This is a genomic window from Nitrospirota bacterium (assembly GCA_035516965.1).
In the GTDB taxonomy this organism is placed as follows: domain Bacteria; phylum Nitrospirota; class UBA9217; order UBA9217; family UBA9217; genus MHEA01.
In genome coordinates this window covers 1-54,919 of the sequence record DATIZR010000046.1, presented here as the reverse complement: position 1 = coordinate 54,919, position 54,919 = coordinate 1, and the positions used below count along the sequence as shown (strand labels likewise).

Annotated in this window: 67 protein-coding genes and 1 pseudogene (1 of these 68 cut by a window edge); 47 read left to right on the top strand and 21 right to left on the bottom strand. The window is 58.3% G+C overall.

What is annotated here, in order from left to right:
* The 6 genes from VL197_06930 to VL197_06905 form a co-directional block, all read right to left on the bottom strand.
* On the bottom strand, window positions 1-740 hold the beginning of the coding sequence (locus tag VL197_06930) for an efflux RND transporter permease subunit (GenBank protein HUJ17710.1). Its footprint begins 2,356 nt before the window's first position; only the first 740 of its 3,096 coding nucleotides appear in the window; it begins with the start codon at window positions 738-740; the stop codon falls past the left edge of the window.
* A 151-nt stretch (window positions 741-891) separates the two neighbouring features.
* Complete coding sequence (locus tag VL197_06925; protein ID HUJ17709.1) at window positions 892-2,010, bottom strand: efflux RND transporter periplasmic adaptor subunit; 1,119 nt, start codon at window positions 2,008-2,010, stop codon at window positions 892-894.
* Between the two features lie 532 nt (window positions 2,011-2,542).
* A complete protein-coding gene (locus tag VL197_06920) occupies window positions 2,543-2,914 on the bottom strand; it encodes a nuclear transport factor 2 family protein (GenBank protein ID HUJ17708.1) in 372 nt (123 codons plus the stop codon).
* Between the two features lie 50 nt (window positions 2,915-2,964).
* Complete coding sequence (locus VL197_06915) at window positions 2,965-3,273, bottom strand: antibiotic biosynthesis monooxygenase family protein (GenBank protein ID HUJ17707.1); 309 nt, start codon at window positions 3,271-3,273, stop codon at window positions 2,965-2,967.
* Window positions 3,274-3,297: 24 nt separating this feature from the next.
* Window positions 3,298-3,522, bottom strand: a complete 225-nt coding sequence (locus VL197_06910) for a hypothetical protein (GenBank protein ID HUJ17706.1) — start codon at window positions 3,520-3,522, stop codon at window positions 3,298-3,300.
* Window positions 3,523-3,565: 43 nt separating this feature from the next.
* A complete protein-coding gene (locus VL197_06905) occupies window positions 3,566-4,570 on the bottom strand; it encodes an N-acyl homoserine lactonase family protein (protein ID HUJ17705.1) in 1,005 nt (334 codons plus the stop codon).
* A 925-nt stretch (window positions 4,571-5,495) separates the two neighbouring features.
* Between VL197_06905 and VL197_06900 the strand changes: the two genes are divergently transcribed.
* The 5 genes from VL197_06900 to VL197_06880 all read left to right on the top strand — a co-directional run bounded on the left by VL197_06900 (window position 5,496) and on the right by VL197_06880 (window position 8,538).
* The gene (locus tag VL197_06900) at window positions 5,496-6,731 is read left to right on the top strand and encodes an anion transporter (GenBank protein ID HUJ17704.1); all 1,236 of its coding nucleotides are present in this window, start codon (window positions 5,496-5,498) and stop codon (window positions 6,729-6,731) included.
* Between the two features lie 89 nt (window positions 6,732-6,820).
* Complete coding sequence (locus VL197_06895) at window positions 6,821-7,417, top strand: DNA-3-methyladenine glycosylase (GenBank protein ID HUJ17703.1); 597 nt, start codon at window positions 6,821-6,823, stop codon at window positions 7,415-7,417.
* Window positions 7,418-7,487: 70 nt separating this feature from the next.
* Window positions 7,488-7,784 (top strand): hypothetical protein, encoded by a 297-nt coding sequence (locus tag VL197_06890; GenBank protein HUJ17702.1) that lies wholly within the window; start codon window positions 7,488-7,490, stop codon window positions 7,782-7,784.
* Entirely contained in the window at window positions 7,781-8,047 is a 267-nt protein-coding gene (locus tag VL197_06885) for a hypothetical protein (GenBank protein ID HUJ17701.1), read from the top strand. The genes VL197_06890 and VL197_06885 overlap by 4 nt, the downstream gene beginning before the upstream one ends.
* A gap of 230 nt (window positions 8,048-8,277) precedes the next feature.
* Window positions 8,278-8,538: a hypothetical protein gene (locus tag VL197_06880; GenBank protein ID HUJ17700.1), complete on the top strand. Its 261-nt coding sequence runs from the start codon at window positions 8,278-8,280 to the stop codon at window positions 8,536-8,538.
* A gap of 161 nt (window positions 8,539-8,699) precedes the next feature.
* Here VL197_06880 and VL197_06875 read toward each other — a convergent pair whose 3' ends face one another.
* Entirely contained in the window at window positions 8,700-9,278 is a 579-nt protein-coding gene (locus VL197_06875; protein ID HUJ17699.1) for an isoprenylcysteine carboxylmethyltransferase family protein, read from the bottom strand.
* A gap of 270 nt (window positions 9,279-9,548) precedes the next feature.
* Between VL197_06875 and uvrC the strand changes: the two genes are divergently transcribed.
* From uvrC to epsC, 7 genes and pseudogenes are all read left to right on the top strand, one after another.
* The gene (gene uvrC, locus VL197_06870) at window positions 9,549-11,426 is read left to right on the top strand and encodes an excinuclease ABC subunit UvrC (GenBank protein HUJ17698.1); all 1,878 of its coding nucleotides are present in this window, start codon (window positions 9,549-9,551) and stop codon (window positions 11,424-11,426) included.
* 182 nt (window positions 11,427-11,608) lie between these two features.
* Window positions 11,609-12,427 carry an inositol monophosphatase family protein gene (locus VL197_06865; GenBank protein HUJ17697.1) on the top strand — a complete coding sequence of 273 codons (819 nt, stop codon included), beginning with the start codon at window positions 11,609-11,611 and terminating at the stop codon, window positions 12,425-12,427.
* Between the two features lie 91 nt (window positions 12,428-12,518).
* Window positions 12,519-13,097: pseudogene (locus VL197_06860) on the top strand (GTPase domain-containing protein).
* Window positions 13,098-13,486: 389 nt separating this feature from the next.
* Window positions 13,487-14,176: a 2-C-methyl-D-erythritol 4-phosphate cytidylyltransferase gene (ispD, locus tag VL197_06855; GenBank protein HUJ17696.1), complete on the top strand. Its 690-nt coding sequence runs from the start codon at window positions 13,487-13,489 to the stop codon at window positions 14,174-14,176.
* 1 nt (window position 14,177) lies between these two features.
* A complete protein-coding gene (ispF, locus tag VL197_06850; protein HUJ17695.1) occupies window positions 14,178-14,648 on the top strand; it encodes a 2-C-methyl-D-erythritol 2,4-cyclodiphosphate synthase in 471 nt (156 codons plus the stop codon).
* A gap of 49 nt (window positions 14,649-14,697) precedes the next feature.
* Window positions 14,698-15,270 carry a DUF4124 domain-containing protein gene (locus VL197_06845; GenBank protein ID HUJ17694.1) on the top strand — a complete coding sequence of 191 codons (573 nt, stop codon included), beginning with the start codon at window positions 14,698-14,700 and terminating at the stop codon, window positions 15,268-15,270.
* 101 nt (window positions 15,271-15,371) lie between these two features.
* The gene (gene epsC, locus VL197_06840; GenBank protein ID HUJ17693.1) at window positions 15,372-16,031 is read left to right on the top strand and encodes a serine O-acetyltransferase EpsC; all 660 of its coding nucleotides are present in this window, start codon (window positions 15,372-15,374) and stop codon (window positions 16,029-16,031) included.
* A gap of 51 nt (window positions 16,032-16,082) precedes the next feature.
* On the opposite strand, the gene VL197_06835 is transcribed toward epsC, so the two are convergent.
* Window positions 16,083-16,511 (bottom strand): OsmC family protein, encoded by a 429-nt coding sequence (locus tag VL197_06835; protein ID HUJ17692.1) that lies wholly within the window; start codon window positions 16,509-16,511, stop codon window positions 16,083-16,085.
* A gap of 653 nt (window positions 16,512-17,164) precedes the next feature.
* On the opposite strand from VL197_06835, the gene dsrA reads away from it, so the two are divergent.
* The 17 genes from dsrA (at window position 17,165) to VL197_06750 (ending at window position 29,639) form a co-directional block, all read left to right on the top strand.
* Window positions 17,165-18,343 (top strand): dissimilatory-type sulfite reductase subunit alpha, encoded by a 1,179-nt coding sequence (dsrA, locus tag VL197_06830; GenBank protein ID HUJ17691.1) that lies wholly within the window; start codon window positions 17,165-17,167, stop codon window positions 18,341-18,343.
* A gap of 41 nt (window positions 18,344-18,384) precedes the next feature.
* Window positions 18,385-19,458, top strand: coding sequence for a dissimilatory-type sulfite reductase subunit beta (gene dsrB, locus VL197_06825; GenBank protein ID HUJ17690.1), 1,074 nt, complete (start codon window positions 18,385-18,387; stop codon window positions 19,456-19,458).
* An 89-nt stretch (window positions 19,459-19,547) separates the two neighbouring features.
* Entirely contained in the window at window positions 19,548-19,784 is a 237-nt protein-coding gene (locus tag VL197_06820; GenBank protein ID HUJ17689.1) for a hypothetical protein, read from the top strand.
* A gap of 6 nt (window positions 19,785-19,790) precedes the next feature.
* On the top strand, window positions 19,791-21,182 hold the full coding sequence (locus tag VL197_06815) for a cobyrinate a,c-diamide synthase (GenBank protein HUJ17688.1): 1,392 nt from the start codon (window positions 19,791-19,793) through the stop codon (window positions 21,180-21,182).
* A gap of 23 nt (window positions 21,183-21,205) precedes the next feature.
* The gene (locus tag VL197_06810; GenBank protein HUJ17687.1) at window positions 21,206-21,571 is read left to right on the top strand and encodes a hypothetical protein; all 366 of its coding nucleotides are present in this window, start codon (window positions 21,206-21,208) and stop codon (window positions 21,569-21,571) included.
* 69 nt (window positions 21,572-21,640) lie between these two features.
* On the top strand, window positions 21,641-21,976 hold the full coding sequence (locus VL197_06805; protein ID HUJ17686.1) for a TusE/DsrC/DsvC family sulfur relay protein: 336 nt from the start codon (window positions 21,641-21,643) through the stop codon (window positions 21,974-21,976).
* 274 nt (window positions 21,977-22,250) lie between these two features.
* On the top strand, window positions 22,251-22,436 hold the full coding sequence (locus VL197_06800; GenBank protein HUJ17685.1) for a 4Fe-4S binding protein: 186 nt from the start codon (window positions 22,251-22,253) through the stop codon (window positions 22,434-22,436).
* 91 nt (window positions 22,437-22,527) lie between these two features.
* Window positions 22,528-22,827, top strand: coding sequence for a DsrH/TusB family sulfur metabolism protein (locus VL197_06795; protein HUJ17684.1), 300 nt, complete (start codon window positions 22,528-22,530; stop codon window positions 22,825-22,827).
* A 24-nt stretch (window positions 22,828-22,851) separates the two neighbouring features.
* Complete coding sequence (locus tag VL197_06790; protein ID HUJ17683.1) at window positions 22,852-23,211, top strand: DsrE family protein; 360 nt, start codon at window positions 22,852-22,854, stop codon at window positions 23,209-23,211.
* The gene (locus tag VL197_06785; protein ID HUJ17682.1) at window positions 23,211-23,624 is read left to right on the top strand and encodes a DsrE family protein; all 414 of its coding nucleotides are present in this window, start codon (window positions 23,211-23,213) and stop codon (window positions 23,622-23,624) included. Before VL197_06790 ends, VL197_06785 begins: the two co-directional genes overlap by 1 nt.
* 61 nt (window positions 23,625-23,685) lie before the next feature.
* Window positions 23,686-24,207: an RsbRD N-terminal domain-containing protein gene (locus VL197_06780; GenBank protein HUJ17681.1), complete on the top strand. Its 522-nt coding sequence runs from the start codon at window positions 23,686-23,688 to the stop codon at window positions 24,205-24,207.
* Between the two features lie 56 nt (window positions 24,208-24,263).
* Window positions 24,264-25,256: a sulfate reduction electron transfer complex DsrMKJOP subunit DsrM gene (gene dsrM / locus VL197_06775; GenBank protein HUJ17680.1), complete on the top strand. Its 993-nt coding sequence runs from the start codon at window positions 24,264-24,266 to the stop codon at window positions 25,254-25,256.
* Between the two features lie 2 nt (window positions 25,257-25,258).
* Window positions 25,259-26,878, top strand: a complete 1,620-nt coding sequence (locus VL197_06770) for a (Fe-S)-binding protein (GenBank protein ID HUJ17679.1) — start codon at window positions 25,259-25,261, stop codon at window positions 26,876-26,878.
* The gene (dsrJ, locus tag VL197_06765) at window positions 26,878-27,294 is read left to right on the top strand and encodes a sulfate reduction electron transfer complex DsrMKJOP subunit DsrJ (GenBank protein HUJ17678.1); all 417 of its coding nucleotides are present in this window, start codon (window positions 26,878-26,880) and stop codon (window positions 27,292-27,294) included. Before VL197_06770 ends, dsrJ begins: the two co-directional genes overlap by 1 nt.
* On the top strand, window positions 27,291-28,118 hold the full coding sequence (locus tag VL197_06760) for a 4Fe-4S dicluster domain-containing protein (protein HUJ17677.1): 828 nt from the start codon (window positions 27,291-27,293) through the stop codon (window positions 28,116-28,118). The genes dsrJ and VL197_06760 overlap by 4 nt, the downstream gene beginning before the upstream one ends.
* Window positions 28,111-29,283, top strand: coding sequence for an NrfD/PsrC family molybdoenzyme membrane anchor subunit (gene nrfD, locus VL197_06755; protein ID HUJ17676.1), 1,173 nt, complete (start codon window positions 28,111-28,113; stop codon window positions 29,281-29,283). Before VL197_06760 ends, nrfD begins: the two co-directional genes overlap by 8 nt.
* Before the next feature lie 170 nt (window positions 29,284-29,453).
* A complete protein-coding gene (locus tag VL197_06750; protein ID HUJ17675.1) occupies window positions 29,454-29,639 on the top strand; it encodes a 4Fe-4S binding protein in 186 nt (61 codons plus the stop codon).
* An 84-nt stretch (window positions 29,640-29,723) separates the two neighbouring features.
* On the opposite strand, the gene VL197_06745 is transcribed toward VL197_06750, so the two are convergent.
* A complete protein-coding gene (locus tag VL197_06745; protein HUJ17674.1) occupies window positions 29,724-30,500 on the bottom strand; it encodes a slipin family protein in 777 nt (258 codons plus the stop codon).
* A 46-nt stretch (window positions 30,501-30,546) separates the two neighbouring features.
* Window positions 30,547-31,875 carry a nodulation protein NfeD gene (locus tag VL197_06740; protein ID HUJ17673.1) on the bottom strand — a complete coding sequence of 443 codons (1,329 nt, stop codon included), beginning with the start codon at window positions 31,873-31,875 and terminating at the stop codon, window positions 30,547-30,549.
* A gap of 98 nt (window positions 31,876-31,973) precedes the next feature.
* Between VL197_06740 and rsmD the strand changes: the two genes are divergently transcribed.
* Together rsmD and coaD are read left to right on the top strand one after the other, a co-directional pair.
* Window positions 31,974-32,561 carry a 16S rRNA (guanine(966)-N(2))-methyltransferase RsmD gene (rsmD, locus tag VL197_06735; GenBank protein HUJ17672.1) on the top strand — a complete coding sequence of 196 codons (588 nt, stop codon included), beginning with the start codon at window positions 31,974-31,976 and terminating at the stop codon, window positions 32,559-32,561.
* A gap of 62 nt (window positions 32,562-32,623) precedes the next feature.
* Window positions 32,624-33,118, top strand: a complete 495-nt coding sequence (coaD, locus tag VL197_06730; GenBank protein ID HUJ17671.1) for a pantetheine-phosphate adenylyltransferase — start codon at window positions 32,624-32,626, stop codon at window positions 33,116-33,118.
* Between the two features lie 147 nt (window positions 33,119-33,265).
* Here coaD and VL197_06725 read toward each other — a convergent pair whose 3' ends face one another.
* The 6 genes from VL197_06725 to VL197_06700 form a co-directional block, all read right to left on the bottom strand.
* Entirely contained in the window at window positions 33,266-33,430 is a 165-nt protein-coding gene (locus tag VL197_06725; protein HUJ17670.1) for a DUF1059 domain-containing protein, read from the bottom strand.
* Window positions 33,431-33,579: 149 nt separating this feature from the next.
* The gene (locus VL197_06720; protein HUJ17669.1) at window positions 33,580-33,954 is read right to left on the bottom strand and encodes a cupin domain-containing protein; all 375 of its coding nucleotides are present in this window, start codon (window positions 33,952-33,954) and stop codon (window positions 33,580-33,582) included.
* Window positions 33,955-34,238: 284 nt separating this feature from the next.
* Window positions 34,239-34,712, bottom strand: a complete 474-nt coding sequence (locus tag VL197_06715) for a DUF4149 domain-containing protein (GenBank protein HUJ17668.1) — start codon at window positions 34,710-34,712, stop codon at window positions 34,239-34,241.
* Between the two features lie 52 nt (window positions 34,713-34,764).
* A complete protein-coding gene (locus VL197_06710; protein ID HUJ17667.1) occupies window positions 34,765-35,502 on the bottom strand; it encodes a response regulator in 738 nt (245 codons plus the stop codon).
* 142 nt (window positions 35,503-35,644) lie between these two features.
* A complete protein-coding gene (locus tag VL197_06705) occupies window positions 35,645-36,388 on the bottom strand; it encodes a radical SAM protein (GenBank protein HUJ17666.1) in 744 nt (247 codons plus the stop codon).
* A 124-nt stretch (window positions 36,389-36,512) separates the two neighbouring features.
* The gene (locus tag VL197_06700) at window positions 36,513-37,340 is read right to left on the bottom strand and encodes an RNA methyltransferase (protein ID HUJ17665.1); all 828 of its coding nucleotides are present in this window, start codon (window positions 37,338-37,340) and stop codon (window positions 36,513-36,515) included.
* A 96-nt stretch (window positions 37,341-37,436) separates the two neighbouring features.
* Here VL197_06700 and VL197_06695 point away from each other — a divergent pair, with 96 nt between their 5' ends.
* The 10 genes from VL197_06695 (at window position 37,437) to VL197_06650 (ending at window position 46,496) form a co-directional block, all read left to right on the top strand.
* A complete protein-coding gene (locus tag VL197_06695) occupies window positions 37,437-37,796 on the top strand; it encodes a transcriptional regulator (GenBank protein ID HUJ17664.1) in 360 nt (119 codons plus the stop codon).
* A gap of 167 nt (window positions 37,797-37,963) precedes the next feature.
* Window positions 37,964-38,278 (top strand): hypothetical protein, encoded by a 315-nt coding sequence (locus tag VL197_06690; protein ID HUJ17663.1) that lies wholly within the window; start codon window positions 37,964-37,966, stop codon window positions 38,276-38,278.
* Between the two features lie 6 nt (window positions 38,279-38,284).
* Window positions 38,285-40,165, top strand: coding sequence for a V-type ATPase 116kDa subunit family protein (locus VL197_06685; protein ID HUJ17662.1), 1,881 nt, complete (start codon window positions 38,285-38,287; stop codon window positions 40,163-40,165).
* A 127-nt stretch (window positions 40,166-40,292) separates the two neighbouring features.
* Window positions 40,293-40,517, top strand: a complete 225-nt coding sequence (locus VL197_06680) for an ATPase (protein ID HUJ17661.1) — start codon at window positions 40,293-40,295, stop codon at window positions 40,515-40,517.
* Between the two features lies 1 nt (window position 40,518).
* Window positions 40,519-41,178, top strand: a complete 660-nt coding sequence (locus VL197_06675) for a V-type ATP synthase subunit E (GenBank protein HUJ17660.1) — start codon at window positions 40,519-40,521, stop codon at window positions 41,176-41,178.
* Complete coding sequence (locus VL197_06670) at window positions 41,084-42,052, top strand: V-type ATPase subunit (GenBank protein HUJ17659.1); 969 nt, start codon at window positions 41,084-41,086, stop codon at window positions 42,050-42,052. Before VL197_06675 ends, VL197_06670 begins: the two co-directional genes overlap by 95 nt.
* 89 nt (window positions 42,053-42,141) lie before the next feature.
* Entirely contained in the window at window positions 42,142-42,480 is a 339-nt protein-coding gene (locus VL197_06665; GenBank protein HUJ17658.1) for a V-type ATP synthase subunit F, read from the top strand.
* A 123-nt stretch (window positions 42,481-42,603) separates the two neighbouring features.
* Window positions 42,604-44,217 carry a V-type ATP synthase subunit A gene (locus VL197_06660; protein ID HUJ17657.1) on the top strand — a complete coding sequence of 538 codons (1,614 nt, stop codon included), beginning with the start codon at window positions 42,604-42,606 and terminating at the stop codon, window positions 44,215-44,217.
* Between the two features lie 58 nt (window positions 44,218-44,275).
* Window positions 44,276-45,604: a V-type ATP synthase subunit B gene (locus VL197_06655; GenBank protein ID HUJ17656.1), complete on the top strand. Its 1,329-nt coding sequence runs from the start codon at window positions 44,276-44,278 to the stop codon at window positions 45,602-45,604.
* Between the two features lie 172 nt (window positions 45,605-45,776).
* Window positions 45,777-46,496: a V-type ATP synthase subunit D gene (locus tag VL197_06650; GenBank protein ID HUJ17655.1), complete on the top strand. Its 720-nt coding sequence runs from the start codon at window positions 45,777-45,779 to the stop codon at window positions 46,494-46,496.
* An 85-nt stretch (window positions 46,497-46,581) separates the two neighbouring features.
* Here the strand turns inward: VL197_06650 and VL197_06645 are convergent, their stop codons facing one another.
* Complete coding sequence (locus VL197_06645) at window positions 46,582-47,778, bottom strand: geranylgeranyl reductase family protein (GenBank protein ID HUJ17654.1); 1,197 nt, start codon at window positions 47,776-47,778, stop codon at window positions 46,582-46,584.
* A 333-nt stretch (window positions 47,779-48,111) separates the two neighbouring features.
* On the opposite strand from VL197_06645, the gene VL197_06640 reads away from it, so the two are divergent.
* Window positions 48,112-48,480, top strand: coding sequence for a HEAT repeat domain-containing protein (locus VL197_06640; protein HUJ17653.1), 369 nt, complete (start codon window positions 48,112-48,114; stop codon window positions 48,478-48,480).
* A 22-nt stretch (window positions 48,481-48,502) separates the two neighbouring features.
* Here VL197_06640 and VL197_06635 read toward each other — a convergent pair whose 3' ends face one another.
* The gene (locus tag VL197_06635) at window positions 48,503-48,718 is read right to left on the bottom strand and encodes a hypothetical protein (GenBank protein HUJ17652.1); all 216 of its coding nucleotides are present in this window, start codon (window positions 48,716-48,718) and stop codon (window positions 48,503-48,505) included.
* Window positions 48,719-48,774: 56 nt separating this feature from the next.
* On the opposite strand from VL197_06635, the gene VL197_06630 reads away from it, so the two are divergent.
* The 5 genes from VL197_06630 (at window position 48,775) to VL197_06610 (ending at window position 51,993) form a co-directional block, all read left to right on the top strand.
* On the top strand, window positions 48,775-49,125 hold the full coding sequence (locus tag VL197_06630) for a hypothetical protein (protein HUJ17651.1): 351 nt from the start codon (window positions 48,775-48,777) through the stop codon (window positions 49,123-49,125).
* A gap of 78 nt (window positions 49,126-49,203) precedes the next feature.
* Window positions 49,204-49,677: an OsmC family protein gene (locus VL197_06625; GenBank protein ID HUJ17650.1), complete on the top strand. Its 474-nt coding sequence runs from the start codon at window positions 49,204-49,206 to the stop codon at window positions 49,675-49,677.
* Window positions 49,678-49,817: 140 nt separating this feature from the next.
* Complete coding sequence (locus VL197_06620; GenBank protein HUJ17649.1) at window positions 49,818-50,945, top strand: phospholipase D-like domain-containing protein; 1,128 nt, start codon at window positions 49,818-49,820, stop codon at window positions 50,943-50,945.
* Window positions 50,946-51,014: 69 nt separating this feature from the next.
* Window positions 51,015-51,587, top strand: a complete 573-nt coding sequence (locus VL197_06615; GenBank protein ID HUJ17648.1) for a rubrerythrin family protein — start codon at window positions 51,015-51,017, stop codon at window positions 51,585-51,587.
* A 103-nt stretch (window positions 51,588-51,690) separates the two neighbouring features.
* Entirely contained in the window at window positions 51,691-51,993 is a 303-nt protein-coding gene (locus tag VL197_06610; GenBank protein HUJ17647.1) for a hypothetical protein, read from the top strand.
* Between the two features lie 165 nt (window positions 51,994-52,158).
* Here the strand turns inward: VL197_06610 and VL197_06605 are convergent, their stop codons facing one another.
* The 3 genes from VL197_06605 to VL197_06595 all read right to left on the bottom strand — a co-directional run.
* Window positions 52,159-52,590, bottom strand: coding sequence for a CBS domain-containing protein (locus VL197_06605; GenBank protein ID HUJ17646.1), 432 nt, complete (start codon window positions 52,588-52,590; stop codon window positions 52,159-52,161).
* 85 nt (window positions 52,591-52,675) lie between these two features.
* Complete coding sequence (pyk, locus tag VL197_06600) at window positions 52,676-54,103, bottom strand: pyruvate kinase (GenBank protein ID HUJ17645.1); 1,428 nt, start codon at window positions 54,101-54,103, stop codon at window positions 52,676-52,678.
* Window positions 54,104-54,272: 169 nt separating this feature from the next.
* A partial coding sequence (locus VL197_06595) for a 4Fe-4S binding protein (protein ID HUJ17644.1) occupies window positions 54,273-54,919 on the bottom strand: 647 nt, incomplete at its 5' end.

The window sequence follows — 54,919 nt, the reverse complement described above, 5'->3', positions numbered from 1 at the left end:
CGCACCGCCAGGAGCTTGAACTCATCCACGGTGCGCAGGTTGGTATTGGCGGTCAGGTTGACCTGGATGAGCGCCCCCTTGCTCATGCCGAGGGCGGACAGGAAGTTGTTCGCGGCCAGTGCCTGGCGCACCTGGGCCGGGCTGACGTTGAGGGCGGCCATCCGCTCGGGCTTGAGCCAGATCCGCATGGCAAAGGTGCGGCCGCCGAGGATGTCGGCCCGCTGCACCCCGGCGATGGCCGACAGGCGCGGTTGGACGACGCGCGAGAGATAATCGGTGATCTCGTTCTGCTGCAGGATGCTGGAAGTGAAGCTCAAGTAGGCCGAGGCGAACTGGCTGTCGGCCGAGACGATGTTAATCGCCGGCACCTCGGCCTCAGGGGGCAGGTCGCGGCGCACCTGGTCGACCTTGGAGCTGATCTCGGCCAGGGCCTTGGTGGAGTCGTAGTTGAGCCTGAGCCGCACGCTGATGGTGGAAAGGCCGAGGGTGCTCTGAGACTCCATGTATTCGATGCCGTCCGCGGCCGCGATGGAGCGTTCCAGCGGCGTGGTAACGAAGCCGCGCACCAGGTCGGCATCGGCGCCGACGTAGACGGTGGTGACGGTGACCGCGGCGTTCTCGCTGCGCGGGTACTGGCGCACGTTGAGCGTGCGGACCGCCTGCAGGCCGGCTATGATGATGACCAGGCTGACCACGAGAGCCAGCACAGGGCGGCGTATGAAGAGGTCGGTGATGTTCATAAAATTCGGTTCGGCCGCAGAGGACACAGTGAATACAGAGGAAACCAAGGTAAAAACCAGTTCGAGGTTAACCGCAAAAGCAGGGATTTTGACTTTCCCGGCGACCTCCGTGCCCCCTGTGGTCAGGGTGGATTTCGTCTTGCATCAAAGGTCAGTTATTCTCCGGCTTGGGCGCTTTCTGGAAGTCGGGGGCCAGTTTGTTGTCTACTACGACCGATTGGCCGTTTCGCAGCTTAAAGACGCCGGTGCTGACCACCGTTTCTCCCTCCTTGATGCCGCTCGTGGCGGCGACGAAGTCGCCCCGCTTGACGCCCAAGCGAACGAACTGCTGGCGCAGCACCTTCCCTTTTTTATCCCCGGCGTCCTCGATGATAAAGACCGAGTCGCCGTAGGGGGCGTACAGGACGGCGGTTGCGGGTATGGAGAGGACCGTCTGCCGCGCGGGGAGCCCCACCGCCACGTTGACGAACATGCCGGGGCGCAGCCTGTTCCCGCGGTTGGCCACCGTCGCCTCAATCTTGTTGCTGCGGGTATCGGCGTCGACCAGGGGATTGATGGCCGTGATCCGCCCCTTCAGCGTCTCGCCCGGCAGGGCGTCGGAGGTCACCTGCACCGTCAGGCCCTGCCGCACGAGCGAGAGCTGCTGCTGGGGCAGGGTGAAGTCTACATAGATCGGGTCGAGGGACTGCAGGGTGACGATGGGATCCCCTTCGCGGAGCAACTGGCCGAGGTTGACCTGGCGGATGCCGAGTTGGCCGCTGAAGGGGGCGCGGATCGTTTTCTTGCCAATGGTGGCCCGTATGTTCTCTGCCTGGGACTGCGCCTGCTCTGCGCCTGCCACGGCGTTATCACGGTCGGCCTGCGAGATCAGCTGCTTCGAGAACAACTGGTTCATTCTCTCGAGATTGATGTTTGACAGGTTCACCTGGGCAATGGCGCCGGGGAGTTGGGCCTCTTCCGAGGAGGTGTCCTGACGCAGCAGGATGTCGCCCTTCTGCACCCGCGTGCCTGCTTCGAACGTGATCTCGACCACCTTGCCCGCCAGCTCGGCGGCTACGGTGACCCCCTGCACGGCGTTCAGCGTGCCGACGGCTGTCAGGGCGGTCTCCCAGGTGTCGGCCTGTACTGTCGCAGAGGTCACGGTTTCGGGCGGCGGTACGAATTTTTTGCCCTGGTCGATCATAGCACTGATCTGCAGGGCCTTTACCCCGACGAGTATGGCGACGAGAATGGCCAAGCCGCCGATAGTGAGCATCAATCGCTTCTTCATGTCTGCAATAACTCCGATACCGGGTTGCGGATGCGTGCGCGGCTCATGCCCGGTACAGCACGCGGGACAACTCCGGCTTCTGTGGAGCTGACCTTTTTCCGTTCGCACTGCGGGGATCCCTGCGAAACGGCTGCAGTGTTTCCCTGCTGCGAAAAGATTAGCACGAGGCCGGGGAATTATCAAGGCAAACCGGACGAATTCAGGGAAGCATCTTGATGCTGAATCCCGCGACTTGCAATACCCCGGCTCCGCCGGGGGTAATGCTCCGTAAACCGCGCCCTGCACTCGAGCGAGCACACTCGTAAACGCTGGGTGCAGGCGGGAGCTTGCGTTACGAGAGGGAGCCTCCGGCTTCCTGCCCGAGGAAGCTCCACTGAGCGTCTCTGATGAAGCCAAGCCGGCCGAGGGTGCCGCATCGCACCCCAGGATGACCGGGGGGCGCTCGGGATGTCAATGCACTGAGTGCATACGTCCAGAGACTGCGGCAGCGTCATGCGATACAGGCAACAACATCACCCAGCAGCTCCCCCGGTCAGGTCCGCTTGCCACTCGCGAACATGGCATCGAAGGGCCGGCCATCGAAGGCCGACTCGACACGGGAGATCTTTCCGTTCCTGATCTGGTGCCACTCGGCCACCAGCGTCGTGGCGGCGGCCGGGGCCCCGGTCTCCAGTTCGAAGAACACGGCAGCGTCGTTGCCTTCCGCAATGATCTTCTTCACGTCCAGCCGCACCGTGATCGATAAAAGACCTGTCAGGGCTTTAAGATAGGCTTCAGCGTTCGGATATGTCTCAAAGAGCCCGACGAATACAAGGTCGTCGTTCAGATAGGCACGCGCCGCGGTAATGTCCTTTTTTGCGACGGCTACGTAGAACTTCTTGAGGATCTCTCCTGCATTTTGCATGAGCATACTCCTTCCGTCGTTTCATCCTGTTTTGTGTCGAGCCAGTCGGGTCACTTGCTGTTCGTAGCCACGAGGTCATAATCGGTGAAGACAACATCTCCGCCGACAAGCTCGGGAGAGTAAATCGACTCGAAGCGTTTTACGGCCTCCGATTCGCCATGGATGGTATGCGCTGTCTCATCAGCAAAGATGAAGAAGTGTACAAAGCGGGTCGGATCATCTTTCTGCTGCCATGCCACATACAACCGGGTGCCGGCTTCGTTCGCTTTAACATAACGGACAAACTCTTCAATTGCCCGTTTGACCTTATCTACGGCTCGCGCATTAACCTGATATTGAGCTATCTGGTATATTGCCATACGATCATCCTCTGTTTATTTTTCTCAAGTTCCGGCCAGTACGGCGATCACCGGATCAAATGTCGGTGTCTCTATCATCCGGTCAGGCGCCTCTTCCTTGATCGCCGAACCGGAATTGCAAAACAGCTCCAACTGGGCGTGGCCTTCGTCTCCTTCGTCCACCAACCCGCAAGACCCTCCTGTTCGGTCAGCGCCATAGACCTGCTCCTGTGATGCTTTGATCCCAATGCGATGCAGGATGTCCGGCATTTCAAGTTCCTTTCTCAGCGAGGCGAGCGATCACAGGGCCAAATTATGCGGCTTTGCCCACTCGCTCACCTGGCACGGGTGGAACGAAATGAGGCATCGCGCCCGGCACGAGGTGTCCACGGTCACGGAACAGGCGCGTTTCGTAGGCCTTGATCTGCTCCCTCTCTTCAAGGGAGAGAACCCCGTCAGCCAGAAACGGTTCCAGGAACAGGTACTGGTAGTCGGTGTGATCATGCCCCGGCACGATCACCAGACCATGGAGTGCCTGGCGCAGCCGCTGGATACGCCTTATGGAATCGATCTGCTGTTGATCCAGAAACTTCCCGCCAAACAGAATGGCGCGCACTTCGTCCACGGCCAGATGTCGCAAGGTGTACATGATGTCTCCGGTGATCAGGATGTCGTAACCATCCATCCGTACCAGGACGCACAGATGGCCCGGATCGTGGCCGGGTGTTGGCAGCAGCATCACGCTTCCGTCACCAAACAAGTCCTGGCTCGTGTCGAAGCTGTGGAATGGCCCTGATGTGAAGGAGACCGGCCCCCATACCTTTACTCCCTCGATAGACTTTCGATACACGATGGGGACAAATCCGAACGCCTTCATTTTGAGTGCTTGCCACTCCGCCTGTGCCGCGACGACCTTCGCCTCGGGGACATACCGGAGCCCGCCGACGTGGTCCTCGTGGAAATGGGTCAGGATCACTGTCCGAATGTCCTCGCACCGGTAGCCTAGCCGCTCTACCTGCGCCGGCAGTTCCTGTTCCCGTGTGAGAAGGTACTCGTCTGCATCCAGCACGTAGTGCAGGACCCCCCTGTAATAGCGGTCATGTTCGTGGGCCTGTTCCCAATTGATGCCCGTATCGACCAGGACCAATCCTGACTGTGGATGATCGATCAAATAGGCATGAATAGGCACGATGATATAGTGGCTCTTATCAGTGGCGAATCTCCACATCCCGCGCATACCCGTCCACCCGGCCAAGCCTCCGTAGAACTGTCCATACGGAACTTTCGTGTCTCCAACATGAAGAGAATATATCTTCATGATCCATTCCTCCCTTCAGAAAACAAATGCTGTTATCCATAGAACGCCCCTGACAATTTAATTAAAATGACAGATTGACGATATGTCAATGTGATGAAAGTATTAAGATGTGCGTGGTCTACCCCCCCCCTTTGCAATGCAAGTACAATTCTATAAGTTTGAATCTCCATTGACTGCACCAAGTCACTGCTGCCATCGAGGAGAGGAAGAAAATGGCTGTGTCCCACAATGACTTTTGCAGGCACAAAGTATTATCCGTGATTTGTACGGAGAAGGGTGAGGCGGAGCATTTTAAAGAGGGAATAATGTGCGAAGCTTCACGGGAATACCCTGATCGAAAATGAGGAGGAACGGTTGAGGGGACCACCGCTATAACTCAATCCCTGTTGCCAGGAGATGGCTATCGCCCGCGAACGGTCTGGTGATCGCTCCCTCTTCCGCTCCTCTTTTTTCATAATAACTCCCGGCGCCGAACCTGTCTACCATGCAAGGTCGATAAATCCGGAATGCCCCTGTTACCAATCAGCGCTCTTTTCAGTATTGTTCTGAGAATTGAATTATTGTTCTGAGAATTGTTCTGAGAAAGTCGAGGCATGTCCTTTTGTGTCGGCATCCCCGCGAAGCCGAAGCTTCCCTTATTTCCTTCTCGGGCAGTTCATGACCGGACAGCGGGCGCAATTCTCTTCGTCGTCTTTTTCCAAGCCGAAGGGAATCATCTCTCCGCATCGGCAGACCCAGCCGTCGGACGTCTTCGTCTGCAGTTGTGCATCACAGAAAGGGCAGGCAAGCATTGTGGTGTCCTTCTTCGCGTGATGATACCCCACGCTGCGAACGCCACGGTATGATGTATATCACATCTCTGCCGGTGCATCCTTGCTGACGTCACTTTCTGTTCTCTTGAACTGTCGCGGCGTTCTGTGTTACAGTGTTGCTCGTGATCACCGCGCTCGTCATCTTCATCATCACCTACGTCTTCATCGGTCTGCGCCAGATCCCGCGGGTGCACGTCGACCGGACGGCGGGAGCGCTGGTGGGCGCAGTGCTCACGATCGTCTTCGGCGTGCTCACTCTCGATGAGGCCTTTGCCGCGATCGACATGCATACGCTCCTGCTCCTCCTCGGCATGATGATCATCACCGTTTACCTCAGGGCCGCAGGGTTCTTCGAGCTCATGGCGGACAAGATCCTTTCCCTCTCCCGTACGCCGGTGCAGCTTCTCGTATTCATCGTCCTCTCGTCAGGCCTGCTCTCGGCGTTGTTCGTGAATGATACGATCTGCCTTATCTATACGCCGATCGTCCTTGAAGTGACGGTCCAGCTCGGGATCAACCCGATGCCCTATCTGCTTGCGCTCGCCACGTCGTCGAACATCGGAAGCGTCATGACCGTGACAGGCAATCCGCAGAACATGCTCATCGGCATTTACTCGAAGGTCCCCTATCTTGCCTTCTTGGGCGCACTCTTTCCCGTCGCGATCGCCGGGCTTGTTGTAAGCGCTGCGGTCATCTGGCTGGTCTATCGAAAGGATATGAATGCGGACGCATTCACGTCAAGACCAGCCCTGCCGGGGTATCAGGTCAGAAAACCGCTGCTCGTGAAGGCGCTCCTCGTCTGCGCAGCGGTGCTCGCCGCCTTTTCGCTGGGATATCCTTACGCGCTCGTTGCTGCCTGCGGCGCGGTCGCGCTCCTGCTCATCGGCGGAGTGAGCACGGAACGGATCCTTGAAGGCGTTGACTGGACGCTCCTCCTGTTCTTCTCCGGCCTGTTCGTCGTGATGCACGGAGTCGAGGTCTCCGGTTTGGCGGCATTTGTAATCGGGGGGACGGGCGATCTTGCATCATACTCTTCCCTGGGCAAGATAGCCGGGCTGTCAGCGGTATCCGTGATCCTTTCCAATCTCGTGAGCAACGTGCCTGCGGTGATGCTTCTGAAGCCGCTTACGCAATCGCTCGGGAACGGCCATTTTTTCTGGCTTGCGCTGGCCATGAGCAGCACCCTGGCGGGAAACCTTACTCTGATCGGATCCGTTGCGAACCTGATCGTTGCGCAGCAGGCAAGGCGCAGGGTAGAGATCAGCTTCATGGAATACTTCCGCGTCGGCGCTCTGATCACGGCCGCGACCATCGCGATCGGCGTCCTGGTCCTCGCCTTGGAGAAGTGAGCGTCGCGCACGGAGCAACGGCCGTTGCCGCAGAGCTGTCGAGGCAGCCGTTGCATTGACGGTCAGTCCCTGAGGAGGCCGCGCTCCTTGTGCCTATTGCCATCTTGAAGAAACTCACTCATGAATTCTACCGGCGTGATGCCGAAACGCTCGCCCGGGACCTCATCGGCGCGATCCTCGTCCATCGGAGCCGCGGCAATGAATACCGCGCCCGCATCGTTGAGGCCGAGGCCTACATCGGCCCTCATGACCTTGCATCCCACTCCTCCAAGGGCCGCACGAAGCGCACGGAGGTCATGTTTGGCCCTGCCGGCCACGCCTACGTGTACCTGATCTATGGGATGTACGAGATGTTCAACATCGTGGCGGGAAAAACCGGGAGCGGCCAGGCCGTGCTCATCCGCGCGGCCGAGCCGCTCGGCGGCTGGGAGGCCGATCTCTCGGGCCCGGGGAAATTCACTCGCGGCCTCAGGATCACCCGCTCCGCGAACGGCATGGACCTGACCGGGGACACATTGTATCTTGTGCGCGATCCCGATCACCGGCCGCGGGTCAGGCGGGCGAAGAGGATCGGTGTGGAGTATGCCGGTGAATGGAAGAACAGACTGCTCCGTTTCTTTGATGGCAAGAGCGCGGCGGTGACCCATCGCCCATTGGAACGATCAAAGAAGTCGTCCACCTTTTGACGTATGACGGTTCCTATGTTAAAATGGTAGAAGATTGCTTTTCTTATTTTGGGTAGGGAGGTCGTCATACGTGGATACAATTTTTCTCTTTCTGAGCATTTCGTCCATCGTGGTCATGTTTTATGCTTTGTACAGCGCACTCGTTCTGAGTAGCAGGGTTCCGGGAGGCAAGGTCAAGTCAACCTGGAACATTCTATCCGGCCTGATAGTGATGTTTTCGGTCGGATATCTCTCCACGCCTTTCTTTCGGCTGCTGGATCCGGCACTCAAGGATGTTCTCGTCGGTGTGATCTTCCTTGCCGGTGCCATCTTCGTTGTCATCGTCATCAAGCTCTTCTTTAAGATCGTCGAGGACATCGGACTGTGAAGCCTGTAGAAAAAGAAAAGATCGACCAGATACGAAGGGAGATCATCGCCGTACTCGGAGAGGCCCCGAGCCCGATGTTTCTCAAACGGGTCGATGGTATCCTCGAAGACTGGTCATCGGGGAAAGTCACCGCTGCCCAGGCGTGCGAAAAGGTCCAGAAGATCGTGGCCCTCTTCATCGATGAAGAAAAGGCCCTCTTAATCGGCACCCGTTGCGCCCCCATCGTTATGCGGGAGTCGGGAGCGTCTAAGGTCCAGACATAAATAGTGCCATGCTGCCAGCCTTCATATTCCTTCCAGCCGCTCAATTGCGTTATCCTCGCCAGTTGAAACTTCAATAAAAAAATGTCATTCGTCGCATGAGAACCTATTCGCTTCGCTCATCTTCAGTACGTTCTGTAAACTTTTCATCATGCTTAAGAATGACACGCTTTCAATGTTATAGATGTTATAATTAAAGAAGAGCAAAACAGGTTCGGAAGGAGGCGAGGGAAATGAAAGGGCTTATGGAGAGGGCGAAGGCTCCGAGGGTTCGGGAAACATTGACCGAGGCTTATGAAGTGAGGGCGTTCAGGGATGAGGACGAGGCGATCTCCGTATTGGAACCGGGGGAACCGGGTGCTCCCGAGATTCCCCATGCAGAGGAGGGAGCATTCTTGAAGATCAAGAGCATGATCAAGGGACATGGTGAGCAAATGGTCATGCCCGATGATTGTCAGTTCGGCGACAATGACCTGTGCTCTGTTGAAACATGATGCCGTCGTATCGCAAGGGCCGAGCAATGATATGAAGTGACAGGAGAGCCGAGACGCTTCAAGGCGCTCCCTGAGTGAATTCGGTTCGCGGCCTCTGCGATGAAATGATCAACACGAACCCTGCGAAAGCATGCGCAGGGTTTTTTCCATCATGCTGCGGTCTATGAACATTGCCCCCTGTTGCCTGCATTTCCATCTGCCGTTAAAAGATGAGATTCGATTCCCCGGTGTTCCTCCGGCAGATTCTTCCCGGGCAGCCATCTCCGAACGCACTGACGATAGTGGTCATAGGAAGCGCCAAAGGTGCGGCGCAATTTGGGCTCCTCATAGAGAACCACGATCAGATGGACCGTGACAATATAGCCGGTAGTGTAGCGCAGCAGCGACCAGGATTCGAAAAAAGCGGTCTCGCCCAGCAGCATCATCAGGACAGCGAGATAGAGCGGGTTTCGGACGAAACGGTAAAGACCTCGAACGACCAGGTTCAAGGGGGGATCAAAGGGTGACGGAGTTCCGCGCCCGGCAATGGCAAAATCGCGGACGCACTGGAAGTAGATCACAATTCCGGCCGACGTTGACAAGAGCGCCAGGTATTGCAAAAATCCCCAATGGTGCGGCATGGTATTCGCATTGCGGGCCAGGAGCCAGGAGGGGACCAGGACGGCCACGTTGCCTGGAAAAAAGATGGTATAAATGAGATTCTTGATGAGCAGTTTGCCACCCTCAGTGGACCATCTCATGTGTAGCCTCCCAGAGCATGTCAACATTTCGGCCGGTGATAGTAGGAGTAAGTGTAGCATATAAAAATAGTCTCGGCAGGTTCCCTGAGATTTTTATTCCCCTATTCGCGCGGAGGGACGGCGATGCTGTCACGTATGGAAAAACGTGGAACTAATTGTTGAGCAGGTCTTGTCCGTGTCCTGATGCCGTTCGCAATCCGTCGCTCCGCATGCCTCGGGAAGACTTTGCCTCTGGGTGATCCGATTGTCTGCATCCTCTTCAAAGTACTCATGCCTATCCCCGTTCATCCGTGGTACAATGATCATGCCATGACCCTCGAGGAAAAACTGCATAACCTTCCCGATGAGCCGGGCGTCTACCTCATGAAGGACGAGAAGGGGCGCATCATCTACATCGGCAAGGCCCTGTCCCTCTGGAACCGGGTGAACTCCTATTTCCAGAAGGGGGCCAAGGGCGAAAAGACCGAGATGATGGTACGCAACATCGCCGACCTCGAGACCATCGTGACGCACACCGAGCTTGACGCGCTCGTCCTGGAATCCAACCTGATCAAGAAGCACCACCCCAAGTACAACATCAGCCTGCGCGACGACAAGAACTATCCCTACCTGCGATTCGACCTGAAGTCCGAATACCCGCGGATCGAGGTGGTGCGCAGGCTGAAGAAGGACGGCGCGACGTACTACGGGCCCTATGTCCCGGCGGGCGGCATGTGGGAACTGTTGTCGCTCATCCGGCGCACCTTTCCACTTGCCACGTGCAAGAAGGAATTCAGGAAGGACCGGCCGGAGCGGCCGTGTGTGCAGCACCAGATCGGCAGGTGCCTGGCGCCCTGCTCCACGGACATCGAGCCTGCGGCGTACCAGGACATGGTGAGCCAGGTGCGGCTGTTCCTCGAAGGCAAGAACCGCGACCTGCTCGACATCTTGAAGCGCCGCATGGCAGAGGCTTCCGAAAGGATGGAATACGAGCGCGCCGCCGAACTCAGGGATCGGATCGCGAAGATCGAGGGCGCCTTCGAGAGGCAGAAGATCATCTCGCCGGGGTTCGAGAACCAGGACGTGATCGGCATCGCTGCCGAGGGCGGCCACGCGGACATCCAGGTACTGTTCATCAGAAACGGGATGCTGCTCGGCCGGAAGGATTTTCATCTTGCCGAGGTCCGCGGCATGGCGAACGAGGACGTCCTCGCCGACTTCCTGCACCAGTTCTATGCCAAGGAAATGATCGTGCCGGCGGAAGTTCTGCTGCCGATCGAGGTGCACGATCGCCCTCTGTTCGAGAACTGGCTGACGGAGAAGCGGGGAGCGAAGGTCGAAGTTGCCGTGCCGCAACGCGGCAGGAAGCGCGAACTGGTCCAGATGGCCTCGGACAACGCCGCCCAGTCGCTGCGGGAGCACCTGCTTTCGCGCAGGAGCAAGGAGCGCATTCTTGCGCGGCTCCAGGAGGAGCTCGGGCTCAGGAACCTGCCGCGCAGGATCGAGGCGTTCGACATCTCGAACATCCAGGGTACGGAATCGGTCGCGAGCATGGTGAGCTTCGAGGACAACCTGCCGGACAAGCGGAATTACAAGCGGTTCAAGATACGGACCGTGGAAGGTTCTAACGATTTCGCGAGCATGGCGGAGGTTGTCAGACGGCGCTATGCAAAGGCGAAGGAGGAGGGAATTCTGCCTGACCTGATCCTGATAGACGGCGGCAAGGGCCAGCTGAATGCCGCGCTCGACGTGTTGAGCGAGCTCGGCGTCGAAGAGCCCGATGTCATCGGGCTTGCCAAGGCGCGGAGCGGCAACGAGGGTGCCGACCGGGAGTTCGAGCGGGTGTTCCTTCCCGGCGTGGAAGAACCGGTCATTCTCGACCCGGCAAGCGCAACGACCCATCTGGTGGCGCGGGTGCGCGATGAGGCCCATCGCTTCGCCATTGCCTATCACCGGAAACTGCGGGAAAAACGGGCGGTCCATTCGGAGCTCGATGACATCCCCGGGATCGGCGAGGCACGAAAGAAGGCGCTGCTCCGGCACTTCGGGAGCGTAGCGAAGGTGCGTGAGGCGAGCGTTGAGGAGTTGGCAGGAGTCGGAGGTTTGAACAGGGGGGCAGCGGAAAAGGTCGTTGAGCACTTCAAGAACAAGGTCACCGCGTCGAGGTAATGCACACACTCTGACGATGCTGTACGCTTTTGCAGGAATTTTCTGCGACGCGAGGGTTGACGTCGTCTTTGGGGGAATGACTGCTTTCACGGGCGCTGTCGCCCGAGAATCGTTTAATTCCTTTATTCCTATCCGCGTCCATCCGTGTTCATCTATGGTTCCACAACGTAAGGAGTGACATCATGACAAACGAACAATGGCTCGACCTGTTCAAACAGATCGGCAAAAAGATGCGCGGGGGATTGTCCATTATCCTGAGCAGGGAAGGCGGCACAGTCCCGCTCGGCAAGGGGGCGGGGGGGGACAAGACCTTTCCCGTTGACAAGTGGGCAGAGGACATCGTCATCGCTGCGCTCGAACGGGCGCACCGGGAGGGCGAGTCCTTCACGCTCATCTCGGAGGAATTGGGCATCCGAAAGTTCGGCGACGGCGAAAAGATCGTCCTCGTGGACCCGATCGACGGCAGCAACAACGCCAAGTCCGGCATCCCGTTCTTTTCCACATCCCTGGCGCTCCTGAACGGGAACACCCTCTCCACGCTGGCCGTGGGCTACGTCATCAACCTGGCCTGCGGCGACGAGTTTTGGGCCATGCGAGGGCAGGGGGCGTACAAGAATGGCGCAAGGATCAGGACGTCGGCCGTGCAGGGCATCACGATCGTGGCGATCGAAGCCTCCTCGCCGGCGACGGACATCCCGAGGATCATGCCGCTCCTCGCGCAGACAAAACGCATCCGGTGCTTCGGGTCCACCGCTCTCGACCTCTCGTATCTCGCGTCGGGAGCGCTCAGCGTGTTTGCTACGGCAACTTCCTCACGGGCTTTCGATTATGCCGCGGGAATGCTGATCCTCGAAGAGGCTGACGGCGTGATAACCGACCTCACGGGGACGGCGCTCGACCATATTGTCGTGGGACTGGAGCGCACCGTGCCCCTGCTCGCCAGCAAGAACGATGCGACGCATGTGGCGGCGCTGAACCTGCTCACCCCGGGGAACTCGTGAGTCGGTAGTGTCTCAGTTTGACCAAACTGAGACACTACCCGTGAGTCGTCAGTATTGACAGGCTCCGGATTTTGTGTAATTATGAGTCCTTATGGCGCTCGTGAACCACACCACCCGCGAGATCAATGCGAAGATCGTCTATTACGGTCCGGGCCTCTGCGGGAAGACGACGAATATCCACCTCATCTATCATCGCATCGCTCCGGGTCAGCGCGGCAAGCTCATATCGCTCGCGACCGAGACCGACCGGACGCTCTTTTTCGATTTTCTGCCGGTAGAGCTCGGAACCATCAAGAACTATAAAGTGCGCTTCCACCTGTACACGGTGCCGGGCCAGGTGTTCTACAATGCGACGCGAAAGCTCGTGCTCAAAGGGGCCGACGGCGTGATCTTCGTGGCCGATTCGCAGCGCTACATGCTGGACGCCAACGTGGAAAGCCTTAAAAACCTCTATGACAACTTCGACGAGCAGGGGGTCAACCTCGACGATTTTCCCCTGGTCCTGCAGTTCAACAAGCGGGACCTGCCTGACGTCATGCCCGTGGAAGAACTAAACGCGGCACTGAACCCGCACGGCGTGCCCTCCTTCGAGGCGGTCGCGAAGACCGGCGAGGGCGTTCTTAAGACCTTTACGGGCATCTCCAAGCTCGTGCTGCAGGACATGCAGAAACATCCCGAACGCCACAACTTCACGCTCGGTGACATCGGGAGGGGCGTCAATGAACAGCCGCCGTCCCAGACGGAGCAGGAATCGCCTCCGGCCGAACCGTCGATGCCCGGGGCTCCCATGGCGGAAGCGAAGCCGGAAATGGCCGCACTGGAGCAGGCCGTTGATGCGGGGGTCAAGGTGAACCTGGGCAGGGCCTTCATGGAGGATGGACAGATCATCCTTCCCTTCGGGATGCTGAGTCAGCAAGGGGAGGACCAGTTCCAGCTCCGCGTCTCGATCGATATGAAGGCCCCGCTCGCCAGGCGCTTCAAAATCGTGGTGAAGAATTTCAAGAAGTAGGGACTGAGCAGGCGCATCCCGGGGCGCATTCATCCTTTTCGGGATATCCTATGGTAAAAGTGACGGCGCTCATACCGGCTGCCGGCATGGGCAGGAGAATGGGCCGGAAGGTGGCCAAACAATTCCTGCCGCTCGGCGACAAGCCCATGCTGGCCCATACGCTTCTGATGTTCCAGCGGGCATCGGAGATCGACGACATCATCCCGATCCTTTCGCAGGAAGACATGGAAAGCTGTCTGCGGGACGTGATCGAACAATTTCACATCACCAAGGTGCGGACGCTCGTGGTAGGCGGGAAGGAACGGCAGGATTCGGTGATGAACGGACTGCAGAAGCTGGAGAAGGACGTGTCCATCGTGCTGGTGCACGACGGGGTGCGGCCGTTCGTCACGGCGGAGATGATCAGGGAAAGCGTCGAGCACGCGAAAAAGGGCGAGTGTGTGGCCGTCGGGGTCCCGCTCAAGGACACGATCAAGGAAGTGGATGACCGGCGGCAGGTCCGCCACACCCTGGAGCGGAGCAGGCTCTGGGCCATCCAGACGCCGCAGGCATTTCCGGCGAAGACGCTGAAGCGCGCCTACGAAGAGGCGTACAAGCACAACGTGTACGGCACCGACGATGCCATGCTGGCCGAGCGGGCGGGCTTCACTGTGCGCGTCATCATGGGCAGCTATGAGAATATCAAGATCACCACTCCCGAGGATCTCATCCTGGCGGAAGAGATCCTGAAGAGAAAATGACATGAGGATCGGCACCGGGTACGATGTCCACCGGCTGGTAGAAGGTCGAAAGCTCGTGATCGGCGGGGTCGAGATCCCTCACGAAAAGGGCCTGCTGGGCCATTCCGACGCGGACGTTCTGCTGCACGCGATCTGCGATGCGCTGCTCGGCGCCGCCGGACTCGGCGACATCGGCAGGCATTTTCCGGACTCCTCGTCCCAATTCAAGGACATCTCGAGCCTGGTACTGCTTGCCGAGGTGCGCCGGCTGCTGGCGCGGGAAGGATTCCGCGTGAACAACATCGATGCCACGATCGTTGCGGAGCGTCCGAAGATGACGCCGCACATTGCGGCCATGGTAGCGAACATCGCGTCGGCCGCGGGCGCCGTGCCGTCGGCGGTCAACGTCAAGGCAACCACGACCGAAGGCCTTGGATTCGCCGGCAAGGGCGAAGGGATCGCGGCGTACGCCGTCTGTACGATCACGGAATAACTATGCACGCCGCGTGGGATTTGACCCGTATCGATGAAGGGGCGAACGTATGAGAACGGTCACTGGGGTCATCGTCATCCTGATGATAGCTTGTTGCGCCGCCTTCGCCCAAACCGAGGCTGCTCCCGACGGGAAGGACGCGCGGAAGAGCTCCCTCTATGAGTGGACCGACAGCAAGGGTACGGTGCATATCACCGACAGTCTGAACAGTGTGCCCGAAAAATACCGGTCCCAGGTGAGAAAAAGGGAAGCAGCACATGAGCAGGCGGCCGCTCCCGAGCGGCAGCTGCAGGAAGAAAAAGATTCTTCATCAGCCGAAGAAGCAGAACAGGCCGAAGCCGACGCCAAAGCCGAGTGGCAGCAACGCATGCATGACTGGAATAAACGCCTGGCAGATGCGGAAAGGCGCTATCAGGGGCTCGAGAACGAGCGAAAGGAACTGGCGGGGGCGTGGGTCCCGCCGCTCGTCGTGCCGATGGAGAACCAGATCAAAATAGAACAGATTGAGCAGCAGATGAAGGACGTAAAGGCGGAGATCGATGCCGCGAGAAACATGATCCAGAACGTCATTCCCGAAGAAGCGCGGAAGGCAGGCGTGCCGCCCGGGTGGCTGAGGGAATAGACGGACCTCTCAAGAAACGAGCCGGGAACGCGGGATCATTGTAGCGTCGGCGCGGCATGATCTTTGGTCTGCGAACGGTAACCGGCGATCCGTAACTCACTATGCGTGAAACGGTCCAAAAAATCAAAAAGGATTTTCACGCCGCCCTCTCCATGGACCCGGCAGCCACGAGCAAGGTCGAGGTTCTTCTGACCTACTCGGGTTTTCATGCGCTTCTGATCTACCGTCTTGCGCACTGGCTCTGGATGCGGCGCGTTCCCTTCATCCCCCGGGCCCTGTCCCAGCTTGCGCGCTTCATAACCGGCATTGAGATCCATCCGGGGGCGGCCATCGGCTCGGGCTTGTTCATCGATCACGGTATGGGTGTCGTGATCGGCGAAACAACCGAGATCGGGGATAATGTGACCCTCTTTCAGGGAGTGACGCTGGGAGGGACGGGCAAGCAGCGGGGCAAGCGCCACCCGACGCTGGGCAGCCATGTCGTCGTGGGAGCGGGCGCCAAGGTCCTCGGTCCGATCATGATCGGCGATTTTGTGAAGATCGGAGCAAATTCCGTGGTCCTGCAGGACGTGCCGGACCATTCCACGGTTGTCGGGATTCCGGGAAGGATCGTGAGGATCAAGGATGAGCGGGTCGCGGAGGACGCGCTCATGGACCATGTCCATATCCCTGACCCGATTGCCGACCGCCTGATAGAACTCCAACTCCAGATCGATGCGTTGAAAAAAGAGCTGGAGGGCATAAAAAAAACAAAAGTTTGATACACACTCATGCGTCCGCGTTCTCCAGGAGCCTGCATCGTCAATCTGTCATCAGCTTTCAATGATCCTGTAGCTATGGGTGATAGCTCCGGCTTTCGCCAGGGTAGCCCCCACCGAACAGTATTTGTTCACCGAAAGGCTGATCGCCCGTTCAACAGCTTCCTTTTCAACGCTGTTGCCCTTTACGACATACTCGATATGGATTGCTTTATAGATTTTGGGATAAGAGTCGGCCCTCTCGCCCTTCACGTTGACTTCGAGGCCGGTGACGGCCTGTCGTTTCTTTCGGAGGATGGACATTACATCCATGCCTGAACAGCCGCCGAAGCCCACGAGCAAGAGTTCCATGGGACGGAAGCCCGCATTGCGGCCTCCCGCCTCGTCATCGGCGTCCATGATCAGGGTATGACCAGATGACGCCGTTCCCGTAAATTGCATTTCCTTCATCAGTGTTACTCTGGCTTCAACTATCATAGACATTCGTGATTACCTCGTTTCCCGTTCAATTTGGCCCATCTTAGCAAAAAGACCGGTGCACTGTCAATGTGGCGTGGTCGTCTCAAGCCTGGCGACCATAAGTCAGGAACGTGCGGTGAAGGGAATCGATCGCTTACAGGTTCCCAAAGGAGGCTCCGTTTATTTGCCCGAAGGGGTCGCACGAGATTCTCTTGTTTGAATGATAGATTCTTCTATAAATAGATTGCGGAAAATAAGGGTCTCAGAAAGGGCGGGTCCCCGATACTGTTATTGCAGGATTGATGAAGCGTCATGTTCATAACTGCCTGTTTTTTCAAGAATGCTTCGTCCCCGTCTTGATCGCCCTGATTATGCATGGTTATGGTGCAATTAGTTTTTTTTATTTGACTAAAATGGTCGGTAAACATACAATCTCATGTCTCCATCAGAAAGTTGTTCACTGAGACAGCTGTGTTCTTTCCTGCCGAAGTTACTTCATTATAATTTTTAGACCTTTTTGAAAGAAAGGGGGAGTGAAGATAGCCTGCTCTCACATTCCGTTGCTACCCGACGGGTATGGATTCCAGAAAGCGCATTGCTTCTGACGCCAATGCGTTCTTACGACGTGAACAGACCCACACAACAATGCGAAACAATTCTATAAGGAGGATTTCCTAATGAGCAAAGATGTTAAGACACCCATGCTTGACGACTTGGAAAAAGGCGCGTGGCCGAGTTTCGTGAAAGAGATCAAGAAGGCCGCAAAGAAGAGCAACACGGCTCAAGATCTGCTCGGCATCCTTGAACGATCGTACCGGGACAAGGTTACCCACTGGAAGCACGGCGGCATCGTCGGTGTCCTCGGGTACGGCGGCGGCGTTATCGGCCGCTACTGCGACCTGCCCGAAGAATTCCCCGGTGTGGCGCACTTCCACACGGTCCGCATCAACCCGCCGTCCGGATTCTTTTACACCTCCAGCGCCTTGAAAGAACTGTGCGACATCTGGGACAAGCACGGCAGCGGCATGACGAATATGCACGGTTCAACAGGCGACATGATCTGGCTCGGCACCCAGACCGACAAGCTCGAGCCCATCTTCGCCGAGATTACGGCAAAGGGCTGGGACCTCGGCGGTTCCGGATCCTGCCTCCGCACCCCCAGCTCTTGCGTCGGCATGGCCCGCTGCGAATTCTCGAATATCGACACCATGTCGATCTGCCACACCATGACCCAGAAGTTCCAGGACGAGCTGCATCGTCCCGCATTCCCCTACAAGTTCAAGATAAAGGTTTCCGGCTGCGCCAACGACTGCACCGCTGCGGTCGCCCGCGCCGATATGTCCATCATCGGCACCTGGAAGGACAACATCCGGATTGACCAGGCCGAAGTGAAGAACGCCGCAAAGGACATGGACATCAAGGCTGAAGTCACCGATATGTGCCCGACCCATTGCATGAGCTGGGACGGCAACACCCTCAAGATCAATGACAAGGATTGCAACCGCTGCATGCACTGCATCAACCGCATGCCGAAGGCCCTGCGCCCCGGCAAGGAGAAGGGCGCTACCATCATGCTCGGCGGCAAGGCACCGATCGTGACCGGTGCTCTCATGAGCTGGGTCCTCGTTCCGTTCATGAAGCTTGAAGCCCCCTATGACAACCTCGAGGAACTCATCCGCAAGTTGTGGGAATGGTGGGATGAGCACGGAAAGAACCGTGAGCGTATCGGCGAGCTCGTTGACCGCATGGGCATGAGGTCCATGCTTGAAGCAACAGGACTCCCGCCCGTACCGCAGATGGTAAAGGCGCCGAGAACCAACCCCTACGTGTTCTGGGCTCCGGGCGAAGTGAAGTAACGCTAGACTAACGAGAATAATTCCAAGGAGGAATACCTATAATGGCTGATAAACCGAAGCGCATAACAGACCTTGGTTCACCTGATTATCATAAATTCCTGCCTCCCGTGATCGCCAAGAACTACGGGAAATGGAAGTACCATGAATACATCAACAAGGGCACGATGAAGCACGTTTCCGAGACCGGCGACGAGCTTTACACGGTGCGCATTGCCACTCCGCGCCTCGTGAGCACCGATTACATCCGTGAGATGTGCGACATATCCGAGAAGTTCAGCGGCGGCTACCTGCGCTGGACGACGCGCCATAACGTCGAGTTCTTCCCTGAGAAAGCGCAGGTCGACGCGCTCCAGGCTGAACTGAAGAAACGCGGCCATCTCGTCGGCGGCATCGGGTACGGCATCAGCAATGTGGTCCATACCCAGGGCTGGATCCACTGCCATACCCCCGCAACGGACGCTTCCGGCGTCGTGAAGGCGGTCATGGACGAACTTCATGAATACTTCTCCTCGAAAAGCCTTCCGGCGCGCGTCCGCATTGCGCTCGCCTGCTGCCTCAACATGTGCGGCGCCGTGCACTGCTCCGATATCGCCATCCTCGGCATCCATCGCCTGCCTCCCAAGGTAAACGAGGCCACGCTCGGCAACCAGTGCGAGATCCCCACGACCATCGCTTCCTGCCCGACCGGCGCAATCAGCCCGAACCCGGCAACGAAGTCCGTGAAGATCAAGGCTGAGCGCTGCATGTATTGCGGCAACTGCTACACGATGTGCCCCTCGCTCCCGATCGCGGACGGCTCCGGCGACGGCATCTCGATCTACGTGGGCGGCAAGGTTTCGAACGCCCGCGGCCCGGCACGCATGTCCAAGCTGGTCATCCCGTTCCTCCCGAACAATCCGCCGCGCTGGCCCGAAACCGTGAAGGCCGTGAAGCACCTTGTCGAAGTCTATGCGCAGAACGCCAAGAAGCATGAGCGCATGGGCGAGTGGATCGAGCGGATCGGCTGGGAGCGGTTCTTCAAGCTGACCGGTCTTCCGTTCACGTACCAGCACATCGACGACTTCACCTTTGCTCGCGACACATTCCGCATGACCCCGACCTTCAAGTGGGAGTAGCATCGCGATACAGTCTGTACGCCGGCCCCGGTATGATGCCGGGGCCGGTTTTCTCAGGATGTGAATAATTTACCTGGAGGGGAGCGATTATGGACGCGGCAGAACTTCAGAAAAAAGTATATGAACTGGTTGAAAAGAACATGGGTAAGAAGAAGATGAAGGCCGGCGACATCAAAAAAGCCATGGTCGCGGAAGGAGCCACGGAGGACGAGGTCAAGGCGGCGATTCGCGAGCTCGTTGACGGCGGCAAGCTGGTCTATTCCTACTTTGGCGGGAGCTTCATCGAGGTCCCGCACGTCGAGGGATCGGCAAACCCCCAGCAGTAGTTTCGTATGTCGAACATCCCGAGGCTCGTGATATCAGCCACGCGGGGGGGGCTGGGCAAAACGACCCTCTCCCTGGGCATTATCAGCGCCTGGCAAAAGACGGGCCGACGGGTGGCGGTTTTCAAGAAGGGGCCGGATTTCATCGATGCCGGATGGCTTGGTGCGGCAGCAGGCAGACCGTGCTATAATCTTGATCCCTTCATAATGACACCCGAGACGATCCGGGGCTCCTTCCTTCAGCACACCGCGGATGCTGACGCGGCAGTGATCGAGGGGAACCGGGGACTCTACGATGGCGTCGATGAGGTCGGCACGTACAGTACTGCCCGGCTGGCAAAGCTGCTGGCCTGTCCGGTCGTGCTGATTGTGGATTGCACCAAGTCCTCAAGCACGGTGGCCGCGGTTGTCCTCGGATGCAGAAATTATGACCCTGATACGGATCTCAGGGGTGTCATTCTGAATAATGTCTCGGCCGGCCGTCATGAATCAGTCATCCGGAAGGCGATCGAGCAGAGCAGCGGCCTTCGCGTTGTCGGAGCCGTGCCGCGTCAAAGAAAAGGCGAGTTCCCCGAACGCCATATGGGGCTCACACCGTTCCATGAGCATCCCGAGGTGGAACAGGCGATTGCCGCGGCGGCCGCGGCGGCCGAACGATATCTCGATCTGAAAACCTTGTGGGATATCGCATGCGGTTCCGGGGAAGTGGCTGCTGGAAAAACGGAATGCAGCGCCATCGGATCGCGCGGAAAGGACCCGTCGCCGGTCGTCGGCGTTATCAGGGACAGGGCATTTCAGTTCTATTATCCTGATAATTTAGAAGCACTGGAGCAGCACGGGGCGCGGCTGGAGATCGTGAATGCTCTCACGGACAGCGCTTTGCCCGAGATCGATGCTCTCTACATAGGTGGAGGCTTTCCTGAAACGCAGGCGGCGGAACTTGCTGCGAATGAGGGTTTCTGCCGGTCCATCAAGGCGGCGGCCGACAGAGGACTGCCGATCTACGCGGAGTGCGGAGGCCTGATCTATCTTGGCAGAAGTCTGCAGGTGGGAAACCGGAACTATCCCATGAGCGGGGTCCTGCCGATCGACTTTGTTCTGGAAAAGAAGCCGCAGGCTCACGGTTACGCTGTTCTGACTGCAGGCGAGAACAGTACGTTCCTTGAAAAAGATGTTATAATAAAAGGTCACGAGTTCCATTATTCGCGGATAGTAGATACCCTCGGTCTTGCTCCGTTCGCGTATGAGGTCAATCGCGGCTTCGGGATCGACGGCAAGAGTGACGGAATCGTGTACAAGAATGTATTGGCCGCCTATACCCATATCCATGCGCTGGGCACGCCCGAGTGGGCTCCGGCCCTGTGCAGAAAGGCGCGTGAATACCGGAAAAACAAGGGGTAGGGTAGGGAAGGCAGGTATTTACCGTGAGATCTGGAGCTCGGGAAGGCGTCGAACTGGTGTGCCCCTTCTGCCGGACGCCACTGGCGAGACCGGCTGAGATGCGGATAAGCGCTGCCGAGGTCGTTCTTGGCGGAACGTGCAGCACCTGCGAGGCCCTGTATATCATGGACCCGACAGGCAAGAATGTAGGGGAACTGATGATGCAGGGTCTGGGGATGGCAGCCGACAGGCTGTCCAAGGAATTATCCGCGATGATTGCGGGAGAAGATTATGATGATAGGGTGCTGAGCTATGACTGGCGAACCCATCGCTCTCCGGGTGAGCCGAAGGGTTTTATGGATGGCCATGGCCGGCTGTATGTCATCAAGGTCAGAAAGAAGAGTGGGTGAGGAACGGGAATATTCACCGGGATGCTCAGGGCAGTACCCGATTATAATGCACGAAAGGGGAAACAAAAAATGGCAACGATAGAGGTAAAAGGCAAGACAATTGAAGTGGATGAAGATGGTTTCTTGGCGAACCTGGATGACTGGAGCATGGACGTGGCGAACTATTTCGCCCAGGTAGAGGGCATCGAGATGAGCGACCAGCACTGGGAAGTGGTGAACTTCCTGCGCGACTACTACAAACAGTATCAGATCGCGCCGATGATCAAGATCCTCGTCAAGGAGATCGGCAAGAAGCTCGGGCCCGAGAAGGGCAACACCAAGTATCTCTATGAGCTCTACCCGGGCGGCCCGGCAAAGCAGGCCTGCAAGATCGCCGGCCTTCCGAAACCGACGGGCTGCGTCTAGCACCTCGCCACCAACTCGAACAGCAAGGCAGCGCGGCGCGTGCCGGACTGCGTTCGCACGAAAGCTCTTTCTGCGGGGAGAGTCCGCCTTCACGCTATCGTTCGAGGAGCATTCTTCGGCAGAAATCCTGCCGAGGCGGCAGCTGGCTTCTGGTTCTCCGGTGGTCATCCTGAGGGAGGGCGATCGGAAGCAGAGTCAAGGCGGCATCCCGGCAGGGATTGCATTCGGGGACCTGTTCTCTGACGGAATTTACGAGAAGGAGGAACGCGGCACCATGTACATGGTATCGATCGACAAGGGCAAGTGCGATGGCGACGGAACCTGCGCGAATGTTTGCCCCCAGTCGGTATTCAAAGTTGAAGGCGGCAAGGCAGATCCGGTGAACATGTCCGAGTGCATCAACTGCCTGACCTGTGTTGAAAATTGCCCGCAGCAGGCAATCACGGTCAACGAGATATAATGCGCTCATACAGCATCACCATACAAAGGGGATAGTTGAACAACTAATCCCCTGTTTTTTTACTACAATCAAGCCCCGGGGAGGTGAAACAATGAAACTGGCTGTTTTTTTGAGCGATTGGAGAAGGACCGAGGACACCTTCGAGAGGATGAAGGCCGAAAAGATGGGCGTTATCCTGGTGGGCAACGGCATCTATCATGCCGTCGTGAAGGAAGGCGGCAAGGATTCACCGGTGCTCTCGAAGGCGGGAGCCAGCTTTTATGTGTTGTCTGACGATCTCGAGACCAGGGGATATACCGCCGCGAACGTCAATTCCAAGGTCAAGGTCATCGGCTACGGTGACATCGTCGATCTCATCATGAACGACTATGAGAAGACGGCCTGGCTGTAATCTGATTCCAACAGGGAGGATAACATGGCTGAGTTAACATTGGGAGTATTCCCTTCTTTGGTCGGCTCGATGTCGCTCGACTTTGCTTTCAAGCTTGCCGAGGCCGGGATGGCCAAGGGGCACAAGGTGAACATGTGGCTTTCCGGCAATGCCGTGATGATGGCCAAAAAGGGACAAAAAGCATTCAAAGATTATTCGCACAACGAAAAGAAGATGAAGGAACTCATGGCAAAAGGCATGGAGATCACGGTCTGTGAAGCCTGCGCCGAGGCCCGGGGGTACCACAAGGAAGACACGCCCGAGGGGATGAAGCGCGCGAGCATGGACTGGTACCTGGCGAAGACGGTCAAGACCGACAGACTGCTTCATATAGGAGGCGAATAATGGGTGCCGTAAAATTATTGTTCGTTGTGCAGCGACCGCCCTATAAGAGCGAGAACCCCCGCTTGGCGCTCACCCACGCGATCGCAAGCCAGACCGCCGAGATCTACATGGATGACGGAGATTCCGTCGTCCCGACGGTGGTCTTCGTCGGTGATGGTGTACTCAACGCGGTGAAGGACCAGCAGGCAATGAAAATATACGGGGTGACGAGCACGGAGAACCACATCAAGAGCTGCCTGATGATCGATTTGCCGGTGTGGGTGTGCAAGGAAGACATGGATCGGCTCGGCCTGAAGGAAGACAAGATGATCACCAACGCCGAGGATATGGGCGCCGATCTCAAGACCAAGTTCGTTTCCTTCGCCGACATCCAGAAGGAAATGGAAGCGGTACAGCATCTCCTGTTCTTCTAGGAGCTATTCTGCCGGAACCCCTGCAGCACGTGCTGCAGGGCGGCTTTTGGTGAACCACGCTATGGATATGGAGCTCAAAAATCTGCTCAGGGCGAAGAAATCGACGATCCTGAAAAAATGGTTCGACGCGGTCGCTGATACCTATCCGGACAACACATCCAGTTTTCTGAAGAAACAAAAGGCCCAGTTCACCAATCCCGTCGGGTATACCCTCTCGGAGGGCCTGGAGGGTCTGTTCGAGGCACTGCTCAAGGGGGTCATCCCCGATGCGGTCGCGACCTTTCTCGACAGCATCATCAGGATCCGCGCGATCCAGGAGTTCTCTCCCTCCGAGGCTGTTTCGTTCGTCTTCCTGCTGAAGAAGATCGTGCGGCAGGAGCTCGGGAGCGAGACCCTGGCGCAGCAGCGGCTCCGCGACGAGCTGGCCGCTTTTGACTCATCCGTCGATGATCTGGCACTCTACGCTTTTGACCTCTACATGAAATGCCGGGAAAAGATCTACGAGCTCAAGGCAAATGAAGCTCGCAATATGACTTTCAGGCTTCTGCAGCAGGCGAAGCTCATCGTTGACAACCAGGATTGACACGGGGCCTGCACGATTGCTCGGGCTGCCAACCTTAATCGAAAAGAGGTAACGAAATGAAAGCCATAATTTCTTTCATTACAGTGCTTGTCCTCGCGGCGATAGCCTATGCGGGGGTGGCAATGGGGAACATGCAGTTCCTGTTCGGCGTAATTATTCCCTATCTGGCCGTTGTCACCTTCGTCATCTTCATGATCGCACGCATTCTGAAGTGGGGCAGTTCGCCGAACCCCTTCCGCATTCCCACGACCTGCGGACAACAGAAATCCCTTCCCTGGATCAAGCACAGCAAACTGGAAAATCCTTCGAACCTCCTCGGGGTCGCGGGAAGGATGGCCCTCGAAGTTTTCTTCTTCCGCTCCCTCTTCAGAAATCTGAAGCTGCAGACGCATAAGGGAACGCAGCTCGCGTACGGCGAGGCCAAATGGCTTTGGGCGGCCGGCATGGCGTTTCACTGGTCCTTCCTCATCATCCTGATCAGGCACCTCCGGTTCTTTACCGAGAAGGTGCCCGCGGCAGTGAAGATGGCAGAAGGGCTCGACAGCTTCCTCCAGATCGGGACGCCGCTGCTCTACATAACCGACGTCGTGCTGCTTGCTGCTGTGTTCTACCTCTTCCTCAGGAGGATCGGCATACCCCAGGTGCGGTACATCTCTCTCATCAGCGATTACTTTCCGCTCTTCTTGATCCTCGGCATCGGGGTCACCGGCGTACTCATGCGTTACTTCACCAAGACGGACATCGTGAGCGTCAAGATGATGGCTATGGGCCTCGTCAGCTTCAACCCGTCGATTCCCCAGGGGATCGGTCCGCTGTTCTACACCCATCTTTTCCTCATCTGCACGCTGTTCGCCTATTTTCCCTTCAGCAAGCTCGTGCACATGGGCGGCGTGTTCATGAGCCCGACCCGGGTCCTGGCGAACACCAGCCGCGTGAAGCGGCATGTCAATCCCTGGAACTATCCCGTCCACGTTCACACCTATGAAGAGTACGAGAACGATTTCAGGGCTAAGATGAAAGAAGCCGGCCTGCCGGTAGAAAAGGAGTAGTCATGGCGAAACTTCCGAAACCAGAAGAACTAGCGAAGATCGACTATACGCTGCCCAAAACGGAATGGCTGGATACGCCCGTGGTGTTCAAGGAGGGCATGTTCTGCCACGGCTCGAAGCCGAAAAGCCTGGAACTCGTCGGTTTCCCGAACCCGCGGGACTGGCGGCCGGCTGATGCTGACTGGAAACTCCCGGCAGACTGGAAGGAGATCCTGCTCAAGGGGATCGCGGAGCGCCTTGAAAAATACCGCTCCTTCCGGCTGTTCATGGACATCTGTGTGCGCTGCGGAGCGTGCGCGGACAAATGCCATTTCTTCATCGGCACCGGCGATCCCAAGAACATGCCGGTCCTCCGGGCCGAGCTCATCCGCTCCGTCTACAGAAAAGAATTTACCCTGGCCGGGAAGCTTTTCGGCAGGATGGCCGGCGCGCGGGAGCTGACGGTCGACGTGTTGAAGGAGTGGTGGTACTACTTCTACCAGTGCACCGAGTGCCGCCGCTGCTCCGTCTTTTGCCCCTACGGCATCGACCAGGCGGAGATCACCATGATCGGCCGGGAACTGCTCAACCTCCTTGGCCTGAATATCGAGTGGATCGCGGGGCCGGTCTCGAACTGCTATATGAAAGGCAACCACCTGGGCCTCGAGCCCCATACCATCGTCGGCAACCTCGAATACATGCTGGACGACATCGAGACCGTCACCGGCAAACGCATCAAGCCCACCTTCAACCGGAAGGGCGCCGAGATCCTGTTCGTGACGCCGTCGGGCGACCTGTTCGCCGACCCGGGCACCTACACGTGCATGGGTTACCTCATGCTGTTCGAGGAGCTCGGCCTCGATTACACCTGGAGCACCTATGCGTCGGAAGGCGGCAACTTCGGGTTCTTCACCTCGAACGAGATGGCCAAACGGCTCAATTCCAAGATCTACGCGGAGGCGAAGCGGCTCGGCGTAAAGTGGATCCTCGGCGGAGAGTGCGGCCACATGTGGCGCGTCCTCTCCCAGTACATGGACACCTGGAACGGTCCCGCCGATTTCCTCGAAGTCCCGAAATCGCCGATCACCGGCACGGTCTTCGAGAACGCGAAGTCCATGAAGATGGTCCATGTCGCGGAGTTCACCGCCGACCTGATCAAGAACAAGAAGCTCAAGCTCGACCCGAAGCGAAACGACCACCTCAGGGTCACCTGGCACGATTCCTGTAACACGTCGCGCGGCATGGGAATGCTGGACGAGCCTCGCTATGTGCTCAAGAATGTCGTAAACCACTTCTACGAAATGCCGGAGGACACGATCCGCGAAAAGACCTTCTGCTGCGGCAGCGGCACGGGCCTGAACGCCTCGGAGGATATGGACCTCAGGATGAAGGGCGGGTTCCCGCGCGCGAACGCGGTCAAGTTCGTCGCCGATCACCACGGGGTGAACATGCTGGCCAACGTCTGCGCCATCGACCGGGCCACGCTCAAGGCCCTCATGGACTACTGGGTGCCCAGCGTGGGCGTCTGCGGACTCCACGAACTGGTGGCGAACGCCCTCGTCATGACCGGCGAGAAGGAGCGCACGACCGACCTGCGCGGTGAGCCTCTTCCGTCAGCCCAAGTGAAGGAGGAAAAGGCCTAATGAAACTCTATGACGGCGGCAAAATACTCGTCGGGCTTGTTGTGCTTCTGGCAGTTGCCCTGTTTCCGTTCTACTACAATATCGGGAAGGTGAACGCCAAGCCGGAGCCGAAGCTCGACACCCCGGCCATTCTTCAACTGCCGGAGCAGGACCGAAAATGCGTGGAGTCAAAGGCATTCATGCGGACCGAGCACATGCAGCTCATTAATAACTGGCGCGATTCCGTTGTGCGCGACGGCTACCGTCAGTACGTCAGCGAAACGACGGGCAAGCATTACAACATGAGCCTGCAGAATCAATGCATGCGCTGCCATTCGAACAAGAAAAAGTTCTGCGACGAATGCCACAACTATATGGCTGTGAAGCCCTATTGCTGGGACTGCCATATCGCCCCGAAGGAGGATGACAAGTCATGAGCATGGACAGACGGAAATTCTTAAAGATAGCAGGCATATCCTCCATCCTGGGGCTTGGCGCGACTGCGGCAACAGCAGTGGACAACGTTTGGGTCAGAGGGCTCAAGCCGCCCCAGGTGGAGCCGAATAAGGAGGCGCTGACGGCGCAGCACTGGGCCATGGTCGTGGACATGAGCAAGTTCAAGACCGAGGAAGACTTCCAGAAAACCATCAGCGCGTGCCACACGACCCACAATGTTCCTGATTTCCGGAATCCCGACGGCAGCGTCGACATCAAGGATGAGATCAAGTGGATCTGGAAGGCGAAGTACGAGAACGCGTTCCCTGACCAGGACAATCCCTACATGGAAGAGAAGATCAAGGAAATGCCGTTCATCGTGCTGTGCAATCATTGCGAGAACCCCGCCTGCGTGCGGGTCTGCCCCACCCAGGCGACCTTCAAGCGAAAGCAGGACGGCATCGTCATGATGGACATGCACCGCTGCATCGGCTGCCGGTTCTGCATGGCCGCCTGCCCGTATGGCGCAAGGAGTTTCAACTACCGCGATCCGCGCCCCTTCATCAAGAGCGAGAACCGGGAATATCCGACGCGAACCAAGGGCGTGGTGGAAAAATGCACCTTCTGCACCGAACGGCTCGCGTTCGGGAAACTGCCGGCTTGTGTCGAGGCGGCTCCCAAGGGCGGCCTGATCTTCGGCGACCTCGCGGACAAGAATTCCGAGGTCCGGAAAGTCATCGAGACGAGTTACACCATACGGCGCAAGCCCGAGCTCGGGACCGGGCCGAGTGTTTACTATCTGATAGGAGGTAATGAACATGCTTGAGAAAGCATTGGTAGGAAGTAAAAAGTACTGGGCATGGTTGATCTTCCTGAGCGCCCTTGCCGTGTCAGGAGTCTACTATTACCTCCAGCAGTTCAATTACGGTCTGGGTCTTACTGGCCTCTCCCGGGACGTTTCGTGGGGTCTCTACATCGGCCAATTCACGTTCCTCGTCGGCGTCGCAGCATCGGCCGTGATGCTCGTCATTCCCCACTATCTGCACGATTACAAGAAGTTCAGCAAGATCGTGATCCTGGGAGAGTTCCTTGCGATCGCGGCGGTCACCATGTGCATCCTGTTCATCTTCGTCGACATGGGCCAGCCCATGAGGATCATGAACGTGGTCCTCCATCCAACACTCAATTCCGTCATGTTCTGGGATTCAATGGTGCTCTCGGGTTATCTGTTCATCAACCTTTTGGTCGGGTGGGTGACCCTGAGCTCCGACCGCAAGGGCGTTGCGCCTCCGAAGTGGATCAAGTTCTTCATTTATCTGTCCGTGCCCTGGGCAGTCAGCATCCACACCGTCACGGCGTTCCTCTATGCCGGTCTCCCGGGGCGGCATTTCTGGCTCAGCGCCGTGATGGCGGCCCGCTTCCTGGCCTCGGCCTTTGCCGGCGGTCCGTCGCTTTTGATCCTTCTTGCCCTGATCGTTCGGAAAGTAACGAAGTTCGATCCCGGGAAGGAGCAGATACAAACGCTCGGAACGATTGTGGCCTATGCCATGTTCGCCAATGTTTTCCTCCTTGGCCTGGAGTTCTTCACTGCCTTCTACAGCAATATCCCGGGCCATATGGAGTCGTTCAAGTACCTGTACGTAGGGCTTGACGGACACCGGGAGCTCGTTCCCCTGATGTGGGTCTCTAGCATCTTTGCAGCGGCATCGCTCCTCATGCTCGTGATCCCGCGTGTTCGCAGGAACGAGACGACGCTCGCTCTGGCCTGCGTCATGCTGTTCATCTCTCTCTGGATCGACAAGGGCTTCGGCCTGATCATCGGCGGCTTTGTGCCGAACATGCTGAATCAGGTAAGGACCTACTGGCCGACCAGACAGGAGTCAATCATCACCCTTGGCGTCTGGGCCATCGGGTTTCTGATCCTTTCCCTCCTCTACAAGATCGCGATCACGGTGAGGGAGGAAACCGAGGGCATTGAGATCGAACATTAGAGACGTGTAATTCTGCCAAGAAAACAATGTATTATGAAAAGGTCCGCCCTGAGAAGGGGTGGGCCCTTTTTTTTGATCCTTTGTATTTTCTGTTGATTTTATCCCGGAGGGCTGGTACTATTACGAACCTTTTTGCAAATTATTTTCTCGAATGAGGAGGAAACAGCCACATGTACATGGTAACAGTTGACAAGAACAAATGTGATGGTGACGGCACCTGCGTCAACGTCTGCCCCCAGTCGGTATTCAAGGTAGAAGGCGGCAAGGCTGACCCGGTGAACATGTCCGAGTGCATCAATTGCCAGACCTGTGTGGAGAACTGCCCGCAGCAGGCCATAACCGTCAACGAAATATAGCGTATACGATCGATCTCATCAACAAAAGGGGACCGTCACACTGACGGTCCCCTTTCTCATTTCCAACTCCCTTCTGGTAACGGATCAATCCTTCTTCTCGACAAACTTCTGAAACGCGGTTATGAGGTCGATGGGAAGCGGGAACACGATCGTCGTGTTCTTCTCCGTCCCGATCTCGGTAAGCGTCTGGAGGTACCGGAGCTGGAGCGCCATCGGGTTCTTGCTGATGACCCCTGCCGCCTCGGACAGCTTCGCCGATGCCTGGAGCTCGCCTTCGGCATGAATGATCTTGGCACGCCGTTCCCGTTCGGCCTGAGCCTGGATGGCGATGGCCCGCTGCATCTCCGCCGGAAGGTCGACATTTCGTACTTCCACCGTGGTCACCTTTACACCCCACGGTTCCGTCTGCTGATCGATGACCTTCTGGAGCTCAGCGTTGATGGCCTCGCGATTGGAGAGCAGGTCGTCGAACATGTTCTGTCCGAGGATGCTCCTGAGCGTGGTCTGGGAGATGAGCGACGTGGCGTAGTAGAAGTCCTCTACCTCGACGACCGCCTTTTTAGGATCGATGACCCGGAAATAGACGACCGCGTTCACCTTGACGGTCACGTTGTCTTTGGTGATCACATCCTGTGCCGGGACATCCATCGTGACCGTACGAAGGCTTACCCGCACCATCTTCTGAATGCCGGGGAGCAGGATGATAAGGCCCGGTCCTTTTACACCGCCTTCCAGGGCTACCTTGCCGAGCGTGAAGATGACGCCCCGTTCGTACTGCTTCAGGATCTTGATCGTATTGAAAAAGAACCAGACGAGGATGAGAGCAGCAACCATGACGCCGATACCGATTGTTTGAAGCATGGGTGGACCTCCTTAGGATTATTCAAACCGAAGTCGTCAAGACCGGTCAGCCGGTCCGTTCGACTTTGAGTTTCAGACCTTCCACAGCCATGACCTTCACCCGCGCGCCTTTCGGGATGGGGGTGTCGCTCCAGCAATTCCAATATTCACCGTGCACGAACACCTGACCGCTGGCGTGAATGTCGGTCCTTGCCTCTCCCTCGAGACCGATCATGCCTTCCTTGCCCGTGTCGGCCCTTTCCCTCTGGATACGAACGGCCAGGGTGACCGTCACGATGAACAGGAGGGCGGAAAGAGCCACGACCGGCACAATGACCGTCCATGATATCCTGAGCGAGGGGATGGGAGAATTGATCAGCATGACCGAGCCGATGGCCATGGCAATGACGCCGCCCACGCCGAGGACACCGTGGCTCGTGATGAATGCCTCGGCGATGAACAGGCCGATCGCGAGCAGGATGAGCATGAGACCCGCGTAGTTGATCGGGAGCGTATGCAGGGCATAGAACGCGAGGATGAGACAGATGGCGCCGGCCACTCCCGGGAAAATCGCCCCGGGATTCGAGAGCTCAAAGTAGAGACCATAGAACCCGAGGATCATCAGGATATAGGCGATGTTGGGATTGCTGATGATCTCGAGCAGCCGGTACCGGAATCCCATGTCGATCCGGTGGACCTCGGCGTTCGCCGTCTGGAGCGTCTTTTTCCGGAGGACCAGGTCAACGGTCCTGCCATCGATTTCCCTGAGCAGTGAAGGCACGTCGTTCGCGATGAGGTCAACAACATGCTCCCTGACCGCTTCGGTATCCGTAATGGAGACGCTCTTCCGAACCGCGTCGTCGGCCCATTTCATATTCCTTCCCCGCTGCTCGGCGACATTCCGGGCCATGGCCGCCAGATCGTTCACGACCTTGGTCTCCATCGTCTTGTCCATCTTGCCTTCCATGGTCACCGGGTGAGCCGCACCGATATGGGTGCCCGGCGCCATCGCGGCGATGTGGGCCGCCATGGTGAGGAAAACGCCGGCCGAGGCGGCCCTGGCCCCCGGGGGCGCGACGTATACCACCACCGGGACCTCGGCTGCCATCATCTTTTTCACGATCTCCCGCATGGAGTCAACGAGCCCGCCCGGCGTGTCAAGCTGAATGATGATCGCCTCGGCATTGTCCCGGGATGCAGTGTCGATCGACCTCGTTATATATTCGGAGACCACCGGTGTGATCGGGGCATCGACCGTGATGAGATACACGGTCCTGGCGCCGTCCGGGTGCGGCTGAGGGGATTGCCCGGACGAAGGCCGGCTCAAAACCAAAGGCGGACCAGCAAAGACAAGAAGCAGAACAGCGAACAGCAAAACGATGGCATATCTGCGCATGATGGTCCTCCCCGATGCTGCAAGTATATACCGTGGCGGAGCGGAGTGTCAAGAAACCCTTGACTTCACAGGACGAATTCTGTAGCATCGAAAAAATCATGAGGATAACGGGTGGTACAGGCAGGGGCAGGAAGCTGAAGGTGCCCTCCGGATCACGGGTGCGGCCAACATCCGACAAGGTGAAACAGGCCCTGTTCAACATCCTGGGCGAGAGCGTCCAGCATGCGCGAATCCTTGACCTCTATGCCGGGACGGGCGGTGTCGGCATCGAGGCGCTCAGCAGGGGAGCCGCCAGCGTCTCTTTCGTGGATGATGCGGGAGATTCTCTGAAAGCCATCAGGCTGAATATCGATCAGGCAGGATTGAGCGGCCGGGCCCGCCTTGTTGCCTCGAAAGCGGAGGCCTATCTCGCCAGGACCGAAGAGCAGTTCGATATCATATTCCTGGATCCTCCCTACTCGGTGGAACAGGGACCACTGCTCGAACTGGTCAGTGCTTCCCCGGTCCTGCAGGATGGCAGTGTCGTCGTTTTCGAGCACTTCAAGAAGCAGACGTCTCCGGGGCAGGCGGGAAGACTTGCGTTATACCGGGAGGCCCGGTACGGGGACACGGTGCTTGCTTTCTATAAGGCACGAAGTCAGGAGCCGGTGGTGAGGAGTCAGTCGGACAAATCGGCGGCGTCCTGATTTGAACCGCTTGCTTGGTCCAGGCCCCCGTCCCCAGGTCCCTCATCGATCAAGGAGATACTATGAAACATGTCGCTGTTTATCCCGGAACATTCGATCCCGTGACGAACGGACATATTGACCTCGTGGAGCGGAGTCTCACCATCTTCGACGAGGTGATCGTAGCGGTTGCGGAGAATCCCAAAAAAGCACCGCTCTTTTCGCTCGAGGAGCGCCTCGCCATGTTCAAGGCCGTGACCAGGAGATACCGCAGGGTGATGATCGAGGGCTTTGACGGCCTCCTTGTCGATTACGTGAGGCATAAGAAGGCCGTCGCCATCATCCGAGGCCTCCGGGCTGTCTCGGACTTCGAGTACGAGATGCAGATGGCCCTCATGAACCGCCGGCTCGACGATGATATCGAGACGGTGTTCCTGATGCCGAACGAGGCGTATTCCTTCATAACCTCGACGATCGTGAAGGAAGCGGCGAGCTACGGCGGGGATGTGTCCAGCCTCGTGCCGAAGCTGGTGGTGGGGAAGCTGCAGAAGAAGTTCGGGTTGGAAACGGGAAGATAGGAGCAATCTCGGCACGCAGGCTGTCACGAAAGGACGGGCACGATCGGCACCTTCTGGAACGGGTGCATGCCGCATTGAGTAACTGTCGTAAGAAAGGGCTTGAAACTGCCAAGCCCTTTCAACGTCCGAAACATACCTTCTTCCACTCTATGCATCTTTCAACATTGCCCTGACGTCCTTTTCCGTGATAACCATACTATGCGCTTTTTTCGCGTGCTGCATGGCTATCTCGACGATCTCCTTCTCTTCGTGGCTTTGAATGAGGAAGCCACATTTTGGATCGCATTCAACCTTTTTCAGCTTTTCCGCCATGGTCGCCACCTCCCTTCCGCAACGATCGATGCTGCATATCGCCTTCCTCCAGCCCGCGTATAAATAATGCATTCGTGAACATACCTGATAAGACGGCCGCTCAGAGATGGCCATGACCACACAGAGATGCTTGCCAGGCCTCGGGTAGCTCACAAAGGCTTCTTTGCATAATCGAGCATGCCTTGAAAGTCCACGACCACGGCAGACTCATTCCCTACCACCCAGGCATCATGTCCGGTCGGCAGAAGTGATACGTCTCCTGGCTTGCACTCAAGCTTCGTGCCATCATCCATCAATACCATGATCGTACCCGCTATGTGGTACTGGAAGTGCGGCGCTTCACGGCTTTTTGTCTTCACTAGCAGCTGCACCGACGTTGACCACTTCCAGCCTGGCTCAAACGTGGCCCGCCCGATCGTTGCTCCGCCGATCTTTACCAATTCCACCTTCCCGTAGGGAAACGTTCTTACCTCATCTGCCTGGCCAAAACGCTTCAACTCGGCTCTTACGGTATCTACCAGCATGTCATCACCCCTTTCAAAAAGCACTCAGACCGCCCCTTCTTGCGCTGTTTCAAACAAATGCAACTAATCTTGATTGAATTATAGCACCATTTCTTAGGGTATCTGTATTTCGGGAAATGAGAGAATCTGACTGTAGATGGAAACGGGGGAAAAACAACGTTCGAGGGACATAGTGCAAGCGGGGCCATCTCAAGTCAGCCGCCGGACATGTTTAACGTCCGTGTCGTCCGGCTGCAACAGGGCGCCCTGCAGTGCTGGCTGTTACGGCTGTCAGAAGGCCGGAACTATCGCCTTGTTATGAAGGGACTTACCAGAAGGAGCGCGATGCCGTCACCGAGAAGCAGAATGTTGAGCGACGCGCTGAGGGCATGCAGGCACGCGAATTCTCTCCGTACTATCGAGTCCGCCGGCTCACGCTCGAACGAGGTGATTTTCTGTTTCACCCGTACCGCTTCAGGATAGAGCTTTACGGTTATGAAAATATTGACGATGAGCGCCAGGACGACGAGGATGAGAGAGGCGCGGTAGGACGTTTGAGCATGGTTACCGGAAGCAACATACAGCAGAATTAGCGCCAGGGCTGAAAGGGCTAGGTTGTACGGGAAGTAGCCCGGGAACAGTTTGCCGACGATATCGCCGGCAATATCCCTGGTGTATGATCTGAAGATCAGTGGAGTGACCATGAAGGTAAAGAGGGCCATTCCCCCGACCCAAAGGGCAAGAATGAATGTATAGGCTGAGAACCAGAAGGATTTCATGGTCACCTCCGCTGCAGATCGATTCGGCCGCCGGCGCCCGACAGAAAAACGGTCATAATGAGGGGTCAATGAGGATATCGGATGTGAGCTGAGCTTTAATGAAGTTCCGGAGGTATGCCCGGTCTTCATCCGAGATCTCCACGAATTTTAGGCCCATTCCAGGCTCCTGAAATGTGCCCTGTTTGATCGAATGGGTGTAGAGCACGATGGCTTTTGCCCTGATCTCCCGGTCCGTGACATGGATCGTGATCGGTATGAGCTCATTCGTCTGCTCGGGGTCAAGCATGCGTATGTATGCTCCCTTTTCTGAAATAGCCGTTGCATATTCTATACGATCCCCGGCGCGGTGTCTGTCCTTGTTCGCCAAAACAGTCTTCAGCGAAGTGTTGATCCGGATATTCTCGCGCGGCGTGGGTTCCGTCGCGGCCTGAATCGCCCGATAGAGCGCGTTCGGGTCAACGGGTTTGGAAAAATAGGCGACACAGCCTGCATTCAGACATGCGGATTTGACCGAGGCATGATCCTCTGCCGTGAGCACGATTATGGGGACCGCCCTTGTGCGGTCCTTTCCCTTGACTGTTTTGATGAAGTCGACGCCGTTCATCGAGGGGAAGAAGGTCGCCGTAAGGATCAGGGACGGGACCCGCTGCTCCATGATCTTCAAGGCGTCTTCGGGAGCGGCCGCGGTGATGACGGCGTACTCCAGTCGTTTCAGCAGGATCCCGTGATAGTAAAGCATGGTCGGGCTCCCGTCCACGATCAGCACCGTTCTGGTTTCTCGTTCAATCATGTGGTTTCCCTCCGATAAGAAAATTTAAGAGCAGCAGAACCTCGACGCTTCCTTCGGACGAGCGTAAGGCCGGTTGACAACCCCGTTGGGAGAGCGGTCCCTCTCCGCTGCCGGAAGAAGAGCCCGTCCGCGTGGGGAAGCATTAAAAAAGCACTTTGCAGGGAATTCCTTCCCGTTCAAAGGCCATGTGCAGTTCCTCTCCCTTTCGCGAAAAGAAGCTGCTTTCCATGGCCCACTGCATTCCCTGTTTTCTGTATGCCCAGTCTGCGTAATGATAGTTCAGTCTGTCCAGGAGCACCGCGTCGACTTTCCCCTGAAGCATGCTCACCAGCCCTTCGGCACCGGGAAGGATCGGTGCTATCATGACGAACGTCCTGATCCCCTGCGACCGAAGAACGGCCAGCGCGTCAACCCTCTGCTGGATCGGCGGCGCCCCCGGTTCAAAGATCCTTCTTATCTTCTCATCCGCCGTGGTTATGGTGAATCCGACCTGGGATCCGGATGCCTGTTTCAGGATGTCGACGTCCCTCAGGACAAGCGGGGATTTGGTCTGGATCGTGACCGGCCAGCCGTTTTCCACGAGGATGCCGAGACATCTCCTCGTGAGCGCAAACTTTCTTTCCAGAGGCTGATAGGCATCGCACACACCGCTTATCCAGACCTTCCCGGCCGGCTTTTTTGTCACCTCATGGGTCAGGAGGTCGGGAGCGTTGATTTTTACATCCACAAAGGCCCCCCAGCGCTCCTGGTGGCCGGTGAACCGCTTCATGAATTTCGCATAGCAGTAGACGCAATTATGTTGGCACCCGATGTAGGCGTTTAAAGCGTAATCAGAGACACGGGACTTGGATAAGATGCTCTTTGCCTGTATCTCCCTGATAATCATGTCAGGGTTGTTGTCACTCAAGCGTTCATTCCCAAGGGCAGGATCTCCCGATATATACAGGTTCCCCCCCGACCGAGTGATGATACGATCGCACGGTTCCTGGTCGCAGAAGGGCCGTCTGTTTTCATTGAGTATCAGCGTGGGACCGCTGCCTTACCGCTTCGTACAGAATGACCGCTGCTGCAGTAGCGACATTCAATGAGTCGATCGTTTCGGTCATCGGGATCCTGATGTGAAGGTCGATGTCGGCCATCATGTCCTTCGGCAGGCCTGCTCCCTCCTGCCCCACAATGACGACGGTAGGCTTCCTCAGGTCGGTCTCAAAGTGTGTCCGGCCGCCTGCCAGGACCGTTGCCGCTGTCTGGAACCCTTTGCGCCTGCAGGACTGGACGAATCCTGCCATGTCCTGAACCAGGACCACAGGGACGCGAAGGATGCTGCCCATCGAAGCGCGGATCGTTTTTGCATTGTAGGGATCGACCGTATTCGGCGTTACTGCCAGTCCCGACGCGCCCGCGGCTTCCACCGTTCGTATGATCGTCCCCAGGTTGCCGGGGTCCTGGAGCTGGTATGCAACGACAATCAAGCCGGCCGCACCGCCAAGAAGGGATTCCTCCAAGTGGTTCCGCATGCGCACGACGGCCAGGACAGGCTGGGGAGTTATGCTTTCCGACACGCTTTGCATCAGGTTTTCTGCAATCCAGACAATGTCCACCTGCCGGCGTTCGGCCAGCTTGATCAGGCCACGACCATGATGCTGGACAAGGGACGGTGCCGCGACGACCATGGTAACTCCGGCGTCGTCCCGAAGCGCCTCCTCAACCATCTTGACGCCTTCGATCAGGAAGGTTTTTTCTTTTTTCCGGAACTTGTGCTGTTGGAGGGAGCGCAGGCGCCTGATCGTGGCGTTGTCCTTTCCGGTCAGCGGGTTGTGGGGGCTGTTCTGCTGCATGGCCGGAGTATAACACAACGGGGCATGGCGGGGCGAACACAAAATGGAAAGCCGTCGGTACTGTCCCGTTCGGCTATAATAGTGCAGAGGCAGGCCATGAAGAAGCGACCGAAAGAAGCTGCGGTTCCTTCAGCGATGTCCGATACGCCCCGCCACGCCATCGTTTCCCTCCTGATCGGCAGGCAGCGCTCGGCTAAGGTTCTTTCGTCCGAGATCGGCATCCCGGAGAAGGAGGTCTATGATCATCTCGAGCATGTCAGGCGGTCTTTGAGCAAGACCGGCCATCACCTCATGGTGACGCCGGCTGAATGCAAGAAGTGCGGGTTCCTTTTCACCAAGAGGGAACGGCTCAAGAAGCCCGGCAAATGCCCGGCCTGCAGGGGAGAATCAATTCATGAACCGCTCTTCTCGATCGAGGTCGACCCGGATCGACCGGATAGAACAAATGTAGTATAGTTTTCTTCTTCGGCAACTGTGGGAAAGGAAGGGCCTTTTTCTCATAAAGCCCTATGACATACCTTTCATTTTCAGCTTCAACGGCAACAAAGGTGCTTTTTAAACCTTCTTTGTTGTAAAACTAAGAATGTACAACATGCGCATTTATTTTTTGGTACAATAAGTCTATGGAAAAAGACATCCTGAGCCAGGTGATCGATGCTGAGAAAGAGATACAGCAATGCCTTGAGGCCGAACGGGTGAAAGCCCGGGAATGGCTTGAACGAGCGAACAAAGAGGCGGAAGAGGCGATGCTGCTGGAGCAGCGGAAGATCAAGGAAATGCAGGAGCAGTCGCTGGCCGAAGCGGACAGGCAGGCCGCACAGAAGGCAGAAGAGATCATCCGCGAGGCTACGGCTGCTGCTGAGCATCTGGGGCAATTGAACCCGGAGGTCCTGCGCTCCATCGTGGAGCAGAGGGTCCCCGGAATCCTTCCGGGATAAATCTCTATGATAGTAAGGATGTCAAAGGTCGAGATCGTGGGGGCCAAGGATCTCCTCCAGGAGACGCTGGGCCTGTTGCGTGAACTCGGCATATTCCAGATCGAGCCTGCCGCCGTGGGGTTCATTGAGGAAGGGCGGGAAGAAGATATCCGTTCCTTCATGCCCGACGAGAAAAGCATGTTCGAGCGTCTTTTCCTCGAGAACCTTCGCCAGAAGATAGACGAGCTCTTTTCCTTCCTTCCGAAAAAACAGGTCCGGGAAAGCTATATTGAGCCCCGGTCGATCATCGACACCATTGCCAAGACTATCGAACGGCACATCGCTGCAGCCAAGGAGCTTTCCGAACGGCGGGACGTGTTGAAACAGGAGCGGGCGGAGCTGGACCGGTACGCGGTCTTTCTCAGCGCCTTGGCCTCTCTCGTTGAATCCACGAAAGAGACTCCTGACCTTGACTTTATCGGCCTCACGATCCGGGAGCCGGAGATGGTGGACCACTTGCGGGAGGCGATCTCGAGGATCACCGACTGGAAGTTCGAATTCATGACCGAGACCGCCGCGGATGGCACCCTCGTGGGGCTCATTACGGTCGAAAAGGACCTGTCCGAGCGGGTCAAGAAGGCTTTGAGCGATGAACATGTGCCGGAGCTGATCTTTCCGGCCAGTTTCAGTACGCTCACGTTTTCCGAGAAGGTCGTTTTCGTCAGGAACCGGATCGCCGAGGCGGCGGCCGGGATCGAGTATATCGACACGGAGCTGACCAGGCTGGCCACACGCTGGATGCCCATCTACACGAGCGTCAGGAACTGGATCGACGACCGGCTTTCCCTCCTTACGACGACCACGGCCACCTTCGAGACGCGAATGTGCTTTTTCATCAATGGGTGGATGCCCACCAGCGACCTTGCACGGCTCCGGAAAAGGATCGCGGATACCTACGACAGCAAGGTCGTAGTTGACGAGAAGGAAATGCGCGAAGAAGACCTCGAGCGCGTCCCCATTATCCTGAAGAACCCGGCCTACTTCAAGCCTTTCGAGATCTTTACGAGCATCCTTCCGCTCCCAGCCTACACCTCCTATGATCCGACGCCGTTCATCGGCATCTTTTTCCCGATCTTTTTCGGCATGATACTGGGCGATGCGGGGTATGGCCTGGTCCTCGGCATCCTCGCCTTCTTCCTGATGAAAAAGTTCCGGAAGCCGGGCATGGTCCGGGACGGCTCCAAAATCCTGATGGTCGCTTCGCTCTACTCCCTGTTCTTCGGCGTCCTTTTCGGAGAGTTCTTCGGCGACCTGCCGGAGCGGCTTTTCCACCTGAAACCCCTGTGCGTGGAGCGGCGCGAAGCAGTGATCCCCATGATCTATTTTGCCCTGAGCGTGGGCGTGGCCCACATCCTGCTGGGCCTCGTCCTGGGCGCCGTCACCGGTTTCAAGCACGGTGAGAAAAAGGAAGCTACCTACAAGGTCCTGAGTGTCGTGATCATTCTCGGCATGATCGCGGTCCTGGCTACGTTCTTCGGCGTTCTTCCGGCGCTGCTGACACGGCCAATTGTCATCGCGATCCTGTTCCTCACCCCCATCCTGTTCTTCACGGGCGGGCTGCTGGCCCCGCTCGAACTCCTGAAGAGCATCGGCAACATCATCTCCTATGTCCGTATCATGGCCATCGGTCTCACCTCGGTGCTGCTCGCCTTTGTCGCGAACCGTCTGGGCGGCGAGACCGGTGACATCGTTACGGGGCTCCTGGTCGCGGGCCTGATTCACCTGCTGAACATCGTCCTTGGAGTATTCTCGCCGACCATACACTCGCTCAGGCTCCACTATGTGGAGTTCTTCAGTAAGTTCATCGAGCCGGGCGGGCGTCGGTTCGAACCGCTGAAGAAGACATAATAAACAGAGACAGCCTGCAGCAGAGTGCACAAGAGGGCGAAGAGAAAAGCAGGGACGTGCTTTGATCGGGTCTTTCCGTGTTCATCTGCGGCAGCGGGTTTAATAATCTTACACCAGGGAGGTTTCTATGAATCTCGAAAAGGTACTCATCGCGTTTTGTGCGGCAATGGCGATCGGGCTTCCGGCCTTTGCCACGGCCTGGGCCCAGTCCAAGATAGGCGCTGCGGGAGCGGGGTCGCTCGCGGAAAAACCGGAGCTGACCGGAACCATCGTGATCCTCGTGGCCATTCCTGAAACCATGGTCATCCTCGGCTTTGTCGTCGCCACGATGATCCTCTTTACGGTGAAATAACATGAGTTGCAAAGAATTGATCGACTCGCTCAAAAAAGCGGCTGACGAGCGCATCCGGAAGCTCTGGCAGGATGCGGAGGCAGAGGCCGCGAAGATCAAGGCCGGCGTCACCCTCGGGGCGGAGCAGTTGCGCGCCGATATGGAAAAGAAGAAGGCGATCCTGGCCGGGGACCGGATCAACAGGGCCGTTTCCGAGGCGAACAGCAAGGCGCGGATCGTGAAGCTCTCCGCGGAAAAGAAGCTCTCCGACCGGCTTTACCAGGCCGCGCTGGCCTCCCTCCCTTCGCTCAGGAACAGTGCGTACGAGGCGGTCTTCACAGCCATGACGAAGGAGTTACCTCCCCTCACCTGGCAATCCGTCCGGGTGAATCCCGCGGATGGCGCGCTGGCGCGGAAGCATTTCCCGGGCGCTGAGATCGTCGTTGACGGGGCGATTTCGGGCGGCATGGAGGTGTCCGCCCGGGACGGATCGATCAGGGTTGTCAACACCTTCGAAAAGAGGCTTGAACGGGCGTGGGTCGACATGCAGCCGGACATGATCCGTGATGCCTACCGCGAGGTGAACAATGCAGCATCTCCTGCAGCAGCCCGGCGACCGGGGTTATCCGGCCGAGTATCTTCTGACACGGATACGAGGCAGGCGGTCGCGGCTGATTTCTGACTGGCGGCCGCTCGTGTTCGAAGCCGCCGTGCAGGACTTCCTGTCCTCGAGCCGCTATCAGGGTTTCGTGAGGGAACGCTCGGCCGAGGGCATCTGGAGGAACCTGCTCAGGGAATACCGCTGGGTCTACACGCAGATGAATGGAAAGCTCCGGGAGCTTTTCGCGCCTTACTTCCTGTACAACGAGCTCCGGACCCTGTTCATCTGCCTCCGGCATGTGCGGGAAAAACATGCAGGCCGCGCGGCCGACCTGCTGGAACTGAGCCTCCTCTCCGACGCGATCAAGCGTGTTCTGACCCTCAGCCCGGATGCGGCGGCAGCAGTCGGGGGCATCGAGCAGGCCTTTTGCTCCCTTTCGGGCCGTTTCTCCGGGCTCACAAAATCCCTCGACGAGGGTGGTCTCCGGGCGGTGGAGCAGAAACTGACGAACACGTATCTGTCCATCGTGATGGATGCGCGGCTCCACCCCATCATGAAAAGCTTCTTCGCCCGTCTGATCGACTCGCGCAACATCCTGAGCATGTACAAAAGCATGAGGCAGGAACAGGGCAGGCATCCCGCCTTCCTGCCCGGCGGCGCTATGCCGGAAGTCCGACTCCGGGAGATCATCGCGAAGGAGGACCTCTTCGGCATCTGCTCCCTGGTCCGTGAATTCTCCGGAATTAAGATCGACGCGCCCGACCCCACCAAGGTGGAGATCGCCTTATACAAGGGGATCACCCGCTACCTGAAAAAAGAGGGGCGGGAGCCCTTTGGGATCGGACCCATCCTGGATTATCTCTGGCGATGCTCTCTGGAAGTGACGAACCTGAGCATCCTGTTCGCCGGCAAGGACATCGAACGGGACCTGGTGACGGCGGAGCTGGTGCAGTGAGGAGCAAATCCAACGCATGTTCTGTTATTGCTATTTGATAGTATTTTGAATTGAGATTTTCGGATTGAGCAGACATTTCTGAGGCCCGCATGCGAAAGATAGCCTTCATAACCCCCCGGGACGTCGAACACGGATTCAGCCTGACCGGTCTTGCGCAGCAGATCGCCGAGCCGCTGGAAATGGAAGAAACGCTCAAGAAAACCATGGAGGAGACCGAGAACGGGCTGGTGATCGTGGACGAGAGGCTCATCAATCCCGGCCGGGAGAGCAAAGGACTGTCCGAGGAACGTCTGGGCGAACTGGAGCACCGCTGGCAGGGCATTCTCCTCGTGCTCCCGTCCCCCGAGAAGCCGCCGGCCGAGGTCGAGGACTACGCAGCGCGGCTGATCCGCCGGGCGATCGGGTACCACGTGAGATTGAAACTGTAGTCCCTGAGCAAATGACCCATGAGCCGAGGGACGCGGGCCGTTGGGTTCTCGAAGTCATGTATCTGAGACGGGCGAGTTTCCGTGTCAAGGACAAGACATCTCTCTCATTAAAGGAGCTCGAATATGAGCGGCAGAATACAGGCCATATCAGGACCGACGGTGACCGTCGACCTTAAGGGGTTGAAGCTCTACGAGCGCGTGTACGTTGGCCACGCCATGCTGACCGGCGAGGTCGTCCGGCTCGAAAAGGACAAGGCCGTAATCCAGGTGTACGAGGACACGCGCGGTCTTGCCGTGGGAGAGCCGGTCAAGGGAGTGGGCATGCCGCTCACGGTCCGCCTCGGCCCGGGCCTGCTCGGCGGCATGTTCGACGGCCTGCAGCGGCCGCTGGAGCGGCTTCGGAAGGACATGGGTCCCTTCATCACCCACGGGAAGGAGATATACGCCCTTGACTACATGAAGCGGTGGAAGTTCACGCCGGTGCTGAAAAAGGGCGAAGCGCCGTCGATGGGAACCGTCATCGGGACCGTGGACGAGGGGCCGTTCAAACATTCCATCATGTGCGGAAATTACCGGGGCAGGAAGGCGGCGCGCATCGTAGACGGCGACATCAGCCTCGACGAACCGCTCGGGGAGTATGAGGACGGCACCGAGATCCCGGGGTGCAACGAGTGGCCGGTGCGCATCGCACGGCCCTATCGCAGGAAGTTCCCGCCCGCCGAACCGCTTGTGACGGGTCAGCGCAGCATCGACTTCCTGTTCCCGCTGGCCCGGGGCGGCACGGCTATCTTCCCCGGAGGGTTCGGCACGGGCAAGACCATCCTCGAGCAGGCAGTGGCGAAGTTCGCCGACGTGGACATCGTGGTCTACGTGGGTTGCGGCGAGCGCGGCAACGAGATGGCGGACATGATCGCCGAGTTCGAGGAACTGGAGGACCCCTGGACCAAACGGCCGCTCAGGGAGCGGACGGTCCTCGTCGTGAACACGTCGAACATGCCCGTGGCGGCCCGCGAAGCATCGATCTATACGGCGGTCACCATGGCCGAATATTACCGGGACATGGGCTACCATGTCCTGTTCCTCGCTGACAGCCTTTCGCGCTGGGCCGAGGCCCTGCGCGAGATCTCGGCCTCCCTGGAGGAGATGCCCGGTGAGGAGGGGTATCCCACGTATCTTGCCTCACGGCTGTCGGGATTTCTCGAACGCGCCGGCGTGGTAGAGACGATGAATGGCCGGATCGGCTCGCTCAGCATGATCCTGTCCGTTTCCCCCCCGGGCGGTGACTTCACCGAGCCGGTGACCCAGGCATGTCTCCGGACAACCGGCGCGTTTCTCATGCTGGACACGTCGCTCGCCCACAGGCGCCACTATCCCGCGATCAACTGGTTCCAGAGCTACTCGCTCTACGGCCGGGAGGTCTCCGGTCATTACCGGGACAAGGTCTCCGCGGAGTGGGACGCGCAGCTTGTGCGCTGCCGGCAGATCCTCCAGCAGGAGGAGGCGCTCAGGGAAGTGGCCGAGATCGTGGGGGCCGAGGGCCTCCAGGACACGGACCGCTTGCTGATGCGGACGGCGGAGCGGATCAGGACCGAATTCCTGCAGCAGAACGCCTACAGCGAAGATGCCTTCTCGCCGCCGGACAGGACCTTCGGGATCATTCGGGGGATCGTGGAAGCCCATGACCGCGCCACGCAGAACCTGAAGCAGGGCATGGCGCTGGAAGAGGCCGTGAAATAAGGCGGGAGACCAAGGACGAGGGACGAGTGGCACCCGGCCGCTCATCACCGAGGTGAACATGAGACTTTCAGAACATACTTACCGTACCATATCGACCGTGGCGGGACCGCTCATTTTCGTTCAGAACGTGTTCAGCGCCCGCATCGGGGAGGTGGTAACGGTCCATGCGCCCGACGGCAGGGACATGGAGGCCGAGGTGCTCGAGATCGACGGAGACACGGCGCTCGTCGAGGTTTACGGCGGCACGCAGGGGCTGGACATCGAACGGACGTCGGTGTCCTTCACCGATGCGATCAAGAAGGTGCCGCTGTCCGAGGACATCGTGGGAAGGATCTTCAACGGCTCCTTCTCGCCGCTGGACGGAGCGCCCATGTTCATCCCCGAGAAATGGACGCCGATCACCGGAGCCCCCATCAACCCGTCGGCGCGCGCCCGGCCCGCCGACTTTATCGAGACCGGTTTCTCGCCCATCGACGGCCTGAACACGCTGGTGCGGGGCCAGAAGCTGCCCATATTCTCCGCCGCGGGCCTGCCGTCGAAGGAGGTCGTCGCCTCGATCCTGAAGAACTCCCGGCTCGCCGATCCGTCGAAGCGGTTCATCGTGGTCTTCGCCGCCCTGGGCCTCACGTTCCACGAGTACTCGTACTACCTGAAGGTGCTCGAGGAGATGAAGACGGGGTTCGCGGCCTTCGTGAACATGGCCGATGAGCCTGTGATGGAGCGGCTGCTCGCGCCGCGATTCGCGCTGACCGTCGCGGAGTACCTGGCCTTCGAAAAGGGGATGGACATCCTGGTCATCATCACGGACATGACGAACTACTGCGACGCCCTGCGCGAGATATCTACGGCGCGCGAGGAACTGCCGGGGAGGCGCGGCTATCCCGGATACATGTACTCGGACCTGGCTTCCCTGTACGAGCGCGCCGGCAGGATCCACGGCATGGCGGGATCGGTCACGATGCTGCCGGTCGTCACCATGCCCGAGGACGACATCACCCATCCCATCCCGGACCTGACGGGCTACATCACGGAGGGCCAGATCGTGCTCTCCCGCGAGCTGCACCAGCAGGGTGTCTTCCCGCCCATCGACGTGCTTCCCAGCCTGTCGCGGCTGATGCAGAAGGGGATCGGCGAAGGGCTCACCCGGGCCGACCACCGGAAGGTATCGAACCATCTCTACAAGTACTACGCCAAGGGAAGGGACCTCCGGAGGCTCGAAGCGATCGTGGGCAGGGACGGCATGACCAAAGGCGACATCCTGATGCTTGACTTCGCCAATGCCTTCGAGCACGAGTTCGTGGGCCAGGGGACGACGCGCAGGACCGTGTTCGAGACCCTGGACACGGGCCTGGAGCTCATGAAGAAATTCTCGCTCGAGGTGAAGTGAGCGAAGAACCTGAAGTTTATCGTAACCACGGACGGCTTCGCCGCATCACGAAGAGAATTACGGATAGAAGCAAGCTTCGGCCTTCTCCGTGTGTCCGCGCAGCGGACCCGTGGTTTAAGCAAGGTCTCAGCATCCTCTATCGTAGACAGCGGCTGAACACTCACGAGGTCCCATGATCCATCCTACCCGCACAAATCTCCTGATGCTGAAGGACAAGACCCGGTCCGTGGTCAACAGCGTCGGGATCCTGAAGGCGCGGAAACAGGCCCTCATCAAGGAGTTCCTGACCGCGACGCTTCCGTTTCTCCGATCCCGCGAGGACATCCGCAAATCCTACGGCAAGGCCCTGCGGGAGCTGGCCGTGGCGGTCGGGCGTGAAGGCCGGGACACGGTCGCTTCGATTGCCGCGGCCTCGGCGCGGGACTTCAAGATCGACGTGATCGAGAAGAGCATCTGGGGCCTGCGGTACAAGGACATTGTGTTCCATGATGCCCCGGTGCGCGACGCCGACAGCCGGGGGTACGACGAATACTCCACGACGCCGCACCTCGAAGAGGGAACGCTGCTGTTCGAAAAGCTGCTCGAGTCCATGCTGCACATCGCTGAGTACGAGAGCAAGCTCAAGCGGCTGGGCGACGAGATCATGCGGACGACGCGCCGGATCAAGGTGCTCGAAGAGATGGTGCTTCCCACCCTCAAGTCCCAGATCAAGACGATCACGCAGTACATCGGCGAGCGCGAACGGGAATCCTTTTATCGCTTGAAGAGAGTGAAGAACATCCTGACCGCGAAGGAAGAGGAACAGGTAAAGGAGTCCCTGCTCAGGATCTCCGCAGGCGCGGAGAAAACAGCGGCTTCGCCGGTCCCTTCGGTCAGTCCGGTCGGCTCCTGACCGCATATCTCAAAAAACGTTGAAGGGTCGCTCCCGACGCCACCGAGCCCGGGCATGATGGAATGGCACGTTGCCAGGTCCGTGCCTATCCGTATGCCTTACGGGCTTCGTTGCGCCGGCCTCGGAGGAAACTTGAAAGGAGATAGTACGGAACGCGGGGCGCGATCCACCGGGCGAAGTGGCGATAGTCGGAGTTGCCGGCGGCTATCTCGAGATATCGTTCGAGGGGGCCCTTATTGTCGAAGAAGATCCGTATGAAGAGTCCCGGGAAACGGTCCACTCCTCTCGCCAGCCGGTAGGCGATTCGCAGGTCCTTCCAGATCCGGCGCTCGCATGCCGCTGCATAGCGGGATGCCGTATCCTCCGGATCCCCGCCCTTTCTGATGCCCTCGACGATCGCTGTTGCTGCGAGCTTCCCGGACAGGATGGCGTGCGCAATCCCCTCTCCGTGAAAAGGGTCCGCGAATCCGGCAGCATCGCCCGCCAGCAGGACCCGCCCTGCCGCAACCCTGCGGTTGATGCCTCCGAGCGGTATGAACCTGCCCTGCGGCGGCCCGAAATTGATTCCGAGGTTACTGCCGAATGCCTCCAGAACGTCCCGGGGATGATCAAGGTGGGAAGCCAGCCCGGCAATACCGAACGAATAATGGCCTTGGTGAGGAAACAGCCACCCGTAGCCCAGGTCGGCGATCCCGAAATAGAGGCCGATCATATCCCGCGGGAGCCCGTCTCTCCGTACGTCGTCCGGCTTGACCGGGGTGACCAGGGCGAGGACTGTTTCATCCTTACGGAAAGCGGGCCTCACAAAATGCGCGACCCTGCTCTGCACGCCGTCCGTACCGACCACATAGCTGGCCTCGTAGGTGTTTGCCTCCGTACGGACAATTGCATTGCTGCCGGTGTTCTGTACCTCGATGACGGTCTCACCTTGGAGGAACCGCGCGCCCGCCGCGACGGCCTGGTCGGCAAGATAGGCGTCGAAGCGGGCCCGATCGATGAGCACGGCGATCGGCCTGTCCATGCGGACCTCGGTCCGCGAACCGTTGCAGTATATGCGTGCGCCGCGGCACTCCTGCTCAATAAGACTGTCAGGGAGCGGAAAGTCCAGAAGGGACCTGCCGTGCACGGAGAGCGCGCCGCCGCAGGGCTTTTGCCTGGGGAATACGGCCTTGTCCAGAAGCAGAGTGCGGAGCCCGTTCAACGCGCACGCGCGCGCGCAGGTTGAGCCTGCCGGACCGGCGCCGACCACGATCACATCATAAGGCGAATTCCCCGATTCCATGAATCCTCCCTGTGCAACGGTTTATGAACCGATGAGTCTATTTTAGCAGAACAGACGCTTCAATTCCACGGGACGATCTTTGCAGCAGCGGAGGATGCACCGGTCCGCCGGCGGTGTCCGGGTCGGGTCCCTGGCAGGAAATTTCACTAACATTCCTTCCGTTCTTTTGATACACTGTCACAAATCGCGGCGAAAAGTACGCTGGGGAAAGCAGTGGGGAGATCGGGTGGTCGACCGTGTTCTGTTGATCGGGCCGAGGGACCGTGAACCGGGAAAACGCAGGATTACCCCACGTAAGGGGACTGGACCTAGGGAACCATGCAGGACCGGGAAATGAAGGACATGCTCGTGGAATACATGGGCAGGGGCTTCCTCGACAACATTATTGCGCTCTTCAGGCAGGACGGGACGCTCTACCGCTTCATTCCGGACATGCTCGGTGAAGAGAGCCTCCATGTGCGGCTCGGGACCGTTGCGCTGGTCGAAGAGCTGGTCAAGGACCATCGCCAGGAGCTTCGGAACGCGGTGCCGGGCCTCATTGAACTGCTTAAGCATGAAAACCCGACGATCAGGGGGGATGCCGCATCAATGCTGGGGACCATCAGGGACGGGTCCGCGCGAGAGGCGCTGAAGGCCTGTTTGCAGGACAGCCATCCCGGGGTACGCGAAGCGGCGCAAGAAGCGCTCTCGGACATAGAATAATCGGATGCAGCAGGGCGCCGGATCAGTGCAGCGCCTGCAGTTTTCGCAGGGTATGCGCAATGAGGACGCCCGAGAGGGAAAGCATGCCCGTGATGCCGATGAACGTGATAAGGAAATAAAAGGCCTTCTTGGAGGGCGGCAGTGCCGCAGGCCTGAGGGAACGGAAATAGACGAGGATGCTGAAGCCCAGCCCGAAGAGAAAGGAACCGAGTTCGATCATGGCAGCATGATAGCCCAATCCTTCCCGTCCTGTCAATCCCGCGGGTAAAACAGCGTGTTAAAAGGATTTTTCATTTGACAGGCTTTCCGCTCTCGATTAATATTCAAATTGCCATGAAGCGCGACGACAATGACGACGAGAGCGGCTGGGAATACGGGGACGCCTGGAAGCAGGGTTCGCCTGATGAAACAGCGAGCGGCAACGACGTGGAGTACGTCGAGGTTCTCCGTACGGACACCGGCAGGGGATATGACGACTCCCTGATGCTGGATCTCGTCTCTTTTCTCGGTTCCCGGGGGATACGGGCGACCTATGATTCATTTTCCCTGGGACTCGAGCCGGCTGCGATCAAGACCTATGTGCTCAAGGTCGAGGCGGGAAAAGAAGCTGAGGCGATCGCATATTTGAAAGAAAAGAAACCGTAGGGAGCATCCGGGGCGGGATTAAAACCGGCCCTTACGACCTGCCCCTGGCCTGATAATCTATTCGCAGAGGAGCTGCATATGTCGGAAGAGAAGGAAGTGAAGGAACTGGATGAATCGCTCGACACGTACAAGTCGAAGGTCTCGCAGGTGAACAAAGCGACCCTCACCTGGGACAAGGAGCTCATCTTTGTCGGCCGGACGAACCGGGGATACGAGGTCGAGTACGACGCGCAGCAGCAGTGGGGCTGTTCCCCGACGGAGACGCTGCTCCTGAGCGTGGCCGCGTGCATGGGCATAGACATGGTCTCGTTCCTGAAGAAGATGAAGTGCGAGATCAAGACCTACAAGATGGACATCATGGGCGAACGCAACCCGACGCCGCCGCAGTACTACACCTCCATCGAGATGATCATTTCGGTATCAGGCGCGGGACTGACGGCAAAGAAGATCGAGCGGGCGATCGCCCTGTCCCACGACAAGTACTGTTCCGTCTACCATTCGCTCAGAAAAGACATGAAGGTGAAGGTGGATTACACGTTCGAGAACGCATGAGGCTTGCCACAACGGTACAATCCGACCGGGAAATTTCAGATTGTATTTTTCACGGGCGATCAGCCGGCATCGACGTGCCTTCCCGCATACCGTGAATTATCAATCCACCCCTTGCACCGTATTCTGTACGATTTTGCCCTATGACCACCGTGCGTCTTCTGAAAAACGGAGTGGAGGCTTTCCCGGCCATGTTCGACGCTGTCGATCGGGCGCAGTCCTGCATATCGCTGGAGATGTATGTCTTCGCGGATGACGGGACCGGGAGAGAATTCCGGGAACACCTGCTCGGGGCGGCCGGCCGGGGCGTTCAGGTCATGGTCCTTGTCGATGCCTGGGGCTCCTGGCAGCTGCAGGATTCGTTCTGGGACGGGTTGCGGGCAGCCGGGGGCATGGTGCGCTGGTTTCATCCGATCGCCAAAGGCCTGCTGACCTTCCGGAATCACCGGAAAATGCTCTTGATCGACGACCGCAAGGCCTACATCGGCGGCATGAACATCGCCGATGAATATTACCGGGGCTCGCAGGGCGCGATGCCGTGGCGGGATAACATGCTCGAGATCACCGGGACCGAGGTCGCCCGCCTTCGCCGGTCCTTTTCACGGATGTGGAAAAAGGCCGATGCGTCTTTGCGAAGAATCTTCTTCAGCCTCCGGCGGCGGCGCTTCCTCAATACGATTCCCACCGGCACGGTCCGGTTCCTCGAAAGCGGGCCGGAAAACCCGCTGCGGCCCGTTCGCAGGATTTACCACCATGTGATCCAGAACGCGGTCTCGAACATTGATCTTGCCATGGGATACTTTTATCCCCATGGCCGCATGCTGCTGGCCATCAAGCGGGCGGTCAAGCGCGGGGTCCGTGTCCGGCTCCTGTTCCCCCGCAAAACCGACGTGCCTGCCGCCCGGTGGGCCGCCCGCGGACTCTATGGCAGGATACTGCGGGCCGGCGTCGAGGTCTGGGAATACCTGCCCGCCATGATGCACGCCAAACTGGCCCTCGCCGATGACATCGTCATCGCGGGGTCGGCCAACCTGGACATCAGGAGCGGCATGTTCAACTACGAGCTGGTGGCGGTCGTGAAAGACCCCGCGCTTGCAGCCCAGGCCCGGGCCGATTTCGAGCAAGACCTCGCACTGTCGGCCCCGGTCAGGCTCGAGGAATGGAGGAAGAGGCCATTCATCCAGAAAGTGATGGAACGGATCAGCTACTGCCTTCTGGCGCGGGTGGACATCTTTCTGTCGCGTTCCCGGCTTGCAAGGCGCATGCGGTAAACAAGGCCGCGCCGGCCCGCCGGTGTCGCGGCACAGCGGGCTTCACGCTCTATTCAATCAGGAGGAGTAATGCAGATCAAGGGATCCAGAACGGAAAAGAACCTGCTTTCGGCCTTTGCCGGGGAATCGCAGGCCAGGAACCGCTACACCTTTTTCGCCAGCGCGGCCAAAAAGGAAGGGTACGAACAGATCGCCGCGATTTTTCTCGAGACCGCGGACAACGAGAAGGAGCATGCCAAGCGGTTCTTCAAGTTCCTGGAAGGCGGCATGGCCGAATTCACGGCATTATTCCCGGCGGGCATCATCGGCACCACGGCCCAGAACCTGAAGTCCGCCGCCGAAGGGGAGCACGAGGAGTGGACGAAGCTGTATCCCGGCTTCGGCGACATCGCGGAACAGGAAGGCTTCCCGGGAGTCGCGGCCGCGTTCCGGTATATCGCGAAGGTCGAGGTCGAGCACGAGAAGCGGTACCGGAAGCTGCTGGACAATGTGGAAGCCGGGAAGGTGTTCAAGAGGGACAAGCCTGTCACGTGGAAGTGCCTGAACTGCGGCTACCATCATGAAGGAACCGAGGCACCGGAACTGTGCCCCACCTGCCTGCACCCGAAGAGCTATTTTGAGATCTGGATGGAGAATTATTGAGCAGAGGTTGCGGTTTTCCTCATTTTTCAGGCTAATTCCCTGTTGCATTAGCCTGACCTCCCGGGTATAATATCGCACTGTTTAGAGGGAGGATTGGATCACCATGGACATGAAAGACTGGAAGGTCACGGAAGCGCCGACCTGTCCGCATTGCAATTCCGTGATGGAGCAGATGGATTCACGGTACCTGGACTGGGATTCCCCCTATCTCTGGGTGTGTTTTAACAATGACTGTACCCTGTTCAAAAAGGGCTGGAACCATATGATGGAGACCGTCGGTCAGCTGGTTTCCTACCGGTTCATGATCCATCCGCAGAACGGGGAAAAGGGCGTGATCCCCGCCTTCAGCCAGCAGTACCTGCAGAAGAACGGCAAGCCGTCGAACCCGAATTACGACCTGGACTGACAGCTCGGTAAATCGTGAAAATGCAAAAGCCGGGACCCCCTGAAGGGATCCCGGCTTTTTTTTTCGCAGGATCGGCCTGCTGTGGCCGTCCGATCGACCTACGTCTCTACGGCGTCTGATCGAGATCGGGCACCTGTTCCATGGCAGGGATGGCGGCCTCAGCCGTTAGTAACCGGTGATGTAGTCCTTGAGATAATGGATCTCGGAATGCAGCTTGCTGACCTGGGTCTGGACGATGTCTCGGACCGAGAGCATGCCCACGACGCGGTTATTCTCGAACACGGGCAGGTGCCTGATGTTCTTTTCAACCATGATCGCGGAGATGTCGTTCACGTCGTCCTCCGGCATGGCGATGATCAGGTCGCAGACCATGTGGTCCTTCACCTTTATGTCCTTGAAGCTCTTCGCGGCGGCCGCAATATAGCTCCGCACGACGTCACGCTCCGTGAAGATGCCGACGGTTTTACCCTGGTCGGTCACCATGAGCGCGCTGATCTTGCGGGCGTGCATCGACCGGATGGCGTCCTCGACGGAGCTGTCGGCGTCGATGGAGACGATGTCCTTTCCCTTCGTATCAAGCAAAGCCCTGACCTTCATGCTTCACCTCCGCGTACTGCCTGTTTATCACCCCGGCCCACGGGATCTAAATTGTAACGATTATAGCATAGGACGGTTCCCAACGCTACAGGGATTCGAGGCTTTTTGCTTCCCCCACGCGGTGGAGCTTCATCATGTTCGTGCTGCCCGCGACGCCGACCGGCACGCCGGCGGTGATCACGATCAGGTCCCGCGCACCGACGATCCTCTGGCGGAGCATCGCCCGTTCCACGCTCATGATCATGTCGTCGGTCGTGCGCTTGGTCCTGACCAGGATGGGCATGACGCCCCAGTACAGCGAAACCAGCCGCGCGATCCTTTCCATGGGCGTGGCCGCTATGATGCTCATTGCCGGCCGGTGCTTGGATACCAGCAGGGCCGTGGAACCGGACTGGGTAAAGGCCACGATCGCGGCGGCCTTCTGCTCCTCGGCAGCCCGGCAGGCCGCGTGGGCCACGCTCTCGCCGGCGCTCGACACGCGAACATCGGGCGGTATGGGGCTGAGCGACGTTTCGGCCTGGACCGCGATCCGCGCCATGACCTCCACGGCCAGGACCGGGTGTTTCCCCATGGCCGTTTCGCCGGAGAGCATCACACAATCCGTGCCGTCCAGGATGGCATTGGCCACGTCCGAGGCCTCGGCGCGTGTGGGCTGGGGACTTTCGATCATGCTTTCGAGCATCTGCGTCGCGGTGATGACCGGCTTTTCGGAGTGGTTGCAGGCGCTGATGATCTTTTTCTGGAGCAGCGGCACCTGCTCTGCCGAGACCTCCACGCCGAGGTCTCCCCGGGCAACCATGATCCCGTCGGCCGCCGCGATGATCTCGTCCAGGTTCGTCAAGGCCTCAGGCTTCTCGATCTTCGCGATGATCGGCGTCTGCCTGCCGAGCGTGCGCAGGAACCGGCGCGTGTTCACGATATCGGCGGCCGAACGGACGAAGGAAAGGGCGATGTAGTCGACGCCCTGCTCCGCGCCGAAGGAGATGTCCTGACGGTCCTTGGCTGACAGCGACGGGAGCGAGAGGCGGGCGCCCGGAAGGTTCACGCCCTTGTGGCTGCGCAGCATGCCCCCGATCACGACCCTGCAGGCGAGGTTGCCGCGGGACCTGCCCAGGACCCTGAGCTCAAGCCTGCCGTCGTCCAGGAGCACGCGGTCATGGACCCGGAGGTCCTTCGCGAGGCGGGGGTACGTTATGGAGATCAGCTCGCCGGTCCCGACGACCCTGCGGGTGGTGAGCATCAGCTCCGCGCCCTTCCTGAGGGCCACGGCGCCGTCCCGCATCTCGCCCACGCGCAGCTTGGGCCCCTGCAGGTCCTGGATGATCGCGATGTGTTTGCCCGCTTTCGTTGCCTCGGCGCGGATCATGCGGATCCGTTTTCGGTGGTCCTGACGGTCTCCGTGGGAGAAGTTGAGCCGCGCGGCATCCATGCCGGCGTGGATCAGCCTGGCGATGACGGCGGGTGAACTGGATGCCGGTCCGATGGTGGCGATGATCTTCGTGCGCTTGTGCATGGGAACTCCCGTTGCTCCCTGTTTAACCGCGGATGAAAACGGTAAAAATGCCACAACAGCGGGTATTCGTAGTATAACAGAAAGGCGGATCAATTTTCATGGATTCCGTCTTGCGATTATCCCGAAACGTGTCTGTTATCTGGGTTTAACCGTGTTCATCCGTGGTTCATTAAGGTTCGATTTTCACCAATTCGTACTTCCTGGTTCCCAGACCCAGACGCTCAGCCTCGTCGATCTGGATCTGCATGGGCCGGGGATTCAGCCTGGACAGGACGTCGTCGCCGGGCTTGACGCCGGCCTCCTCCGCCGCGGACTGGGGCAGGGGAGGGGCGGCTTTGAGCATGTCCAGGGACGCCTGCTCGATGGCGACAAGGTCATCGGAGACCATGATGCCCTGGTCCTGGACCACGGGGACATCGGCCACGGGCATGCAGTCGCACTCGGGCTGGACCTCGTAGAGGAAGTTGGCGTACACGACCTTGCCCTTCTTGAATGTCGAGAGCACCGCGGCAGCAGCCTCGGCCAGGCTCTTCTGGAACGTCACGTCGTCCTCGGGAAGCGTGAGCGCACCTTCCTGGCACACCCGGGAGCACCTGCCGCAATGCCAGCACAGGTTCTGGTCCACGACGAAGGCGCCTTCCTTGAAGTCGATGGCGTGGAGGGGGCAGATGCTCTTGCACTGTTCGCAGAAGCTGCAGATCTCGGGGTTCCATTGGAGCGCCGCCTCGCCGTGGCAGTGCATGCTTCCGCGTCCCTTCTTCCAGCCGTGCTCCCGGTGGCGAGAACTGACGCAGCCCATGGCCAGGTTCTTGAGCG

Coding starts and splice junctions, on each gene's coding strand:
- VL197_06615 (HUJ17648.1), top strand. CDS start 51,015: ATGCAGATCAAGGGATCCAGAACGGAAAAGAACCTGCTTTCGGCCTTT.
- ispF (HUJ17695.1), top strand. CDS start 14,178: ATGAGGATCGGCACCGGGTACGATGTCCACCGGCTGGTAGAAGGTCGA.
- VL197_06920 (HUJ17708.1), bottom strand. CDS start 2,914: ATGCAAAATGCAGGAGAGATCCTCAAGAAGTTCTACGTAGCCGTCGCA.
- VL197_06815 (HUJ17688.1), top strand. CDS start 19,791: ATGTCGAACATCCCGAGGCTCGTGATATCAGCCACGCGGGGGGGGCTG.
- VL197_06675 (HUJ17660.1), top strand. CDS start 40,519: ATGAGTTGCAAAGAATTGATCGACTCGCTCAAAAAAGCGGCTGACGAG.
- VL197_06610 (HUJ17647.1), top strand. CDS start 51,691: ATGGACATGAAAGACTGGAAGGTCACGGAAGCGCCGACCTGTCCGCAT.
- VL197_06700 (HUJ17665.1), bottom strand. CDS start 37,340: ATGCAGCAGAACAGCCCCCACAACCCGCTGACCGGAAAGGACAACGCC.
- VL197_06660 (HUJ17657.1), top strand. CDS start 42,604: ATGAGCGGCAGAATACAGGCCATATCAGGACCGACGGTGACCGTCGAC.
- VL197_06865 (HUJ17697.1), top strand. CDS start 11,609: ATGACAAACGAACAATGGCTCGACCTGTTCAAACAGATCGGCAAAAAG.
- ispD (HUJ17696.1), top strand. CDS start 13,487: ATGGTAAAAGTGACGGCGCTCATACCGGCTGCCGGCATGGGCAGGAGA.
- epsC (HUJ17693.1), top strand. CDS start 15,372: ATGCGTGAAACGGTCCAAAAAATCAAAAAGGATTTTCACGCCGCCCTC.
- VL197_06685 (HUJ17662.1), top strand. CDS start 38,285: ATGATAGTAAGGATGTCAAAGGTCGAGATCGTGGGGGCCAAGGATCTC.
- VL197_06925 (HUJ17709.1), bottom strand. CDS start 2,010: ATGAAGAAGCGATTGATGCTCACTATCGGCGGCTTGGCCATTCTCGTC.
- VL197_06605 (HUJ17646.1), bottom strand. CDS start 52,590: ATGAAGGTCAGGGCTTTGCTTGATACGAAGGGAAAGGACATCGTCTCC.
- VL197_06740 (HUJ17673.1), bottom strand. CDS start 31,875: ATGCGCAGATATGCCATCGTTTTGCTGTTCGCTGTTCTGCTTCTTGTC.
- VL197_06720 (HUJ17669.1), bottom strand. CDS start 33,954: ATGCTGGTAGATACCGTAAGAGCCGAGTTGAAGCGTTTTGGCCAGGCA.
- VL197_06715 (HUJ17668.1), bottom strand. CDS start 34,712: ATGAAATCCTTCTGGTTCTCAGCCTATACATTCATTCTTGCCCTTTGG.
- VL197_06790 (HUJ17683.1), top strand. CDS start 22,852: ATGGCTGAGTTAACATTGGGAGTATTCCCTTCTTTGGTCGGCTCGATG.
- VL197_06845 (HUJ17694.1), top strand. CDS start 14,698: ATGAGAACGGTCACTGGGGTCATCGTCATCCTGATGATAGCTTGTTGC.
- VL197_06795 (HUJ17684.1), top strand. CDS start 22,528: ATGAAACTGGCTGTTTTTTTGAGCGATTGGAGAAGGACCGAGGACACC.
- VL197_06880 (HUJ17700.1), top strand. CDS start 8,278: ATGAAAGGGCTTATGGAGAGGGCGAAGGCTCCGAGGGTTCGGGAAACA.
- dsrM (HUJ17680.1), top strand. CDS start 24,264: ATGAAAGCCATAATTTCTTTCATTACAGTGCTTGTCCTCGCGGCGATA.
- dsrB (HUJ17690.1), top strand. CDS start 18,385: ATGGCTGATAAACCGAAGCGCATAACAGACCTTGGTTCACCTGATTAT.
- VL197_06625 (HUJ17650.1), top strand. CDS start 49,204: ATGTCGGAAGAGAAGGAAGTGAAGGAACTGGATGAATCGCTCGACACG.
- VL197_06915 (HUJ17707.1), bottom strand. CDS start 3,273: ATGGCAATATACCAGATAGCTCAATATCAGGTTAATGCGCGAGCCGTA.
- VL197_06875 (HUJ17699.1), bottom strand. CDS start 9,278: ATGAGATGGTCCACTGAGGGTGGCAAACTGCTCATCAAGAATCTCATT.
- pyk (HUJ17645.1), bottom strand. CDS start 54,103: ATGCACAAGCGCACGAAGATCATCGCCACCATCGGACCGGCATCCAGT.
- VL197_06680 (HUJ17661.1), top strand. CDS start 40,293: ATGAATCTCGAAAAGGTACTCATCGCGTTTTGTGCGGCAATGGCGATC.
- VL197_06835 (HUJ17692.1), bottom strand. CDS start 16,511: ATGTCTATGATAGTTGAAGCCAGAGTAACACTGATGAAGGAAATGCAA.
- VL197_06690 (HUJ17663.1), top strand. CDS start 37,964: ATGGAAAAAGACATCCTGAGCCAGGTGATCGATGCTGAGAAAGAGATA.
- uvrC (HUJ17698.1), top strand. CDS start 9,549: ATGCCTATCCCCGTTCATCCGTGGTACAATGATCATGCCATGACCCTC.
- VL197_06655 (HUJ17656.1), top strand. CDS start 44,276: ATGAGACTTTCAGAACATACTTACCGTACCATATCGACCGTGGCGGGA.
- VL197_06665 (HUJ17658.1), top strand. CDS start 42,142: ATGCGAAAGATAGCCTTCATAACCCCCCGGGACGTCGAACACGGATTC.
- VL197_06710 (HUJ17667.1), bottom strand. CDS start 35,502: ATGATTGAACGAGAAACCAGAACGGTGCTGATCGTGGACGGGAGCCCG.
- VL197_06800 (HUJ17685.1), top strand. CDS start 22,251: ATGTACATGGTATCGATCGACAAGGGCAAGTGCGATGGCGACGGAACC.
- coaD (HUJ17671.1), top strand. CDS start 32,624: ATGAAACATGTCGCTGTTTATCCCGGAACATTCGATCCCGTGACGAAC.
- VL197_06620 (HUJ17649.1), top strand. CDS start 49,818: ATGACCACCGTGCGTCTTCTGAAAAACGGAGTGGAGGCTTTCCCGGCC.
- dsrA (HUJ17691.1), top strand. CDS start 17,165: ATGAGCAAAGATGTTAAGACACCCATGCTTGACGACTTGGAAAAAGGC.
- VL197_06750 (HUJ17675.1), top strand. CDS start 29,454: ATGTACATGGTAACAGTTGACAAGAACAAATGTGATGGTGACGGCACC.
- VL197_06725 (HUJ17670.1), bottom strand. CDS start 33,430: ATGGCGGAAAAGCTGAAAAAGGTTGAATGCGATCCAAAATGTGGCTTC.
- VL197_06780 (HUJ17681.1), top strand. CDS start 23,686: ATGGATATGGAGCTCAAAAATCTGCTCAGGGCGAAGAAATCGACGATC.
- VL197_06640 (HUJ17653.1), top strand. CDS start 48,112: ATGAAGGACATGCTCGTGGAATACATGGGCAGGGGCTTCCTCGACAAC.
- VL197_06645 (HUJ17654.1), bottom strand. CDS start 47,778: ATGGAATCGGGGAATTCGCCTTATGATGTGATCGTGGTCGGCGCCGGT.
- dsrJ (HUJ17678.1), top strand. CDS start 26,878: ATGAAACTCTATGACGGCGGCAAAATACTCGTCGGGCTTGTTGTGCTT.
- VL197_06760 (HUJ17677.1), top strand. CDS start 27,291: ATGAGCATGGACAGACGGAAATTCTTAAAGATAGCAGGCATATCCTCC.
- VL197_06910 (HUJ17706.1), bottom strand. CDS start 3,522: ATGCCGGACATCCTGCATCGCATTGGGATCAAAGCATCACAGGAGCAG.
- VL197_06770 (HUJ17679.1), top strand. CDS start 25,259: ATGGCGAAACTTCCGAAACCAGAAGAACTAGCGAAGATCGACTATACG.
- nrfD (HUJ17676.1), top strand. CDS start 28,111: ATGCTTGAGAAAGCATTGGTAGGAAGTAAAAAGTACTGGGCATGGTTG.
- VL197_06670 (HUJ17659.1), top strand. CDS start 41,084: ATGCAGCATCTCCTGCAGCAGCCCGGCGACCGGGGTTATCCGGCCGAG.
- VL197_06705 (HUJ17666.1), bottom strand. CDS start 36,388: ATGATTATCAGGGAGATACAGGCAAAGAGCATCTTATCCAAGTCCCGT.
- VL197_06650 (HUJ17655.1), top strand. CDS start 45,777: ATGATCCATCCTACCCGCACAAATCTCCTGATGCTGAAGGACAAGACC.
- rsmD (HUJ17672.1), top strand. CDS start 31,974: ATGAGGATAACGGGTGGTACAGGCAGGGGCAGGAAGCTGAAGGTGCCC.
- VL197_06785 (HUJ17682.1), top strand. CDS start 23,211: ATGGGTGCCGTAAAATTATTGTTCGTTGTGCAGCGACCGCCCTATAAG.
- VL197_06905 (HUJ17705.1), bottom strand. CDS start 4,570: ATGAAGATATATTCTCTTCATGTTGGAGACACGAAAGTTCCGTATGGA.
- VL197_06695 (HUJ17664.1), top strand. CDS start 37,437: ATGAAGAAGCGACCGAAAGAAGCTGCGGTTCCTTCAGCGATGTCCGAT.
- VL197_06805 (HUJ17686.1), top strand. CDS start 21,641: ATGGCAACGATAGAGGTAAAAGGCAAGACAATTGAAGTGGATGAAGAT.
- VL197_06745 (HUJ17674.1), bottom strand. CDS start 30,500: ATGCTTCAAACAATCGGTATCGGCGTCATGGTTGCTGCTCTCATCCTC.
- VL197_06820 (HUJ17689.1), top strand. CDS start 19,548: ATGGACGCGGCAGAACTTCAGAAAAAAGTATATGAACTGGTTGAAAAG.